The organism is Microbacterium sp. ZW T6_19, from assembly GCF_044987465.1.
Taxonomy (GTDB): domain Bacteria; phylum Actinomycetota; class Actinomycetes; order Actinomycetales; family Microbacteriaceae; genus Microbacterium; species Microbacterium natoriense_A.
On sequence record NZ_JBJDRH010000011.1, the window covers coordinates 1 to 57,448 of the forward strand.

General features: G+C 68.5%; 48 protein-coding genes and 2 riboswitches (1 of these 50 cut by a window edge). Of the genes, 22 read left to right on the forward strand and 26 right to left on the reverse strand.

Annotation, left to right across the window (positions count from 1 at the left end):
* Window positions 1–699, forward strand: a 699-nt coding sequence (locus ACI3KT_RS15405; RefSeq protein WP_404905393.1) for a hypothetical protein, incomplete at its 5' end; no start/stop codon positions are given.
* Between the two features lie 127 nt (window positions 700–826).
* On the opposite strand, the gene yicI is transcribed toward ACI3KT_RS15405, so the two are convergent.
* The 6 genes from yicI to ACI3KT_RS15435 all read right to left on the reverse strand — a co-directional run bounded on the left by yicI (window position 827) and on the right by ACI3KT_RS15435 (window position 8,074).
* Window positions 827–3,058: an alpha-xylosidase gene (gene yicI / locus ACI3KT_RS15410; RefSeq protein WP_307295287.1), complete on the reverse strand. Its 2,232-nt coding sequence runs from the start codon at window positions 3,056–3,058 to the stop codon at window positions 827–829.
* Window positions 3,058–3,939, reverse strand: a complete 882-nt coding sequence (locus ACI3KT_RS15415; protein WP_292910366.1) for a carbohydrate ABC transporter permease — start codon at window positions 3,937–3,939, stop codon at window positions 3,058–3,060. The genes yicI and ACI3KT_RS15415 overlap by 1 nt, the downstream gene beginning before the upstream one ends.
* Window positions 3,939–4,901 carry a carbohydrate ABC transporter permease gene (locus ACI3KT_RS15420; protein WP_292910368.1) on the reverse strand — a complete coding sequence of 321 codons (963 nt, stop codon included), beginning with the start codon at window positions 4,899–4,901 and terminating at the stop codon, window positions 3,939–3,941. The genes ACI3KT_RS15415 and ACI3KT_RS15420 overlap by 1 nt, the downstream gene beginning before the upstream one ends.
* A 60-nt stretch (window positions 4,902–4,961) precedes the next feature.
* Window positions 4,962–6,269: an ABC transporter substrate-binding protein gene (locus ACI3KT_RS15425; protein ID WP_307295293.1), complete on the reverse strand. Its 1,308-nt coding sequence runs from the start codon at window positions 6,267–6,269 to the stop codon at window positions 4,962–4,964.
* 123 nt (window positions 6,270–6,392) lie between these two features.
* Window positions 6,393–7,403, reverse strand: coding sequence for a LacI family DNA-binding transcriptional regulator (locus ACI3KT_RS15430; RefSeq protein WP_404905395.1), 1,011 nt, complete (start codon window positions 7,401–7,403; stop codon window positions 6,393–6,395).
* 212 nt (window positions 7,404–7,615) lie between these two features.
* Window positions 7,616–8,074, reverse strand: coding sequence for an N-acetyltransferase (locus ACI3KT_RS15435; protein ID WP_292910374.1), 459 nt, complete (start codon window positions 8,072–8,074; stop codon window positions 7,616–7,618).
* 162 nt (window positions 8,075–8,236) lie between these two features.
* On the opposite strand from ACI3KT_RS15435, the gene ACI3KT_RS15440 reads away from it, so the two are divergent.
* Entirely contained in the window at window positions 8,237–10,456 is a 2,220-nt protein-coding gene (locus ACI3KT_RS15440; protein WP_404905397.1) for an NADP-dependent isocitrate dehydrogenase, read from the forward strand.
* A 134-nt stretch (window positions 10,457–10,590) separates the two neighbouring features.
* On the opposite strand, the gene ACI3KT_RS15445 is transcribed toward ACI3KT_RS15440, so the two are convergent.
* Both ACI3KT_RS15445 and ACI3KT_RS15450 read right to left on the reverse strand, forming a co-directional pair.
* A complete protein-coding gene (locus ACI3KT_RS15445) occupies window positions 10,591–12,081 on the reverse strand; it encodes a L,D-transpeptidase family protein (RefSeq protein ID WP_404905399.1) in 1,491 nt (496 codons plus the stop codon).
* Window positions 12,082–12,185: 104 nt separating this feature from the next.
* Window positions 12,186–12,590 carry a RidA family protein gene (locus ACI3KT_RS15450; RefSeq protein WP_307295302.1) on the reverse strand — a complete coding sequence of 135 codons (405 nt, stop codon included), beginning with the start codon at window positions 12,588–12,590 and terminating at the stop codon, window positions 12,186–12,188.
* Between the two features lie 81 nt (window positions 12,591–12,671).
* On the opposite strand from ACI3KT_RS15450, the gene ACI3KT_RS15455 reads away from it, so the two are divergent.
* The 4 genes from ACI3KT_RS15455 to nagB all read left to right on the forward strand — a co-directional run bounded on the left by ACI3KT_RS15455 (window position 12,672) and on the right by nagB (window position 18,896).
* Entirely contained in the window at window positions 12,672–15,923 is a 3,252-nt protein-coding gene (locus ACI3KT_RS15455; protein WP_404905401.1) for a family 20 glycosylhydrolase, read from the forward strand.
* Between the two features lie 75 nt (window positions 15,924–15,998).
* Complete coding sequence (locus tag ACI3KT_RS15460) at window positions 15,999–17,186, forward strand: ROK family protein (protein ID WP_404905403.1); 1,188 nt, start codon at window positions 15,999–16,001, stop codon at window positions 17,184–17,186.
* Window positions 17,183–18,124: an ROK family protein gene (locus tag ACI3KT_RS15465; RefSeq protein WP_404905405.1), complete on the forward strand. Its 942-nt coding sequence runs from the start codon at window positions 17,183–17,185 to the stop codon at window positions 18,122–18,124. Before ACI3KT_RS15460 ends, ACI3KT_RS15465 begins: the two co-directional genes overlap by 4 nt.
* Complete coding sequence (nagB, locus tag ACI3KT_RS15470) at window positions 18,117–18,896, forward strand: glucosamine-6-phosphate deaminase (protein ID WP_307295310.1); 780 nt, start codon at window positions 18,117–18,119, stop codon at window positions 18,894–18,896. The genes ACI3KT_RS15465 and nagB overlap by 8 nt, the downstream gene beginning before the upstream one ends.
* A gap of 9 nt (window positions 18,897–18,905) precedes the next feature.
* On the opposite strand, the gene ACI3KT_RS15475 is transcribed toward nagB, so the two are convergent.
* From ACI3KT_RS15475 to ACI3KT_RS15500, 6 genes are all read right to left on the reverse strand, one after another.
* The gene (locus ACI3KT_RS15475) at window positions 18,906–19,304 is read right to left on the reverse strand and encodes an NUDIX domain-containing protein (RefSeq protein ID WP_404905407.1); all 399 of its coding nucleotides are present in this window, start codon (window positions 19,302–19,304) and stop codon (window positions 18,906–18,908) included.
* The gene (locus ACI3KT_RS15480; RefSeq protein ID WP_292910392.1) at window positions 19,297–20,661 is read right to left on the reverse strand and encodes an FAD-binding oxidoreductase; all 1,365 of its coding nucleotides are present in this window, start codon (window positions 20,659–20,661) and stop codon (window positions 19,297–19,299) included. The genes ACI3KT_RS15475 and ACI3KT_RS15480 overlap by 8 nt, the downstream gene beginning before the upstream one ends.
* Window positions 20,658–21,029: a YrdB family protein gene (locus ACI3KT_RS15485; protein WP_292910394.1), complete on the reverse strand. Its 372-nt coding sequence runs from the start codon at window positions 21,027–21,029 to the stop codon at window positions 20,658–20,660. The genes ACI3KT_RS15480 and ACI3KT_RS15485 overlap by 4 nt, the downstream gene beginning before the upstream one ends.
* 27 nt (window positions 21,030–21,056) lie before the next feature.
* Window positions 21,057–23,036, reverse strand: coding sequence for a sigma-70 family RNA polymerase sigma factor (locus tag ACI3KT_RS15490; RefSeq protein ID WP_404905409.1), 1,980 nt, complete (start codon window positions 23,034–23,036; stop codon window positions 21,057–21,059).
* A 494-nt stretch (window positions 23,037–23,530) separates the two neighbouring features.
* The gene (nagA, locus tag ACI3KT_RS15495) at window positions 23,531–24,703 is read right to left on the reverse strand and encodes an N-acetylglucosamine-6-phosphate deacetylase (RefSeq protein WP_404905411.1); all 1,173 of its coding nucleotides are present in this window, start codon (window positions 24,701–24,703) and stop codon (window positions 23,531–23,533) included.
* Window positions 24,700–26,211: a beta-N-acetylhexosaminidase gene (locus ACI3KT_RS15500; protein WP_404905413.1), complete on the reverse strand. Its 1,512-nt coding sequence runs from the start codon at window positions 26,209–26,211 to the stop codon at window positions 24,700–24,702. The genes nagA and ACI3KT_RS15500 overlap by 4 nt, the downstream gene beginning before the upstream one ends.
* Before the next feature lie 83 nt (window positions 26,212–26,294).
* Window positions 26,295–26,379: riboswitch (ZMP/ZTP riboswitch) on the forward strand.
* A gap of 40 nt (window positions 26,380–26,419) precedes the next feature.
* On the opposite strand from ACI3KT_RS15500, the gene glyA reads away from it, so the two are divergent.
* A complete protein-coding gene (glyA, locus tag ACI3KT_RS15505; protein WP_307295323.1) occupies window positions 26,420–27,694 on the forward strand; it encodes a serine hydroxymethyltransferase in 1,275 nt (424 codons plus the stop codon).
* Between the two features lie 144 nt (window positions 27,695–27,838).
* Complete coding sequence (locus ACI3KT_RS15510; RefSeq protein WP_404905415.1) at window positions 27,839–28,717, forward strand: bifunctional methylenetetrahydrofolate dehydrogenase/methenyltetrahydrofolate cyclohydrolase; 879 nt, start codon at window positions 27,839–27,841, stop codon at window positions 28,715–28,717.
* 24 nt (window positions 28,718–28,741) lie between these two features.
* Here the strand turns inward: ACI3KT_RS15510 and ACI3KT_RS15515 are convergent, their stop codons facing one another.
* The 4 genes from ACI3KT_RS15515 to ACI3KT_RS15530 form a co-directional block, all read right to left on the reverse strand.
* Window positions 28,742–29,293: a hypothetical protein gene (locus ACI3KT_RS15515; protein ID WP_404905417.1), complete on the reverse strand. Its 552-nt coding sequence runs from the start codon at window positions 29,291–29,293 to the stop codon at window positions 28,742–28,744.
* A 46-nt stretch (window positions 29,294–29,339) separates the two neighbouring features.
* On the reverse strand, window positions 29,340–30,062 hold the full coding sequence (locus tag ACI3KT_RS15520) for a DUF6882 domain-containing protein (protein ID WP_404905419.1): 723 nt from the start codon (window positions 30,060–30,062) through the stop codon (window positions 29,340–29,342).
* 42 nt (window positions 30,063–30,104) lie between these two features.
* Window positions 30,105–31,328 (reverse strand): MFS transporter, encoded by a 1,224-nt coding sequence (locus ACI3KT_RS15525; protein ID WP_404905421.1) that lies wholly within the window; start codon window positions 31,326–31,328, stop codon window positions 30,105–30,107.
* A 117-nt stretch (window positions 31,329–31,445) separates the two neighbouring features.
* A complete protein-coding gene (locus ACI3KT_RS15530; RefSeq protein ID WP_404905423.1) occupies window positions 31,446–32,444 on the reverse strand; it encodes a LacI family DNA-binding transcriptional regulator in 999 nt (332 codons plus the stop codon).
* Window positions 32,445–32,592: 148 nt separating this feature from the next.
* Between ACI3KT_RS15530 and ACI3KT_RS15535 the strand changes: the two genes are divergently transcribed.
* Genes ACI3KT_RS15535 through ACI3KT_RS15555 form a run of 5 tightly spaced genes read left to right on the forward strand, consistent with a single transcriptional unit; the run spans window position 32,593 to window position 39,669 of the window.
* Window positions 32,593–33,885, forward strand: coding sequence for an ABC transporter substrate-binding protein (locus ACI3KT_RS15535; RefSeq protein ID WP_404905425.1), 1,293 nt, complete (start codon window positions 32,593–32,595; stop codon window positions 33,883–33,885).
* A 29-nt stretch (window positions 33,886–33,914) separates the two neighbouring features.
* Window positions 33,915–34,910 carry a carbohydrate ABC transporter permease gene (locus ACI3KT_RS15540; RefSeq protein ID WP_404905532.1) on the forward strand — a complete coding sequence of 332 codons (996 nt, stop codon included), beginning with the start codon at window positions 33,915–33,917 and terminating at the stop codon, window positions 34,908–34,910.
* Window positions 34,907–35,794, forward strand: coding sequence for a carbohydrate ABC transporter permease (locus ACI3KT_RS15545; RefSeq protein ID WP_292910414.1), 888 nt, complete (start codon window positions 34,907–34,909; stop codon window positions 35,792–35,794). Before ACI3KT_RS15540 ends, ACI3KT_RS15545 begins: the two co-directional genes overlap by 4 nt.
* A gap of 3 nt (window positions 35,795–35,797) precedes the next feature.
* Window positions 35,798–38,125 (forward strand): beta-glucosidase, encoded by a 2,328-nt coding sequence (locus ACI3KT_RS15550; RefSeq protein ID WP_404905427.1) that lies wholly within the window; start codon window positions 35,798–35,800, stop codon window positions 38,123–38,125.
* Window positions 38,122–39,669, forward strand: coding sequence for a family 43 glycosylhydrolase (locus ACI3KT_RS15555; RefSeq protein ID WP_404905429.1), 1,548 nt, complete (start codon window positions 38,122–38,124; stop codon window positions 39,667–39,669). The genes ACI3KT_RS15550 and ACI3KT_RS15555 overlap by 4 nt, the downstream gene beginning before the upstream one ends.
* Before the next feature lie 7 nt (window positions 39,670–39,676).
* Here the strand turns inward: ACI3KT_RS15555 and thiE are convergent, their stop codons facing one another.
* Entirely contained in the window at window positions 39,677–40,360 is a 684-nt protein-coding gene (gene thiE, locus ACI3KT_RS15560; RefSeq protein WP_404905431.1) for a thiamine phosphate synthase, read from the reverse strand.
* 11 nt (window positions 40,361–40,371) lie between these two features.
* Window positions 40,372–40,471, forward strand: a riboswitch (TPP riboswitch).
* Here thiE and thiO point away from each other — a divergent pair.
* From thiO to ACI3KT_RS15580, 4 genes are all read left to right on the forward strand, one after another.
* Window positions 40,464–41,651, forward strand: coding sequence for a glycine oxidase ThiO (thiO, locus tag ACI3KT_RS15565; protein WP_404905433.1), 1,188 nt, complete (start codon window positions 40,464–40,466; stop codon window positions 41,649–41,651). (Overlaps the previous riboswitch by 8 nt.)
* The gene (gene thiS / locus ACI3KT_RS15570; protein ID WP_404905435.1) at window positions 41,648–41,899 is read left to right on the forward strand and encodes a sulfur carrier protein ThiS; all 252 of its coding nucleotides are present in this window, start codon (window positions 41,648–41,650) and stop codon (window positions 41,897–41,899) included. Before thiO ends, thiS begins: the two co-directional genes overlap by 4 nt.
* A gap of 28 nt (window positions 41,900–41,927) precedes the next feature.
* Window positions 41,928–42,743, forward strand: a complete 816-nt coding sequence (locus ACI3KT_RS15575; protein WP_292910426.1) for a thiazole synthase — start codon at window positions 41,928–41,930, stop codon at window positions 42,741–42,743.
* A complete protein-coding gene (locus tag ACI3KT_RS15580) occupies window positions 42,740–43,900 on the forward strand; it encodes a ThiF family adenylyltransferase (RefSeq protein ID WP_404905437.1) in 1,161 nt (386 codons plus the stop codon). The genes ACI3KT_RS15575 and ACI3KT_RS15580 overlap by 4 nt, the downstream gene beginning before the upstream one ends.
* On the opposite strand, the gene ACI3KT_RS15585 is transcribed toward ACI3KT_RS15580, so the two are convergent.
* From ACI3KT_RS15585 to ACI3KT_RS15610, 6 genes are all read right to left on the reverse strand, one after another.
* Window positions 43,894–44,697 (reverse strand): HpcH/HpaI aldolase/citrate lyase family protein, encoded by an 804-nt coding sequence (locus ACI3KT_RS15585; protein WP_404905439.1) that lies wholly within the window; start codon window positions 44,695–44,697, stop codon window positions 43,894–43,896. The genes ACI3KT_RS15580 and ACI3KT_RS15585 overlap by 7 nt on opposite strands.
* A complete protein-coding gene (locus tag ACI3KT_RS15590) occupies window positions 44,682–45,467 on the reverse strand; it encodes a fumarylacetoacetate hydrolase family protein (protein WP_404905441.1) in 786 nt (261 codons plus the stop codon). The genes ACI3KT_RS15585 and ACI3KT_RS15590 overlap by 16 nt, the downstream gene beginning before the upstream one ends.
* Before the next feature lie 142 nt (window positions 45,468–45,609).
* On the reverse strand, window positions 45,610–46,746 hold the full coding sequence (gene hpaD / locus ACI3KT_RS15595; protein ID WP_404905443.1) for a 3,4-dihydroxyphenylacetate 2,3-dioxygenase: 1,137 nt from the start codon (window positions 46,744–46,746) through the stop codon (window positions 45,610–45,612).
* Between the two features lie 133 nt (window positions 46,747–46,879).
* Complete coding sequence (gene hpaE / locus ACI3KT_RS15600) at window positions 46,880–48,376, reverse strand: 5-carboxymethyl-2-hydroxymuconate semialdehyde dehydrogenase (protein WP_404905445.1); 1,497 nt, start codon at window positions 48,374–48,376, stop codon at window positions 46,880–46,882.
* Complete coding sequence (locus ACI3KT_RS15605) at window positions 48,373–49,059, reverse strand: GntR family transcriptional regulator (protein ID WP_404905447.1); 687 nt, start codon at window positions 49,057–49,059, stop codon at window positions 48,373–48,375. Before ACI3KT_RS15605 ends, hpaE begins: the two co-directional genes overlap by 4 nt.
* Entirely contained in the window at window positions 49,056–50,537 is a 1,482-nt protein-coding gene (locus tag ACI3KT_RS15610) for a fumarylacetoacetate hydrolase family protein (RefSeq protein ID WP_404905449.1), read from the reverse strand. The genes ACI3KT_RS15605 and ACI3KT_RS15610 overlap by 4 nt, the downstream gene beginning before the upstream one ends.
* Window positions 50,538–50,679: 142 nt before the next feature.
* Here ACI3KT_RS15610 and ACI3KT_RS15615 point away from each other — a divergent pair, with 142 nt between their 5' ends.
* The gene (locus ACI3KT_RS15615) at window positions 50,680–52,059 is read left to right on the forward strand and encodes an MFS transporter (RefSeq protein ID WP_404905451.1); all 1,380 of its coding nucleotides are present in this window, start codon (window positions 50,680–50,682) and stop codon (window positions 52,057–52,059) included.
* 184 nt (window positions 52,060–52,243) lie between these two features.
* Here the strand turns inward: ACI3KT_RS15615 and ACI3KT_RS15620 are convergent, their stop codons facing one another.
* On the reverse strand, window positions 52,244–52,948 hold the full coding sequence (locus ACI3KT_RS15620; protein ID WP_404905453.1) for an IclR family transcriptional regulator: 705 nt from the start codon (window positions 52,946–52,948) through the stop codon (window positions 52,244–52,246).
* Window positions 52,949–53,079: 131 nt separating this feature from the next.
* Between ACI3KT_RS15620 and ACI3KT_RS15625 the strand changes: the two genes are divergently transcribed.
* The 4 genes from ACI3KT_RS15625 to ACI3KT_RS15640 form a co-directional block, all read left to right on the forward strand.
* Window positions 53,080–54,927 (forward strand): FAD-dependent monooxygenase, encoded by a 1,848-nt coding sequence (locus ACI3KT_RS15625; protein ID WP_404905455.1) that lies wholly within the window; start codon window positions 53,080–53,082, stop codon window positions 54,925–54,927.
* Between the two features lie 90 nt (window positions 54,928–55,017).
* A complete protein-coding gene (locus tag ACI3KT_RS15630; RefSeq protein ID WP_404905457.1) occupies window positions 55,018–55,941 on the forward strand; it encodes an ABC transporter ATP-binding protein in 924 nt (307 codons plus the stop codon).
* Window positions 55,942–55,944: 3 nt separating this feature from the next.
* Window positions 55,945–56,700 (forward strand): ABC transporter permease, encoded by a 756-nt coding sequence (locus ACI3KT_RS15635; protein ID WP_404905459.1) that lies wholly within the window; start codon window positions 55,945–55,947, stop codon window positions 56,698–56,700.
* 9 nt (window positions 56,701–56,709) lie between these two features.
* Window positions 56,710–57,448: the 5' portion of a sensor histidine kinase gene (locus ACI3KT_RS15640; protein WP_404905461.1), read on the forward strand. Its footprint extends 419 nt past the window's final position; 739 of the gene's 1,158 nt are visible here — the first part of the coding sequence; the start codon lies at window positions 56,710–56,712; the stop codon falls past the right edge of the window.

Below are 57,448 nucleotides of genomic sequence, written 5' to 3' on the forward strand. Positions count from 1 at the left end.
CGACGGCGGGGCGCCTCCCCGACCGCCGAGCGCCACGACCTCAAGGCGGCGCAGCAGACGGTGGCCGAACGCCGCCTGGAGCTCAAGGTGGCCCGAGCCGAGTTCGCGCGGATCGCGGCCGAGCGCGATGTGGGCAGGGTGAGCGCGGACCGCGTCGCCGGAGCTCGCCGCATGCTGCGAGAGCGGGAGCGCGACATGAAGGCGGTACACGCCGAGGTCCGGGTCAGAAGAGTGCGGCTCAGCGCCGCGAAGGCCGCCCTGCCTCAGGGATCCGCTCCGCGCCCGCTCGAGCGCCTGCGGGCCGAGCACGAGACGATCACCGCCCGGTGGATGCGGTACGAGACGGACCCGGCTCTGCAGATCTCCTACCCGGCGATGACGGACGTGCGTCAGCCGGCCACCGCCGCCTATCTGCGGGCCGCCGGTCGCGCCAACGACCTGCGTCGGGAGGCCGAGCACACTCCGACGCCAGCCGCGTACTCGGCGTACCGCGACGCGGTCGCAGACCTCGAGGGCGCGCTCGAAACGGCGGAGCACCGGGCCCGGGTGCTCGCGGGTGAAGCGCCGCCGACGGCATGGCAGGAAGCGGCACAGGATGTCCTGTCGAAGTCTGCCGAGGCCATCGACCAGGCCGCCGGGGCCGTGTCTGCGGCGTTCGCCGCCTGGTCCGCGCGCAAGCGCCCGCGCGACGACCGCTGAGGGCTGCCGGCATCCGAGTACCCGACGGGACGGACGCCGAGACCCCCGCTTGTCGGCGAGACCCCTGCTGATGCAGGGGGTCTCGTCAATGGGCTAGGGTCTCGGCGATCGCGACCTCAGAACCGCATCACTCCGTGGGCGTCTCCAGGTCGGCCGTGTAGGTGCGCGCCACGCCGTCGGGGGAGGTCACGACGACGGATGCGTCGCCGCTCCCACCGGGGAACACCCGCAGCACGAGACCCTCGTGGTAGTCGTAGTCAGGGCGATCTGTGCGTGCTCCCCAGGGCAGGAGCGTGCCCGCGCGCACATAGAGCGGCAGCGAATCGAACCCGTGCGTCTCGCGTCGCCAGCCCCCGCCCGTCACGGTCTCGCCGCTGAGAAGGGACGTCCACTCGCCGGCCGGCAGGTAGAACTCCACATCACCGCCGGCGCTGAAGACCGGGGCGACGAGCAGCGAGGAGCCCAGCATGTACTGCCGGTCGAGATAGCCGGTGGCCGGATCGTCGGGGAACTCGAGCACCATCGGACGCATCAGCGGAATGCCCGTCTCGACGGCATCGAGTCCCTGCTGGTAGAGATACGGCATCAGCCGCATCTTGAGGTGAGTGAAACGACGCGTCACCTCGACGGCTTCCTCGTCGAACGCCCACGGCACCCGATACGAGCTCGAACCGTGGAACCGCGAGTGCGAGCCGAGCAGGCCGAAGGCCGTCCAGCGCTTGAACACCCCGGCATCCGGCGTGCCCTCGAATCCGCCGATGTCGTGGCTCCAGAACGCGAAACCGCTCAGCGCGAGCGAGAGTCCTCCGCGCAACGTCTCGGCCATCGACACGTACGTGGAGGTCGAGTCACCGCCCCAGTGCACCGGCATGCTCTGGCCGCCGGCCGTCGCCGATCGTGCGAACAGCACCGCGTCGCCCTCGCCCCTCGCCTCGACGAGCACGTCGTGCACCGCCCGGTTGTACAGCTGCGTGTAGAGGTTGTGCATGCGCTCGGGGTCGCTGCCATCCGCCCACTCGACATCCGTGGGGATGCGCTCGCCGAAGTCGGTCTTGAAGCAGTCGACGCCCTGATCCACGAGCGCACGGAGCTTCGACTGGTACCAGGCCGTGGCATCGGGATTCGTGAAGTCGACAAGGCCCATGCCCGACTGCCACTGGTCCCACTGCCACACCGAGCCATCGGGGCGCGTGACCAGGTACCCGAGGTCGGCTCCCTCGCGGAACAGCGCCGAACGCTGGGCGATGTAGGGGTTGATCCACACGCACACGCGCAGATCCTTGTCGTGCAGACGCGCGAGCATGCCGTCGGGATCCGGGAACACGCGGGAATCCCACTCGAAGTCGCTCCAGTTGAACTCGCGCATCCAGAAGCAGTCGAAGTGGAACACCGAGACGGGGAGTTCCCGGGCGGCCATCTCGTCGATGAACGAGTTCACGGTCTGCTCGTCGTAGTCGGTCGTGAAGCTGGTCGACAGCCACAGGCCGTACGACCAGGCGGGCACGACGGGAGGGCGACCGGTCAGCGCGGTGTAGCGGCGCAGCACGTCCTTCGGGGTGGGGCCCGCGATGACGAAGTACTCGAGCGCCTCGCCCGTGACCGAGAACTGGACGCGCTCGACGGCCTCCGAGCCGATCTCGTACGACACGTGACCCGGGTCGTTCACGAGCACGCCGTAGCCGTGGCTCGACACGTGGAACGGCACGCTCTTGTAGGCCTGTTCGCTCGAGGTGCCGCCGTCGGCGTTCCAGATGTCGACGGTCTGCCCGTTCTTCACCAGCGGACCGAAGCGCTCCCCGAGTCCGTAGACGAGCTCGCCCACTGCCAGCTCCAGCTGCTCGTGCACGTAGGTCGACGCGGCGGGGATGCCGGCGTCGTACTGCGTGTTGCTCACGACGCCCGCGTCGACCGCGGCGTCCGCCGAGAGACGCACGTACCCCTGAGAGCGGTGGCCGCTGCCGGTGACGCGGCGCCCGTCGACCTCGAACGAGAGGTTCCACGGTGCGCCGGGTGCGATCCGGGCGACCAGCGAGCCGGCATCCAGCACGCCTCCGGCATCCGACACCGAAGCGGATGCCGTCGCCGAGCCCGCACCGGGCAGATCGAACCCGCCGTGCCCGACGGCCCCCTCGTGGTGCACGATGCGCACCCGGATGACGCCCTCGGCGGGGGAGGAGAGCGTCGTGGTCAGCACCGCCCTGTTGAGCGTGTCGCCGCGCCCTGAGATGACCTTGGTCGGAGCGGTGATGACGAGACCGTCTCCATCAGGCGTCGTCGTCCGGTCGATGTCGTAGGCCTCCTGCGCGTACAGCGCGTCGACGCCGGGTCGGAGCTGCCAGAAACCATCGGTGAACTTCATTACTTGACTGCTCCTGCGGTGATGCCGCGCGTGAGGGTGCGCTGGAAGATGAGGAAGAAGATGAGCGTCGGGATGATGCCCAGCAGAGCCGAGGCGCTCGTCGTCGTGACGTCCATCAGCCGATCGCCCTGCAGCACGCTGATGGCCACGGGGACGGTCTGATTGTCGTTCGACGCGAGGAACGTCAGCGGGATGAGGAACTCGTTCCACGTCCAGATGAAGAAGAAGATGAGCAGCACCGACAGGGTCGGGCGGCTGATCGGGAAGACGACCCGCCACAGGATCTGCCAGCGGCTCGCCCCGTCGAGGGACGCAGCCTCGAGGACCTCTTTGGGGAAAGTCCCGTACACGCTGGAGAGCAGGTACGTGCCGAACGCGGCCTGGATCACCGTGAAGATGATGATCACGGAGAGCACGTTGTCGTACAGTCCGACCGACTTGAACATGTAGTACAGCGGGTACAGCAGCGCCTCCTGCGGGAGCAGGTTCGCGAGCAGGAACAGCAGCACGATCCAGGTGCGTCCGCGCACGCGTCCGATGCCGATCGCGAAGGCGTTCAGCATCGAGATGACCACGGCGAGCACCGCGACCGCACCCGAGATCAGGATCGAGTTCCACACCTTCTGGGGGAAGTTCACCCGCTCCCAGAACTTGACGATGCCGGTGAAGTCGAGTTCGTGCGGCAGCGCCAGGGGGCCCGAGGTCGCGTAATCGGTCGGCGACTTGAACGAGTTCACGATCACCAGGTAGAAGGGCGCGACGACCAGCACGGCGCCGATGACGACGAGGGCGAGCATGAGCCAGTCGATGCCGCGCTTCTTGGTCATGCCGCCTCGGGCCCTCTTGGCCTTGCCGGTGACGATCAGAGTGGTGGCGCTCATCACAGGCCCGCCCTTTCCTTGCGTTCGATCGAGTTCTGCACGCGGATGAACACGATCGACACGATGACCACGACGATCGTGAGCACGGTGGCGATGGTGGCGCCGTAGCCGACGTTCCGCTTCGTGAAGAACTCCTGGTACGCGTAGAACGCGGGGACCAGGGTGGAGCCCGCGGGGCCGCCGCGGGTGATGATGTAGACGGGGCCGAACACCTTGAGGGCCGCGATCGTGCAGGTCAGGGTCACGACGAAGATCTCCGGGCGGATGATGCTCATCGTGATGGCGGAGAAGCGCTGGAACCAGTTGGCGCCGTCGAGCTCGGCCGCCTCGTACAGCTCGGGGTCGACCCGCTGGAGCGCCGCCATGAACACGACGACCGGATAGCCGAGCTGCACCCAGACCATGACGACCATCAGCACGATCAGGGCCGACGGCATCTGGCCGAGCCAGTCGTAGGCGGGCATGCCGAACCAGCTGAGGATCTGGTTCAGGGCGCCGTCCTTGCCAGGGCGCACGATCCAGCCGATCACGATGCCGGCGACCGCGATCGGCAGGATCTGCGGGAGGTAGTACGTGGCGCGCAGGAAGCTGCCGACCTTGCCGCCGAATTTGCGGCCGATCACGTCGAACAGGAGCGCGGCGACGATGAGTCCGACGATCGTCGGCACGACGACCATCGCGATGATCATCCACACCGAGTTCTGGAACGACGTCCAGAAGTCCTCGTCGGTGAACAGCTTCTGCCAGTTCTCCAGGCCGATGAACTCCGGGGTGCGCACGCCCTTCCACTTGGTGAAAGTGAGGTACACGTTCCAGAGGAGGGGGACGATCACGACGATCAGCAGCAGGGCGAAGCCGGGGAGCAGGTAGAGCCAGTAGGCCCCCGTCCCGCCTCTGCGCTGCGGGATCAGCGGCTCTTCGGGCGGCAGCGCGGTGCGGCCCGATCGTGTTGCAGATGACATGTTCATGCTCCAGGAGGGGAGGGGGCGGCATCCGTGCGGACACCGCCCCCGATCAGCGGATCAGCGGAAGTCCGCGGTTCCTTCGTCGTAGGCCTTGCCGAGGTTGTCGTCCGTGGTCTCCACGTCCTGGCTGCCGGTGATGAGACCCTGCAGCTCCTGCACGATCACGTCGTAGAAGCCCGGTGCGGGCCAGTCCGGATAGAAGGACAGACCGTCCTGGTCGAGGATGCCGTTGAACGTCTCGATCAGCTCGGAGCTCTTCGGGTCGGTGATGTCGGCGGGGTCGGCCGCGACCGGGAGGCCGCCGTTGTTGCCGATGATCGCCTGGATCTCGGGGCGCATCGTGATGTCGATGAACTTGTAGGCGAGTTCCTTGTTCGCGGCGTTCTCGGGGACGACCCAGAGGTTGCCGGAGGACCCGAGCGAGAGGTCCGCTCCGGGGAATGCCGTCATGGTCCAGTCGAAGCCGGTGGCCTCGTTGACGAAGCGGCCGTACCACCATGAACCCGAGACGAAGATCGGCGAGGTGCCGTTGATGAAGGAGACTCCGGCGTCCTCCGCCTTGATCGACGAGACGTCGGAGGCGATGTACCCCTTGTCGACATACTCCTTGAGCGTCTGGGTGGCCGAGGTGATCTCAGGGCCCTGCCAGTCGACCGGATCCTTGTACAGCTGGTAGTCGTCGACGAAGCCGCGGTCGCCCTCCATCAGGGCGAGCTGGTACCAGAGCTGGCCTAGCGGATACTCTGCGCCGGCTTCGGCCAGAGGAGTGATGCCCTTCGCGACGAACGCGTCGAGCACGTCGACGAACTCGTCGTAGGACGTGGGGATCTCGAGGCCGGCCGCGGCGAAGGCGTCCTTGTTGTAGTACACCCCGACGAACTCGCCGTAGTTCGGGATGCCGTACCAGGCGTCGCCGCCCATCACGCCGTCGTCGGAGTACTTGGCGGTCGTCTGCAGCGACGGAGCCAGCTTGTCGGCCCAGCCGTACTCGTCGACGGCGTCGGAGATGTCGGTGATGAGGCCGGTCGAGGCGAGGAAGCCCGCTGTCGCGTTGCCCTTGTTGAACTCCATGAGGTCGGGGGCGGCGTCTGTGTCGAGCACCTGGCTCGCGGTCTTCTGGATCTGTTCGAAGGACTTCTCTTCGAACTCGACCTTGGCGCCGGTCTCCTCCTCGAAGATCTTGATGGCCTCGGTCCAGGCCTTGCCCATCGCGCTGTCTTCGCTCTCGTAGTGCCAGAGCTTCAGGGTCTGGCCGTCGCCGCCCTCGTCGGATCCTCCCGGCGTGCAGCCGGCCAGGGCGAGTCCTGTCGCGGTGAGCGCGGCCAGCGCGGCGAGCGTCTTGGTCCTGCGTGTGTTGCGTGCCATCGTCGGCACTCCTTTCTCGGTGGCCCTGGGGCCGGACACTGCGTTGTGGTTCGGGTGTTCAGTTGGTCTTTGTCGAAGCGTTTCGATAGCGCAGACGCCGATTCGCCGTTGCGGAGTCGCCGTCTATCCCGGGGGAGCGACAGAGCCGGCGGTGCGGTACTCGGGCGGAAGAAGGTGGATGCCGGTCGAGGATGGTCCGTCCTCGAGGTGCCGCACGGCGAGTTCGACGGCGAGCTCGCACGACTGCTGCGGGATCAGCGGAATCGTGTCGATGGGGGCGGACAGCGTGGACGTGTCGAAGGACGCCGCCGCCGAGACGATCGACACGTCGTGGCCGACGCGCAGCTCCCGCTCGGCGAGGACCGACAGGAGCGCCTCGTGCACGTCGTCGACGGCGTGCACGATGAAGGCGCGGTGGCCGTGATCGAGAGCAGATGCCGCCGCCTCTCGGACGGCGGCGACGTCGGTTGCGGCCGTGCCCGTCGTGACCCAGTCGACAGCGACGCACCGCTCGAGGGCCCGATCCTCCACTCCGTGCAGGAGGCGGCGGGGGAAGTTGGACTTGCGGTACGCGACCTCGGTCTGGCCCAGCAGGGTGATGCGCTCGTGCCCGGCGTCGGCGAGGCGGTCGACCGCGATGCTCCCCGCCGCCTCGAAGTCCAGGTCGACGCAGGTGAGTCCCTGCGCGTCGTCGGGGATGCCGATGAAGATCGTCGGGGTGCGCATCGTGCGAGCGATCGCGGCCCGTTCATCGTCGGGGGCCACATCGAGCACGAGGATGGCATCGACGAGGTTGCTCGCCGTGACTCTGTTCATCCCCTCCGAGGTCTGCTCGTCCGTGAGAAGCAGGATGTCGTACCCGCGACGGCGCGCGGCGACCGCGGTGGCGAGGACGAACGCCATGTGCGTCGGCGCGTGCGTGTCGGCGCGCAGCGGCTCGGTGAGGGCGAAGATGTGCGTGCGGCGGCCCGCCAGCATCCGCGCGCCCGCGTCGGGCTGATACCCCAGCGACTGGGCAGCCTCTTCGATACGGCGACGCGTCTTCTCGGAGATCGGCCTTTTGCCGCTCAGCGCGTACGACACGGTGCTGATCGATACGCCGGCGGCCTGCGCCACCTCGTGGATCGTCGTCATCGGGACTCCGTCGTCGCTTCGCTCACTTGCTGTCGAAGCGCTTCGCCTGCGCCTCTTCAGTGATGATAGATCGACGGCGACGCCGAGCGCAAGGCTTTTGTGGTCCATTCCAACAAATCACCGTGCGGGCGGCGTGCGACTGCCGAGGGGGGACCAGCAGAGAGGGCGACGAGGTCTCGATGGGGGAGGGGATTCGAGACCCCGCCGCCGGTCTAGGAAGAGACTCGGATCTCGGCGATGACTTCGCCGTAGGCGGTCTCGCCGACAGGCGTGAATCCCACGCGGCGGAAGAAGTTCTCGGGGCCGCCATCGCCGGCCTCGTAGATGACGTTGACGTGCTCGACGCCACGTTCGTGCGCCTCGGCGATGAGAGCCTCGACCGCGAAACGGCCCACGCCACGACCCTGGTCGTCGGCATCGACGTTGATGCGCCACAGCACGGAGCGGAAGTGCTCCTCCGGCGCCTCGGGGTCGAAGTTCGCGCTCACGAAGCCGACGACCTCATTGCGATCGAGGATGACGCGCTGCCATGAGGTCTTCGGGTTCACCACGGTCGCGGCGATGCCGTACGACACGGGAGCGAGGAACTGTTCCTGCCCGGGCTTGAGCGACAGGTTGTTCACGGCGACGATCGTCGCGGCGGAGAGTTCGACCAAGCGCAGTTCGGACATGATCCCAGGCTAACCCCTTGCGAGCGCCTGCACACGCAGCAGCGACATAATTCGCGGGGGCGATGCCGGGGACCGCGACGGGGCTCGCCGGCCCAGCGGGGGTCGAGCCGCTCAGGTATCTTGGTATCGAGACAAATCACCCCGCGAACGGAGAACCTCCCGGTGACCGACGACGCCATCATCTACACCTACACCGACGAGGCTCCGGCTCTCGCCACCGCCTCCTTCCTCCCGATCATCCAGGCCTACACCGGCCAGGCGGGCATCGAGGTGGAGACGCGCGACATCTCGCTCGCGGGCCGCATCCTCGCCGCCTTCCCGCAGAAGCTCACGCCCGAGCAGCAGGTCGGCGACGCGCTCGCCGAACTCGGCGGTCTCGCCACCCTTCCCGAGGCGAACATCATCAAGCTGCCGAACATCTCGGCATCCATCCCTCAGCTGAAGGGCGCGATCGCCGAGCTGCAGGCGGCGGGCTACGACATCCCCGACTTCCCCGACGAGCCGAACTCGCTCGAGGAGAAGGATGTCCGTGCGCGCTACGACCGCATCAAGGGTTCCGCCGTGAACCCGGTGCTGCGCGAGGGCAACAGCGACCGTCGTGCTCCGCTCGCCGTGAAGAACTACGCCCGCAAGCACCCGCACCGCAACAAGGCCTTCGCCGAGGGCTCGAAGACCCGCGTCGCCACTCTCGGTCATGACGACTTCAAGAGCAACGAGCGCTCATGGGTCGCGGCCCACGACGACGTGCTGAGCTTCCGCCACACGGCGGCCGACGGCACCGTCACCGTGCTCAAGGAGGGACTGAAGGTCCTGCCGCGCGAGATCATCGATGCCACGTTCCTGTCGGCGTCCGCGCTCGACGCGTTCCTCACCGAGACCCTCGAGACCGCCAAGGCCGACGACGTGCTGTACTCGGTGCACCTCAAGGCGACGATGATGAAGGTCAGCGACCCGATCATCTTCGGTCACGTGGTGAAGGCGTTCTTCAAAGACGTCTTCGACCAGTACGGCGCCCAGCTCGCGGAGGCGGGTCTCAGCGCGAACGACGGCCTCGGCTCGATCCTCGCGGGGCTCGTCAACGTCACCGGCGGCGCCGAGATCGCGGCGGCCTTCGACAAGGCCATCGCTGCAGGGCCTCGCCTCTCCTACGTGAACTCCGACAAGGGAACCACGAACCTGCACGTGCCCAGCGACGTGATCGTCGACGCCTCGATGCCCGCATTGGTCCGCAACGGCGGCAAGCTGTGGGGCAAGGAGGGCGAAGAGGCTGACACGCTCGCCGTCATCCCCGATTCGTCCTATGCCGGCGTCTATCAGGCTGTGATCGACGACGTGATCGCGAACGGCCCGCTCGACCCGGCCACGATCGGCACCGTTCCGAACGTCGGGCTCATGGCGCAGGCCGCCGAAGAGTACGGCAGCCACGACAAGACCTTCGAGATCGCATCGGCCGGCACCGTGCAGGTGCTCGACAGCGAAGGCACCGTGCTCATCGAGCACGAGGTCGGAGCAGGCGACATCTGGCGCGCGACGCAGACCAAGCACATCCCCGTCATGGACTGGGTGAAGCTCGCGGTCGGCCGTGCCCGTGCGACCGGCGACCCCGCAGTGTTCTGGCTCGATGCGAATCGCTCGCACGACGCGCAGATCATCGCCAAGGTGCACCAGGGTCTCGCGACCCTCGACACCAAGGGCCTCACGATCACGATCCTCGCGCCGGAGGAGGCCACCCGCTACACGCTCGCGCGCATGCGACACGGCCTCGACACCATCTCGGTGACGGGCAACGTTCTGCGTGACTACCTCACCGACCTGTTCCCGATCCTCGAGGTCGGCACTTCGGCGAAGATGCTCTCGATCGTCCCGCTGCTCGCGGGCGGAGGCCTGTTCGAGACCGGCGCGGGCGGATCCGCGCCGAAGCACGTGCAGCAGCTCGTCGAGGAGAACTACCTGCGCTGGGACTCGCTCGGCGAGTTCTTCGCGCTCGCCGCCTCGCTCGAGCACTTCGCCGACCGCACCGGCAACGAGAAGGCCCGAGTCCTCGCGGAGACGCTCGACGCCGCGACCGGCATCTTCCTCGAAGAGGACCGTTCGCCCGGCCGCGCGCTCGGCACGATCGACAACCGCGGCAGCCACTTCTATCTGAGCCTGTACTGGGCGCAGGAGCTGGCGAAGCAGACGAAGGACGCCGATCTCGCCGCAGCTTTCGCACCGGTGGCCGCGACTCTCGCCGAGAACGAGGAGAAGATCGTCTCCGAGCTCAACTCGGTGCAGGGTCACAAGGTGGAGATCGGCGGATACTACCGCCCGGACGATGCTCTCGTCACCGCCGTGATGCGCCCCTCGGCGACGCTGAACGGCATCATCGACGCGCTCGCGTGATCTGATGTGACGAAGGGACCGGATGCCGACGGCATCCGGTCCCTTTTCCGTGCGTCCGGTTGTACGGGGTCTGGGTAGACGCCGAAGGCGCCCGCCGGCACGAGGTCGGCGGGCGCCTTCGGCGAATCCGTGGATCAGTAGTGGACGGAGACCTCGACGCCGTCCGGCGCCCAGTCGTAGACCCACTTCGCGGCCGAGATCGGCATGTTCACGCAACCGTGGCTCATGACATGACCGAAGTTGCTGTGCCAGTACGTGCCGTGGAAGGCCTGGTCGCCGTTGAAGTACGTCACCCACGGGACGTCCTTCGTGATGTAGTCGGCGCCCTTCATGTCCTGGATGCGCACGTGCGCGCGGATCGTGAAGTTGCCCGTCTGGGTCGCGTGGCCGGCGGCACCGGACGAGATCTTCCACGAGTTGACCAGCTGGCCGTTCTCGTAGAAGCTCGCGGTCTGAGTGCTGAGGTTCACATCGGCGGTGCGGACGAGGTTGACCGATGCGAACGGCGTCTCCGTCACGGTGATGTCGTAGATGCCGTCGCCGTTCTCGAGCTGGGCGGCGAAGTCCTCGGCGATGTTCGACGTGTCGCCGATCGTCCGCCCGTTGACGCCCTCGGTCTCGGCGCGGAGAACCTTGCCGGAGGAGTTGACGACGTTCGCCGCGTTCACCGGTGCGCGGTCCACCAGGGCGGGCAGGGTCTCGACCGTGGCCTGGATCGCGGCCTGGTCGGCGACGATGCCGAGCTCGCCGTCGGTGTCGACGACCGTGAGCCAACCCGCGGCCGTGGCGGCATCGACGGGCACGGTGCGCTCGTCGCCGATGTAGAAGCCGATGCTGCCGAGCATCGTGTTGAGCGAGGTCGCTACGGTCGTGGCGTCTTCGTCGGAGACCGAGGCGATGGCCGGACTCGGGTCCCCTGAGAACTCGAGGCTCTTGCCGCCGTCGGCGATGGTCTCGGTGATCGCGTCGGTCAGCTCGGCGACGTTGATCGCTGTGCCGGTCTCCGAGGGGACGACGACATAGGCGCCGGTCGCCGCGTCGAAGGTGACGGCGGCATCGACGGGGTCGTCGAAGCTTGTGGGAACGGCGTCACGCAATGCCTCATCGGCCTTCGCCGGGTCGAGCGTGATGGCACCGGGCAGGGCTGTTCCCCATGCGCTGACGTTCCACATCGGGTTCGAGGCGAAGGCCTCATCAGCCAGGGCGCGCGAGTCGATCGAGGCGCCGAGGTCGGCACCGGTCAGCACGACGTCGTCGCCGGCGCCCGTGAGCGTGACCGTGGTCCCTGCGAGGTGGTTGCTGATGGCGTCGGCTGCGGCACCGGGAGTCATCCAGCCGACCGGGACGCCTGCGACAGTGGTTCCCGGTGCGATGAGTACCATCGAGGCGGCACCCGCGCCGAGCGCGATGACGCCGAGACCCAGGCCGATCCACAGTCCCAGTCGCTTCTTCTTGGGTGCGGGCTCGATGGGGGCCCACGCCAGGGGCTGTTCGCCGTCGACCGGCGGCATCGCCGCGGTGTCGGCGTCGTTCGCGAGCACAGCAGTCGCGGACGCGTCAGCCGGAGACGACGCCTCAGCGGTCTTCTCGGTCGCAGCGTCCGGTGCAGAAATCAGATCAGTCACGAACTTCACCCCCCGGCGATCAACGTGTTTGGTATATCAATCGTACGCGATAGCAGGTAACGAGGAGGCAACGGAGTGAAGTTGCCCCGCGCGTCGGCCCCGGCTCAGTCGACGACGGCGATGCCGTCGATCTCGACGAGCATCTCCTCACGGGGCAGACCCGTGAACACGGTCGTGCGCGAAGGCAGGACTCCGCTGGGGGTATGGGCGGTCACGAAGGCGCCGTAGGCCTCGTTCATGGTCGCGAAGTCCTCGCGCGCCGTCAGATACACACGCAGCATGACGACGTCGTCGAAGGTGGCCCCCGATGCTTCGACGATCGCCTTGACGTTCTCGAGCGTTCTGATGGTCTGGGCGGCGACATCTCCGATGTGCAGATACTCGCCGGTCACCGGGTCGACTGGGCCCTGGCCGGAGACCTGCACGAACGGCCCCTTGCGCACGCCCTGCGAGAAGGTGTGGGCCGGAGCGGGGGCGGCGTCGGTCGATACGCGGGTCTTCACAGTCATGCGGCAAGCCTAGTAGCGTTGTTAGGTGCCTGTACTAATTGCGGATGCCGCAGATTCCCTCGACACGCGGGCGGTGCGCTCGTGCGACTGAGCTCGGAGAAGCCCGTCCGGGTGTACCGCGGAGCGACGGTCGTCGACGGCACGGGAGCCGAGAGGTTCGTCGCCGACGTGGCCGTCGAAGGCGCGCGGATCGTCGCCGTCCTGCGTGCGGCGGATCGCACCGAGCTCGAACTTCCCGCCGCAGCGGCGGAGATCGATGCGGCAGGGCTCGTGCTGGCCCCCGGATTCATCGACATGCACGCGCACAGCGAGCTCGCCGTCCTCACCGGTGCTGCACATGACGCGAAGATCATGCAGGGCGTCACGACCGAGGTCCTCGGCCAGGACGGCCTCGGCTACGCACCGCTCGATGACGCTTCGGCATCCGTGATCCCCGCTCAGATCGCGGGCTGGAACGGCACGCCCGCCGATGTTCCGTGGCGCACGATGGACGACCTCCTGGCGGCCGTCGATGCGGCGACGGTCGCGAACGCGGCTCTGCTCGTGCCTCAGGGGAACCTGCGGATGATGGCGGTCGGTCACGAGAACCGTGCGGCGACTCCCGCCGAGATGGCCGAGATGTGCGAGTCGCTCGGGGCCGCCCTCGACGCCGGCGCGTTCGGGATGTCGAGCGGTCTCACCTACACACCCGGAATGTACGCCGACACGGCTGAACTGGAAGCGCTCTGCCGGATCGTCGCGGAGCGCGGCGGGTACTGGGCTCCGCACACGCGCGGTTACGGAGGGGCAGCCCTCGACGCGTATCGCGAGGCGATCGAGATCGGACGGCGCACCGGGTGCGCCGTGCACCTCACGCACGCGACCATGAACTTCGCCCCGAACCGTGGCCGCGCCGCTGAACTGCTCGCGCTCGTAGATGAGGCGCTCGCCGCCGGTGTCGACGTCTCGCTCGACAGCTATCCCTACCTGCCGGGCGCCACCACGCTCGCCGCGCTCCTGCCCTCGCGGCTCGCGGAGACGGGAGATCTGATCGCGGCGATCTCGGCGCTCGATGCCGAAGGACGCGAGGGGGTGCGCATCGAGCTCGAGGAGCGCGGCTGCGACGGCTTCCACGGCGAGAAGGCCGACTGGAGTGCGATCCAGATCTCCGGGGTGTCGAATCCGCAGCTCGAGGGTCTGGTCGGTCGAACGATCGCCGACATCGCCGTCGATACAGGTCGCCGCGCGGTCGACCTGGTGCTCGACACGATCGTCGCGGATGCGGCGGCCACCGGCGTCCTCATGCACATCGGCCACGAAGAGAACGTTCAGGCGATCATGAGGCATCCGGGGCACAGCGGCGGGAGCGACGGCATCCTGGTCGGCACGCGCCCGCACCCGCGCGGCCGGGGGACCTTCGCGCGCTACCTCGGCCACTACTCCCGTGATCTCGGCATCCTGTCCCTGGAAGAGGCCGTGCGTCATCTGTCGGCCAACCCGGCGGCGCGCCTGGGACTGGATCTCGGCGATGCTCCCCGCGGGGTGATCAGGGAGGGGGCGACCGCCGATCTCGTGCTGTTCGACTCGGAGACGGTCGCGGCGGGCGCCACGTTCGAGTCGCCCTTCGAGCGGCCGATCGGCATCGTGGAGGTTCTCGTCTCGGGTGTGCCCGTCGTGGCAGGCGGGACGGTCACGGGCTCCACGCCGGGCGCCGCATTGCGCAAGCCGCCGCCTGCGCACCGCGCGGTCGTTCCGCATGTTCGAGGCGAGATCGACCCGGGCGCCGAGCCGTTCCTCTGGCGGGCGTCGACCCCGGTCGTCGGCGAGGGCGAGGGCGAGGCCTTCGGCCGGCTGGCCGACGGCCGCGCGGATCCCGCGCTGCCGCCCATCCGTCTCACGGTCGACGAGTCGCTGGCCGCAGAAGCGCGTGCCGCGGGGCGCGTCGGCGACGAGGCGTTCCGGGTGACCGTCGCAGCGTCTGGCATCGAGGTGCGAGGGGCGAGCGCCGCGGGCGTGTTCCGAGGCGCCACCGTTCTTCGTCAGCTCAGGGTGCCGGGGGCGGTGGAGTCCCGAGTCCCCGCCGGCACGTGGGCGGGGGCGCCGGCGTACGCCTGGCGAGGGGTGATGCTCGACGTCGCACGGCACTTCCACCCGGCCGATGACCTGCGCCGGCTCGTCGATCTTCTCGCCGACCACCAGCTGAACGTTCTGCATCTGCATCTCACCGACGATCAGGGCTGGAGATTCGAGGTCCCCGGCTATCCGCGGCTCACCGAGGTCGGCTCCCGACGGTCGGCGACGCAGCTCGGTCACGGCCCTCTCTCGACCGTCGAGCCGGGGGTGCACGAGGGCTTCTACACCGCTGCAGAGCTGCGCGAGCTGGTCGCCTACGCGAGAGCCCGCTTCGTGACGATCGTGCCGGAGGTCGAGCTGCCGGGGCACGTGCAGGCGGCACTGGCCGCGTACCCCGAGCTCGGAAACGTCGATGTCGGCGAGGCGCCGGAGGGGCCGTGGGAGCGCTTCGGGGTGAACCCGCGCACCTTGGCGCCCACCGAGGCGTCGCTCGCCTTCGGCTGCGCCGCGATCGACGCCCTGGTCGAGATCTTCGACTCTCCGTGGATCGGAATCGGCGGGGATGAGGTGCCCGTGACCGAATGGGCCTTGAGCGCCGCCGCGGGCGAACGCATGCGTGCTCTCGGTCTCGCGACGGCGCGAGACGTGCAGCCGTGGTTCACGAGGAAGTTCGTCGAGCGGGTGCGCAGCCATGGGCGCACGGCGCTCGCCTGGGACGAGGTGCTCGAGGGAGACGTGCCCGACGGCGTCGAGATCCTCGCGTGGAGGGGGCCGGTCGCGATGCGCGAGGCGCTGCGGCGGGGCATCCCGGTGATCGCCTGCCCCGATCTCGAGGCGTACCTGGACTACCCCCAGTCGGATTCCGAGGAGGAGCCGATCAGGGTGGGGCCACCGCTGACGATCGAACGCGCCTATTCGCTGCGCGTCGAGCCCGGTGCGCTGGGAGGCCAGGCGAACGTCTGGACGGAGCATCTGCCCACACGCGACCGGGTGGATTTCGCGATGTTCCCTCGGCTCGCGGCGATCGCCGAGCGGCTCTGGGACGGGGGAGACCCCGGCGATGTCGCGGATCTGCTGCGCCGCCTTCCGACGCATCTTCGTCGGCTGGCCGAGGCCGGCGTGCGATATCGTCCTCTCGACGGTCCTGCCCCCGCGCAGCGGAGGCCGGGGATCCCCGGCAAGCCGCTCACGATCGAGCAGCGCGAGGAGATCGTGGCCGGCCTCGTCGAACATCTTCTCCGGCGGTCGGATGCCGGGGTCGTGGCGTCGCAGGTAAGATAACGTTTCGGTAACCCTGACCCTCCGTCTCCGCGCGGAGGGTTGCATTAATTTTGTTCGTAAGGTCTACTAACAAACATGTCCGCATCGGATGGAACGCGTACCGCATCGTCGCCAGATTACGCCGGGGCGAACACGCACGCCTTCGGGCCCGGACGTCATCTGCGTTCGCGCGCCAAGGTGCTCCCAGAGCACGCACGCGGGCACAACCGCGCGCTGGTTCTGCAGACCCTGTACCACGCCGGTGCGATGAGCCGAGCCGACCTCTCACGCGAGACCGGTCTCACGCGAGTGACCATCTCGGATCTCGTCGCCGAGTTCATCGCCGACGGCATCGTCGTCGAGATGGGAGTACGCGAGACGGTCGGCCCCGGCAAGCCGCCGATCCTCATCGACATCGACCGCGTCGGCCACCAGATCGTGGGCATCGACCTGTCCGGACCCCGTGACTTCGTCGGCGCGGTTCTGAGCCTCGACGGGGAGGTGCTCGAACGGCGCGAGGTGCCGAGACCCGACACAGCCGACGGCGACGCCGTCTACGCCGCGACGCTCGAGCTCGCGCGAACGCTCGTCGGCTCGGCGACTCAGCCGGTGCTCGGCGTTGGCCTCGGCACACCCGGGGTCGTGCGGCCGGACGGCTACGTGATCAGCTCGCCGAACCTCGGCTGGAGCAACCTGCCTCTCGAGGCGAAGCTCGCCGTCGATCTCGACCTCCCGGTGCTGGTGCGCAACGACGCCAACGCGGCCGTGCTCGCCGAGTACACGTTCGGCGAGGCGAAGGCCGACTTCATGCTCATCAAGATCGGACGAGGCGTCGGCGCCGGCCTCATCACCGGCAGCCAGCCGCTCGTCGGCAGCCGATTCGCTGCAGGTGAGATCGGTCACGTCGTCGTCGGCACCGACGGAGGGCCTCGTTGCGCCTGCGGCAAGGAAGGCTGCCTCGAGGCCTGGCTTAGCGTCAGCCGTCTGAGCGCCTCGATCGACGCCGCACCCGATTCGCGAGACGAGATCCTCCGCGACGCCGGAACTCGCATGGCCATCGGGATCGCGCCGATCGTGGCGGCGCTCGACCTGTCCGAGGTCGTGTTGTCAGGGCCGGCGGAGCTGCTCGACGGCATCCTCATCGAGTCGGCCATCGCCACGCTGCACGCGCGCACCCTGGAAGGGGTCTTCGAAGACGTGCAGATCCGTCTCACGCGACAGAGCGACATCGTGCTGCGCGGCGCTGCGGTCATGGTGCTCTCGAGCCAGCTCGGCGTCTCGTGAGCGGCCGACGCATCCGCGTCGGCCTCGACGTCGGCGGCACCAAGATCGACGCCGTCGCGGTCGACGATGCCGACGAGATCGTCGGGCGACTGCGTCGGGAGAGCGGTTGGGGAGAGCGAGAGGTCGTCGCGAACATCGTCGCCGCCGTGCGAGCGCTGGCGCGCGAAGCCGAGTTCGAGATCGACGAGGTGGACTCTGTCGGAGTCGGCATCCCCGGACTCGTGGACGCCGACGCCGGACGGGTGATCCACGCCGTGAATCTCGGGGTGGAGTCGCTCGATCTCGCCGATCTCGGTCGCGCGCAGCTCGGCATCGCGTTCCGTGTCGAGAACGACGTCAAGGCGGCAGCGCTCGGCGCTGCGGTCCTGCGCGGCATCACGGGGTCGATGGCCTATCTGAATCTCGGTACCGGCGTCGCCGCGGGCATCGTCGTCGACGGACGCATCTGGCGCGGGTCCCACGGAACGGCCGGCGAGATCGGGCATCTCTCCGTCGATCCGAACGGTCGTGTCTGCGGCTGCGGTCAAGTCGGGTGCATCGAGACCCTCTGCGGCGGGGGAGCCCTCGCCAGAGCCTGGGGTCGCCCCGGTTCGCTGCCGGTGCGCGACATCCTCGACGCTGCGGAAATCGGCGACGCGGATGCCGTGGCGCTGCGCGCCGACCTCTTCCGCGGTGCTGCTGCCGCGACGCGCGCGCTCGTGTTGTCAGCCGACGTCGAACGCGTCGTCATCGGGGGCGGTCTCACCGCACTCGGCGACCGCCTCGACTCGGGGATCCGCGAGGCCCTCAGGCAGGATGCCGCGACGTCGGCGTTCATGCGCTCGCTGCGTCTCGATGAGAGAATCGAGGCGCTTCCCGCCGGATCCCCGGCGGCCGCTTTCGGGGCCGCGCTCGTCGGCGCCTCCGAATCATCGAAGGAGATCGTGTCACATGGCTGAAGTCGTCATCGTCGAGAACAAGGATGCCGCCGGTGCGCTGGTCGCCGAGGAGATCATCGCACTGATCGAGAGCCGGCCGGACGCTGTTCTGGGGCTCGCCACAGGCTCGACCCCGCTGCCGGTCTACCAGGCGCTGCGCACGCGGATCTCCGGAGTAGACGTCTCCCGCGTGCGCGGATTCGCGCTCGACGAGTACGTGGGAATCGATCCTGCGCATCCCGAGAGCTACCGCTCGGTGATCACGCGCGAGGTCGTCGAACCGCTGGGACTCGACCCGCAGCGCATCCACGTGCCCAACGGGGCAGAGGCGACGATCCAGCATGCCGGTGAGGACTATGAGGCGGCGATCGCAGAGGCTGGGGGAGTCGACCTGCAGATCCTCGGCATCGGCACCGACGGCCACATCGGCTTCAACGAGCCGGGCTCGTCGTTCGCCTCGATCACCCGTGTCAAGACGCTCACCGAGCAGACCCGCGAGGACAACGCGCGCTTCTTCGACTCGATCGACGACGTGCCCATGCACTGCATCACGCAGGGCCTCGGCACGATCCTGCGGGCGCGGCATCTGGTGCTCCTCGCCTTCGGCGAAGGCAAGGCGCAGGCCGTAGCGGATGCTGTGGAAGGGCCGCTGTCGGCGATCCTGCCGGGCTCGGCGATCCAGCTGCACCCGCATGCGACCGTCGTCGTCGATGAGGCTGCGGCATCGAAGCTGAAGCTCGCGGACTACTACCGCTATACGTTCGCCAACAAGCCGTCGTGGCAGGGCATCTGAGCCCTCAGATCAGCGGGACCAGGCGATCGGCAGCAGATGCTCCGTGCTCAACGGAGCGAGCAGAAGGTCGACGGCATCCTCGCGAGTGATCCAGCGCAGTTCGGCGAGCTCTGCCTGCACGGTCACCGCGGTGGGCGCGATCGAGGTCGCGAACGCCTGAGCGACGACGCGATGACCGGGTTCGTTCGCCGCCTCCGAGATGAAGGTGCCGAGCGGCTCGAGGTCCGCTTCGTCGAGCACGACGCCGAGCTCTTCGTGCAGCTCCCGGATCAGCGTCTGCGCGGCCGTCTCCCCGACCTCCGGCTTTCCTCCCGGCTGCATGAACCTGACGGTGTCCTTCTTCCTGACGACGAGGACTCGTCCTTCGTCGTCGACGATCACGGCCGCGCTCACGTGGATGTCAGGCATGTGCAGCGAACACCTTTCCCTGGTTCAGGATGCCGAGCGGGTCGAACACACGAGCGACCTGCCGCTGGATCTCCCATTGATCCGCCCCCAGCTCCTCGGCCAGCCAGCGGCTCTTGAGGGTGCCGATGCCGTGCTCGCCGGTGAGGGTTCCACCGAGCGCGATGGCCGCTCGGAACAGCGCATCGGCCGCCGCCCACACGTGCGGCGGGGTCTCGGGACCTTCGAAGATGAAGTTGGGATGCAGATTGCCGTCTCCCGCGTGTGCGACCGTGGGAATCGTCAGCGCGTATTCGCGCTCGATTCGCGCGATCTCATCGAACATGGCGGGCATCGCGCTGCGGGGCACCGACACGTCTTCGATCAGAGTCGTGCCGAGCGCGGCCATCGCGGGGTGCATCGAGCGTCGGATCGTCAGCAGCCGCTCGCCCTCCTCGCGATCGTGCGAGACCTGAACGACTCCGTCGTGGGCCGTGAGCACGGCGACCACGGCATCCGCTTCGGCAGCGGCCGCAGGGCCGTCGGTCTGGATCGTGAGCTGCGCGGTGCCGGACGGAGGAGAGGGAAGACCGAGCAGCGACGCGACGGCGGCGAGGCTCGCCGCGTCCATCAGCTCCATGATGGCGGGCTGGATGCCTGCGGCGGTGACCGCGGCGGATGCTGCGGCCGCTGTCCGCACACCGGGAAAGGTCGCCGCGATCGTGCACGTCGTGCCCTCGACGAGACGGCGCAGCTTCAGAGTCGCACCGACGATCACGCCCAGGACGCCCTCCGACCCGATCACCAACGAGGTGAGGTCGAGGCCGGTCACGCCTTTGACGCTGCGATGGCCGAGATGCAGGAGCCGTCCGTCGGCGAGGACGAGGTCGACGCCGAGCACCGCGTCTCGCACGACGCCGTACTTTGCGCAGAGCAAGCCGCCGGCGCCGGTGGCGATGTTGCCGCCGACCGTCGAGATGCTGCGGCTCGCGGGATCCGGCGCCCACCAGAGGCCGTGCGGAGCGAGCATGTCGTTGAGGTCGGCGTTGAGGATGCCCGGCTCGACGACCGCGAGCAGATCGTCGGTGCGGATCTCATGCACCGCCGTCATCCGGGCTGTGGACAGCACGATCTCGCCGGATCCGGCGTTCGCGCCCCCGGCGAGACCTGTCCCCGCTCCGCGGACCACGATCGGCGTGCGGGTCTCCGTGGCGATACGGCATACCTGCTGCACGTGTTCGACGGTCAGTGCATGCACGATCGCGAGCGGGGCTCCCGATGCCATGTGACCGGATCGGTCGCCGCGGCAGGCCTCGAGCGCTGCGGAGTCGGTGTCGACGATGTCGCCGAGAGCGGCACGCAGCTGCTCGATCACGGTCATGACAGGCTGCGACGCCCGCTGACGACTCCTGCGCCGACGGCGACGATCGCGAATGCGAGGCCGATGAAGGGCTGGTCCATGAGCCACCAGGCGATCGTCACGCCGACGTAGATCAGCAACTCGACCGCCGCACGCAGGAACGGGTGCAGTCGCAGCACCGCTTTCGGCGAGAGGAAGAGCGCCCAGACGAGGAGCACGACGACCGGCGCCCCGATGCCGAGGACGATGTTCCACGGCATCGGCCACGTGGCGAAGCCCCAGAGAGCCAGCGTCCCGATCGCGACCACCAGGACGATGGCGCGGATGACGTCGAGAACGGTGACGTTCGGACGGTCGACGCCGGGTACGGGTGCGGATTGCTGGGACATGCTCCCAGTCTATTCGCCGCCCGGAGGCTACTCGGTCGGTGTCGCAGCGGGGTCGAGGACGCCGGTGGTCGCGTCGACGACCGTCTCGACGGGGCCCTGCTGCTCGGGGGCGGCGGGCTCGGTCGGGGCGGGGACCGTCTCGACTGCGGGTGCAGGCTCGACGAGTACCGGTTCGGTGGGTGCAGTCTCGATCGGTGCGGTGTCGTCGGCGACGCTATCGACGGGGGCCGCCGGGTCGGTGACTGCTGGAACGACCGGCTCGGCGGGTGCGGTTGCCGGGACGTCAGCCAACAGGCAGAACAGGTCCCCTGGATAGAAGCTGTTCAGGTCCTGCAGAGTGGTGGAGACCGCGGTGCCGTTCAATCCGTCGGCGGTGTAGAAGAAGTCGACGGTCGCGTTGCTGCAGATCTGCGAGAGAGTGGGTCGCAGATCGATGGTGCCGTAGCCGATGGTGGGATCGGCTTCCGTCTCGACGAGCTCGGTCTCGCCGTTGCCCCCCGTGCCGCCGTCGATCAACGTCGTCACGGTCATTCCCGGCGTGCCCGAGACGGGAACGGTGTAGTGCGTGACGAGGCCTTCGAACCGCACATCTGCGTCGGCCACAGTCGGCGTCCCTGCGGGGGGTGCCGGGTCCACCGGATCCACCGGATCCACCGGGTCCACCGGCTTCTCCGGGTCGACGGGCTTCTCCGGATCGGTCGGCTTCTCCGGCGCCACCGGGGGAGTGGTCGGCGCGGTCGTGACCGGCGCCTCCTCGACGAGCGGCTGCTCCTCTGCCGGATCGGTCGCAGGCGGAGTCGGCTCCTCCGCAGGCGGCGTCTCGATGACGAGAGGCGATTCCGTCGTCATCGAGTCGTCGGGAGCGATGTCGGTCGAGATCGACGACGACGAGTCGGCTGCCGCGGCATCCGGCAGCGACGTTGCCGGGCTGGCGCCGGAGAGCGCAGGCAGGATCGTCGACGCGGCGACGACGCCCGCCACGATGAGAACCGCCGACCCGGCGCCCACCAGGGCGCCGATCCCGGTGAGCGCTCCACCGGCCGTGCTGCCGGCTGCTCCCGCGGAGCCGCCGGCTCCCGCGGAACCGGCGCCGCTGCCTCCGGTCGATCCGCTGCCGGCCGAGACACCGCCGACGGCCGCGCCGCCGGCGACGACGCCGCCCTGGATGACGCTCGATGGCATCGCGGCGAGTGCGACGATCGGCGTGCCGCCGCCCTGCAGCGTTGCGAGATAGCCGGCCGAGCCGGCGATCCCGAGGACGAGGGGGAGCAGTACGAGGGCGAGACGAGTGGAGACGTCCTTCGCCTCGGCCGCGACGATCATGCAGCGGGCGCACTCGTCGAGGTGCTGTTCCAGGCGCTTGTGATCGCGCGTGCCGAGGTTGCCGCGAGAGTAGGCGCCGAGGTGCTCGATGGTCCACTGGCATTCTGAGCCGGGCTCCGCGCTGCGCAGATGAGCCTGGATCCATGCCTCGCGCAGACCTTCACGTGCGCGGAAGGCGAGCTGAGACACGGCACCGGCCTTCATGCCCAGCAGCGGCGCCACCTCGTTCGGCTTCATCTGCTCGATCTCGGTGTACCAGAGCACCTCCTGCCAGCGGGAGGGAAGACTGCGGAAGGCCTGAGCAGTCAGGCTGCGATCGAGCGCCTCGTTCGACGCCTGCTCGGTGCTGTCGGGATCGGCGACCGAGTCGAGCTCGTCGATGGCGGATTCCCGTCGCGAGCGACCCCAGGCGGCAGCGGTGTTGCGGATGCTGGTGAACAGATAGGCGCGGAAGGACCCGTTCGGACCGCCGCCCTTGATGATCGCCTGGTAGATGCGGGTGTACGACTCCTGCACGAGATCGTCGGCGTCGATCGACGAGGTGATCGATCGCGCGACCGACATGCCAGAGGGGTAGTGACGTCGCCAGAGTTCGCCGAACGCCTCCGCATCACCCGAGCGGGTGCGCAGAACCAGTTCGGCATCGGCGATCGTGTCGTCGTGCAGGGTGTTCTCGTCGTCCACAGCCATCCATCTGTCGTGAAAGGCGGATGCGCCTTCACAAGAAGAGACGCGCAAGCGTCGTCTTCATCACGCGTCTTTCCATTCTCACCCGAAATTCTCAGCCTGGCCACCCCTCAACCCAATTGACCCGAAATCCGCAGGATCGGGAGAATCCCTGTTCGCGAGGGAAACTGGGCCGGCGGCGAGCTGGAGTTCGGAAGATTCTCGAAAAACTTCTGAGAACTCGCGTAATGAATCGAGTGGCGCGTCGTCTCATCATGCAGAGACAGCTGATGGAACGCCACCGGGGGGCGGGGTTCCTAGGCGCTGGTGCGAGGGGTAACAGCACCGGCAGGGCGGGTCGGGAGCCTCGGGGGAGGAGTTCCCGGCCGCCCTCTCTGAAAAACGGGGATGTGGGGATGAGGCCGCCGATCTGGGGACCGGTGGCCTCCCACTCCCGCAGAACAGAATGATCGGAGTGCGCAGAGCTGCGCGTCGCTGCGCGAGGCGTGGTTTCAGAGAGTCGGCCGCTCTCCCACCCATACGTGCACGACGCGCAGCTCCGCATCCATGAGCACGGCATCGCCGCAGCATCCGATCTGCAGCGATCCGAACGCATCACCGACGCCGATCGCCCGTGCCGGCGTCTCCGTCAGGGCGCGTACGACCTCGGGCAGTGCCACACCTGCGCCGACGGCGCGTTGCAGCGCCACGTCCTGGGTGAGGGTCGAACCGGCGATCGACCCGGTGTCGTCAGCGCGGGCGATGCCGTTCTCGACGGTGACGCTCACCGCTCCCAGGTCGTAGTGCCCGTCGGAGCTGCCCGCGGCGGCCATCGCATCCGTGATCAGGGCCACCCGACCCGGTGCCGAGTCGAACAGAAGCTTGATCACGAACGGATCGAGGTGGACGTCGTCGGCGATGCCTTCGAGGACAACCCGGTGGTCTGCGGCCGCGGCCAGGACAGGGCCGGGTGCGCGGTGATGGATGCCGGGCATCGCGTTGAAGGCGTGCGTGAGAATCGACGCACCCGCTTCGAAGGCCGCGTTCGCCGTTGCGGCATCGGCGTTCGTGTGCCCGACAGCCGCGGCGGCTCCGGCGGCGACGATCTGCCTGACGGCGTCGAGGCCGCCGGGCAGCTCGGGGGCGACGGTGACCTGGCGCACGGTGTCGCGCCCGGCCTCGAGCAGGCGAGCGACGTCGGCCGCCGCCGGTTCGCGCAGCAGCGAGGGCTCATGCGCGCCGTGGTGCCCCGGATCGAGGAAAGGCCCCTCGAGATGCGAACCGAGGATGTCGGAGTCGGTCTTCATCAGGTCGGCGATGGCGGATACGCTGCGGGCGAGATCGTCGAGCGACGCGGTGACCAGCGAGACGACCGCGCGCGTCGTGCCATGGGCGCGATGAAGTTCGCGGCCGGTGCGGATCGCGTCGACGCCGTCGTCGAAAGCGGCGCCGGCGCCGCCGTGTCCGTGGATGTCGACGAAACCGGGCGTGAGCACGGCATCCGCTCCGGCGAGCTCCCGCGCATCGACGACCACGTCCGCAGGCGACCAGGTCGCGCCCGTGCCGCGAGCGGCAACGACGCCCTTCTCGATGCGCACCCAGCCGTCTTCGACGATCTCTCCGCGGTCGACGATGCGGGCGGAGTGGATGACGAGCGAGCCCGTCGTGGTGCGGTGAACCGTCATCGTTCGCTCCAGGAGACCTCGGCGCTGCGGTGGAAGGCGATGCCCTCAGCATTCCACAGGGGAGCGAGAGCGCCCAGACGCGAGCGGAACGACTCCCAGGTGCGCGCAGGGCTCTCCCGCGGCGACCACCCGATCTCGGCGTGCGCAGCGGCGCGCGGGAAGACCAGTTGCTCGACATCGGAGTAGTTCGGGGTCGTCTCGCTCCACAGCGGGGTCTCGATTCCGAGGATCGCCGCGGCGGGCACGTCGAGGACGGCGGTCGGGTCCCATTCGTATGCGGTCCGCACATCGATGATCCCGGCCCAGTCGAGGCCGAGGGGGAAGTCGGGCGCGTACTTCATGTCGAGATAGGCGGCGTCGGACGGCGACATGATCAGTGCGCCGCCACGATCGACGAAGCGGGCGGCCTCATCGGCATGCGTGCCCTGCGGCGAGATCGAGCCCCAGTACTGTCCGACGGTTCCCTGGGCGATGTTCTCGGCGGAGCCCATCTCGTGCCAGGCGACGGGTGTCTTGCCCGCTTCGACGACGATCGCGGTCGCTCGCGACGCGAACAGATCGAAGTCCGCCTGGGGTGTGCCGAGCGATTCGTCTCCGCCGACATGGATGTACGGTCCGGGAGTCATCTCCGCGAGCTCTCGTACGACGTCGCGCACGAAGTCGTAGGTGCGCTCCTCGTGGATGCGGACGCTGGAGTGGCCGACGCCCCACCCCGTGTACGTCTCGCCGGCGACGGGCAGCGGCTGCCCAAGGCGTGCGGAGTCGGCGATCAGGTCGTCGTTGAGCACCGGCGCCTCCACGAGCTCGGGATAGGCGACGCCGATCGCGTGCGTGTGACCGGGCAGGTCGATCTCGGGGATCACGATCATGTGGCGCGATGCCGCGTAGGCGACGATCTCGCGGTAGTCGTCCTTCGAATAGAAGCCGCCGGGGTCGCCGTCGGCGGATGTCGACGACGACAGTTCGGTGAGCCGGGGCCAGGAATCGATATGGATGCGCCATCCCTGGTCGTCGCTGAGGTGCAGATGCAGGTGGTTGAACTTGAGGGCGCTCGTGCTGTCGATGAACCGCTTCACATCGTCGACCCCGAAGAAATGGCGGGCCACGTCGAGCATCACGCCGCGGCGGGGGAACCGTGGAGCGTCCGTGATCTGCACGCGGAGGAATCCCCAGGTGCCGTCCTCGTCTTCGCGCAGCAGCTGCAGGAGCGTCTGCACGCCATAGAAAAGCCCTGCCTCGTCGGCGCCGACGATCTCGGCGGAGTCGGCGATCGCGAGGGAGTATCCCTCGGGCGAGCCGTTCGCCGGATCGATGCGAAGGGTGATCTCCGCCGGGCCGTCGGTGGACGGCAGGCGGATGCCGCTGCGCCGCTCGACTGCTTCGATCAGCTGCGTGGTTGCGTCTGCCGGCCCGGTGACACGGAGGGCCCGGGTGACCGGCATCCGTCCTTCCCCTGTGGTCGCGGACACGGGTGCCGGCACGAGCGGCAGGGGATGGGGAAAGACCATGAACAAAACCTATCGTGCGGGTGTACGGCCTGAACAGGGCGGATGTCATCCAGGGCGCTTCGCGCTGCGGCATCCGCTATGCTCGTAACCGTCGCGACTGGCGTCTGGGTGGACTACCACCGGGGAGCGACTGACCACGGAATTCGACCGCGCGCCTGGGCCGATGGAAGCACCCCCTTTCGAATCCGTTGTCAGAGGAGCACGTCACATGACCGACCGTTACTTCAACGCCCCGCTCGCCGAAGTCGATCCGGAGATCGCTCAGGTCCTCGACCGCGAACTCAAGCGACAGCAGACGTTCCTCGAGATGATCGCATCCGAGAACTTCGTGCCTGTCTCCGTGCTGCAGTCGCAGGGCTCTGTGCTCACGAACAAGTACGCCGAGGGCTACCCCGGCCGCCGCTACTACGGCGGCTGCGAAGAGGTCGACGTCGCTGAGGAGCTCGCGATCCAGCGCGCGAAGGATCTCTTCGGCGCCGAGTTCGCCAACGTCCAGCCGCATTCGGGCGCCTCCGCGAACGCCGCAGTGCTGCATGCGATCGCCCGCCCCGGCGACACGCTGCTCGGCCTCTCGCTCGACCAGGGCGGTCACCTCACGCACGGCATGAAGATCAACTTCTCGGGCCGTCTCTACGACATCGTCGCCTATGGCGTGAACCCCGAGACCTCGACCATCGACATGGATGAGGTCCGCCGTCTCGCGATCGAGCACAAGCCGAAGGTCATCATCGCCGGCTGGTCGGCCTACCCTCGCACGCTCGACTTCGCCGCCTTCCGTGCGATCGCCGACGAGGTCGGTGCGCTCCTGTGGGTCGACATGGCGCACTTCGCCGGTCTGGTCGCCGCGGGGCTGCACCCGAACCCGGTGCCGCACGCGCACGTGGTCTCCTCGACCGTGCACAAGACGATCGGCGGCCCGCGCTCGGGCTTCATCCTCACCAACGACGCCGACATCGCGAAGAAGATCAACTCCGCGGTCTTCCCCGGCCAGCAGGGCGGTCCGCTCATGCACGTGATCGCGGCGAAGGCGACCGCGTTCAAGCTCGCGGGCACTCCCGAGTTCAAGGAGCGCCAGGAGCGCGTGCTGCGCGGCGCCGCGATCCTCGCCGAGCGCCTCTCGAAGCAGGACGTGAAGGATGCCGGCATCGGCGTGCGTTCGGGAGGCACCGACGTGCACCTCGTGCTCGTCGACCTGCGCGACGCCGCGATCGACGGCAAGCAGGCGGAAGACCTGCTGCACGACATCCACATCACGGTGAACCGCAACGCCGTGCCGAACGACCCTCGTCCGCCGATGGTCACCTCCGGCCTGCGCATCGGCACCCCGGCTCTCGCCACCCGCGGCTTCGGCGACGCCGAGTTCACCGAGGTCGCCGACGTGATCGCACTCGCGCTTCTGCCGGGTGCTGACGTCGAAGGCCTGCGCGCCCGCGTCGACGCGCTCGCCGCAGCCTTCCCGCTGTACCCCGACCTGCAGCAGTAAGCATCGTCCGCCGTCGCGCCGCGTCGAGTGCACGGGCTCTCGGCGAGTGCACGGCTTCTCGACGTGAAGAAGCCGTGCACTCGGTGCGGATCCGTGCATTCGACGAGTGACGATGCACGTAGGACAAGTAGGAAGAGAAACGACATGACCGCGAAGATCCTCGACGGCAAGGCCGCCGCAGCATCCATCAAAGCTGAGCTCACCGAGCGCGTCGCCGCGCTCAAGGACAAGGGGATCGTCCCGGGCATCGCCACCGTGCTCGTGGGCGCCGATCCGGCGTCGCAGCTGTACGTCGGCATGAAGCACCGCCAGTCCGAGGCGATCGGGATGAACTCGATTCAGCGCGAGCTCCCGGCGGATGCCACGCAGGAGCAGGTCGAGGCGCTGATCGACGAGCTCAACGCCGACCCCGACTGCCACGGCTACATCGTGCAGCTGCCGCTGCCCAAGCACCTCGACACCGACGCCATCCTCGAGCGGATCGACCCGGCGAAGGATGCCGACGGCCTGCACCCGACCAACCTCGGACGCCTCGTTCTGAACGTGAACAACCCGATCACGACGCCGCTGCCGTGCACGCCGCGCGGGGTCATCGAACTGCTTCTGCGCAACGACTACGACCTCAAGGGCAAGCACGTCGTGGTCGTCGGGCGGGGCGTCACGATCGGACGCCCCATGGGGCTGCTGCTGACGCGTCGCGACATCAACGCCACGGTCACGCAGGTGCACACTGGCACACCCGACATGTCGCCGTACCTGCGTCAGGCCGACGTGATCGTCGCCGGGGCCGGGGTCAAGCACCTCATCACGGCGGCTGACGTCAAGCCCGGCGCCGCGGTGCTCGACGTCGGCGTCACGCGCGAGTCCGACCCCGAGACGGGCAAGAGCCGTGTGTTCGGAGACGTGCACCCCGACGTCGCCGAGGTCGCAGGCTTCCTCTCTCCGAATCCGGGCGGAGTCGGCCCGATGACCGTCGCACTGCTGATGACGAACGTGGTCGAGGCGGCAGAACGGCTCGTCTGAGCGAGCCCCGTCGGGTCGGGGAGATCAGCCGAGTTCGTCGAGCATGCGACGCTGCTCTGCGGTGAGACCGTCGTTCAGCTCGCGGCGCGCCTCGGCGGTCGCGGGAGAGCCGGATGCGGGGGACGATGCCGCCGCATCCGACTTCCTGGAGATCCTCGCCGATACCGAGTCGTAGACCTCTGACGCCTTGGCGTGCAGCCGATCATCGATCCGGTCGTAGATCACCCAGCCGATGAGAAGGATCAGGGGCGGCAGGGCGAAGGCCCAGAATCCCGACGCGCGCACGGCGCTCAACCACACCGTGAGCACCCAGATGATGAGTTCCACGACATAGATGAGCGCGTACTGCACGGTCTTCTCGCCGACCCTGGTGCGGTCGGCCGCAGACTTCGCCGCGGAGCGGGCGAACGCGGCCCGGAGCGCCGGTTTCACGAACAGCGCAGCGAGTGTGAGGATCACGGCCGCCCAGAGCGCGTGGAGTCCGACGCTGACCCTGCTGAATACGATGCCGATGAGCAGCAGCACGACGACGTTGAATACGTAGAGCGCTGCGAACCGGACGATTCCGTTCTTCATAAGTCCAGAATTCCACATCCGCACGGCCCGCGGCATCCGTTCGTGTTCACCCCTGTGCGCCGAGCGATCCCTCGAAACCGATGATGCGCGCCTGCTCGTCGAAGCGGAAGGTGGCCGACCCCGACGTGTCGACGACGGACGCCCCGGTGTAGTTCTCGTCCGCCCAGTTCAGACTCCACCCGGCCAGGCGGGCGAGATCCCACACGGCGGTCCGTGCGTCGGCCAGGGCCAGGCCCGAGAGGATGCGGGGGAGCGCGATGACGGCCGCGGCCACGGTGAGATCGGGGATCGGCGCGTCGAGCAGAAAGACCGCGCGGGTGCCGCCGCCGATCGGTGCGGAGTAATACGGTGAACGCCCGGTGATCTCGATCGCGGCTCCGCCGACCGTGTGGGCGGCCGCTGCGATCCAGGATTCGTCTCCGGGCGCATCGGCGGGGAACGGAAGCTCAGGGTCGAACAGCTCGGCGATGCCCTGCTCGAGCCCGTGCGCGCGCAGTTGCGCCGCGAGCCCCTGGGCGTCGCCCTGAGGGTGCGCCCATGCCCACAGCAGCGAGCGCGGGCCCGGTGCGATCGTCGCGATCAGCTGGGCGCGCGTGACGACCTGTCGCGAGGGGTCCGCATTCGCCGTGAAGGTGATCGTGCCGGCGTTCATGTCGGCGTCCCAGCGGTGGTCGCCGAGGTCGTCGGTCGCGCTGACCAGGGCATCCTGACGGAGAGCGGTGAACAGGGCGGCGCGGTCGGCGAGCGACTGGAGGGCGGCGAAGGTCATGCGCTCAGTCTTATCGGGGATGCTATGAATCCGCCACTTCCGTCAGCTCGTGAGCGCCCCCTCGATGCGGCCCATCCGCCACACGCTCGGCACCAGCATCGTGCCCAGCGCGATCGCCGCGTAGACGATCGCAGAGCCGATGAGCAGCGACGACACGTCGACGTGCCCGATCAGCCAGCCGAAGGCGAGAGTGCCCAAGGGCATCGCGACGAAGCTCGCCAGCATGTCGTAGCTCGCGACACGCGACAGCTTGTCACCGGGGATCTGCTCCATCTCGGTCACGTTCCAGCCGGTGTTGAACACCTCGACGCCCGCGCCCGCGACGAAAGCGGCGATTGCCACGATGAGAGCCTGCGGATAGAGCCCCATCACCGCCAGCGGGATCGCGAGGGCGCTGACGGCCAGCATGCCCCACCGCAGGGGTCTGCGCAGCGGAAGCCACATCATCACCAGGGTCATCAGGAGGATGCCGGCACCTTCCGCGCTGAGCACCCATCCCCAGCCGGTGATCCCCAGACGCGGGTCGTTCTTCGCGATGAACGGACCGGCGACGCCCCACGCGCCGATGTGGATCGCGTTCATCACCATGAACGCCAGGCAGATGCTCCACATCCAGGTGCGCGACCAGAACTCGTGCCACCCGGTGCGCAGATCGCGGAAGAAGCTCGACCTCGACGGGTCGGGCGCGGGCAGCTTCACCAGCGCCAGGAGCACGATCGCGACGATCCAGGCTCCGGCCTGGATCACCATGACCCAGGCCGGCCCTGCTGACGCGACGAGGGCGCCGGCGATGATCGGGCCGCCGATCGTCGTCGCCGAGCGCACGAACGAGAGCATCGCGTTCGCCTGCTGCAGATGCTCCGGCGTCGTGAGCTGCGGGATGATGCCCTGCATGGCAGGCATCACGAAGGCGGATGCCGCGCCGTTCACCGCCGACAGCGCAGCGAGCAGCGGGATGGTCGCGGTGCCGCTGAACAGGAGAGCCGCCGTGGTGCCGATCGAGAGGATGTCGATCAGGTAGCAGCTCTGGATCACGAGTGCGCGCGGCAGTCGGTCGGCGACCACGCCGCCGAAGATCAGGAACACGACGTTCGACAACGTGAAGACCGTCAGCACGATCGCGAGGGACTCCGGGGCGTTGTCGATCCCCAGCACGGCGAAGGCCAGGGCGATCGACGACATCGAACCGGCGATCATCGTGATCGCCCGCGAGAGGAAGAACCAGCGGAAGCCGGTGTCGCGCATCGCCGCCAGGCCGCGAGTCATCGGCTGGCTCCGCGTCTGTGCATCCGTTCATCCTGCCACGCCCGCGCGCTCGGTCGAATCGTGCAGACCCGCCGTCGGGACGCGGATCGGCCCGTCACCCGATTCGAAAGCAGGGAATCAGGACGCCGGGGCCGCGGTCGAGGAGCGGACGACGAGCTCGGCGGGCATCCGCACGTGCTCGGCGGCGCCGCCGTCGAGCATCGAGAGAAGCACGCGGACGGCGGAGGCGCCCATCTCGATGAGCGGCTGACGCACAGTGGTGAGCTGAGGGATGCTCGAGGCGGCTTGCGGCACATCGTCGAACCCCACGACCGACAGATCGCCGGGCGTCGTGAGACCGCGTTCGGCGGCGACGCGGATCATCTCGATCGCGCTGAGATCGTTCGCGGCGAACACTGCGGTGGGGGGATCGGACAACTCGAGCAGAGCGTTCGCGCCGGCTGTCGCGGAGGCCGCGCGGTAGCCGCCGTCGGCGATGAGCGCAGGGTCGACGGGGAGCCCTGCATCCTCGAGGGCCCTTCGGTAGCCCGCCTCGCGCTGATGCGCTGACTCGAGGTCGGTGCGTCCTCGCAGATGGCCGATGCGGCGGTGGCCCAGCGAGATCAGGTGCTCTGTGGCCGCCCGGGCGCCGTCGACGTTCTGCACGGCCACGGTCGCCGGCCCGTCGGGTCCCGTGTGCGGGTCGACGGCGACGATGGGCACCGAGGAATGCGCAGGCGTCGTGGTCGGTGTCACGAGGATCGCGCCGTCGATCAGAGTGCCGCCCAGTCGTGACAGGGAGCGGCGTTCCCAGCCGACGTGCTCTCCGGCCGAGACGGTGCCGGCATAGGCGAGCACGTCGTAGGGCGTGTCCTGCAGCGCGGTCGAGACGCCCTGCAGCAGCTGCAGCGCGAAAGGCTCGAACTCGGCGACGAGCACGCCGATCACGTGTGTGCGGCCCCGTCGCATGGAAGTGGCGACCAGCGAGCTCTCGTAGCCGAGCTCCGCGACGACCTTGAGCACATGGGCATGGGTCGATGCCGAGACGCCGTCGCGGTCGTTGATCGCCTTCGACACGGTGGCGACGGAGACCCCGGCTGCACGGGCGACGTCGGTGATCGTCGGTCTGCGGTTCATGGGATCCAGTCTACGTTCGGAAAACGTTATCGATATCGTTTGACACGCTCGGGTGAGGGGTGTCAGAGTGGGCGGAGCACATTTGGTGTGGGCGGCAACAAATCAAGGCGGATGCCGCGCGAGAACTCGACGAAGAGGAGAACACAGCATGAAGATGCGCAGAGCATGGGCGACCGGCGTGAGCGTCGTCGCACTGGGGTCGCTCGGCCTGACCGGGTGCACCGCCGGCGGATCCGACGCCGCAGATGACGGCACCGTGACGTTGACGGTCTGGCAGAACTCCACGACGGGTGACGGCAAGCAGTTCTGGGAGGATGCGGCCGCGGCATTCCACGAGGAGAACCCGGACGTGACCGTGAAGGTCACCTCGATCCAGAACGAGGACATGGACGGCAAGCTGCAGACCGCCGTCAACTCCGGCGACATGCCGGACGTCTTCATGGCGCGCGGCGGAGGCAAGCTCGCCGACATCGTGAGCGCAGGCAAGGTCAAGGACCTCACCGACCTCATCGACGACGACGTGAAGACCGCGTTCGGCGACGCGCCGTTCAGCGCGTTCACGATCGACGGCAAGATCTACGGCATGCCGAGCGCCGTCCTTCCGGGCGGGATCTTCTACAGCAAGGACCTGTTCGCCCAGGCCGGCATCACGGAGGAGCCGAAGACGCTCGACGACCTCGAAGCCGCGGTCGACAAGCTCAAGGCCGCCGGCGTCGCTCCCATCGCGCTCGGCGCGAAGGACGCCTGGCCTGCAGCGCACTGGTTCTACTTCTTCGCGGTGCGCGCCTGCAGCCAGGACATCGTGCAGAGCCTCTCGACCGACCCGGACTTCTCGGACCCGTGCTGGCTGGACGCGGCCGAGAACCTCGCCGACTTCGCGGCGGTCGAGCCGTTCAACGACGGCTTCCTCACCACGACGGCGCAGCAGGGCGCGAACTCCTCCGCGGGCCTCCTCGCCAACCACCAGGCGGCCATGGAGCTCATGGGCGCGTGGGACGTGGGCGTGATCGCCAGCCTGACCCCCGACGAGAAGCCGCTGCCCGATCTCGGCTGGTTCCCGTTCCCAGAGGTCGACGGCGGTGACGGCGACGCAGGGGCGATGATGGGCGGCGTCGACGGCTACTCGTGCGCGGTCGATTCGCCGAAGGAGTGCGAGGAGTTCCTCAACTTCATCTCGTCGAAGACGTGGCAGGAGAACTACGCCACCGCATTCCAGACGATCCCGGCCAGCCAGGACGCGAAGGGCGCCGTGACCGACCCGTCGCTGACCCCGCTGATGGACGCGTACAGCTCCGCCCCGTACGTGTCGCTGTGGCTCGACACCGCCCTCGGGCAGAACGTCGGCAACGCGCTCAACGCGGGTGTCGTCGAGATGCTCGCAGGGCAGGGCGACCCGCAGAAGCTCGTCGACGGCATCGCCAACGCGGCAGCGCGAGGCTGATCCGCGACATGATCGACACACAGACGCAGATGGAATCCTCCGCGTCTGAGAAGAGCACCCGTACCGGAGCCGACCGCACGTCGGCTCCGGTACGGAGACCGCCGCGGGCCGACTGGCGCAAGCGCGGCGAGATCGCGCTCCTCTCAGGCCCCGCACTTCTCGTGTTCCTCGGCTTCGTCATCTTCCCGGTGATGATGGCCGCGTTCTACGGCTTCTTCAAGTGGAACGGCTTCGGCTGGCCCACCGAGTTCGTCGGACTCGACAACTACGTACTGATGCTGCAGGATCAGACCTTCCGCGACGCGGTGGCGCACAACTTCGCGATCGTCGTGCTGTCCCTGGTCATGCAGGGGCCGATCGCCATCCTGTTCGCGCTCCTGCTGAATCAGAAGATCCGCGGACGCTCGCTGATCCGCGTGCTGATCTTCACCCCGTACGTGATCGCCGAGGTGGTCGTCGGCACCGGGTGGAGCCTGATGCTCCAGGATGCCGGCGCGCTGAACTCCCTGCTCGAGAAGTGGGGCCTCGGCGCCCTGCAGCACTCGTGGATCGCCGATCCGTCGATCGCGATCTGGTCGCTTATGATCATCATCACCTGGAAGTACATCGGCTTCGCCGTGATCCTCATGCTCGCGGGCATGCAGTCGATTCCGGAGGAGCTCTACGAGGCGGCCGCGATCGACGGCGCCGGGTTCTGGAAGACCCAGTGGAGCATCACGCTGCCGCTGCTCGGACCCACGATCCGAATCTGGGCGTTCCTGTCGGTCATCGGCTCGCTGCAACTGTTCGACCTCGTCAACATCATCTGGGGTCAGTACATCGCGGCCACCGCCGGAACGTCGACCATGGCCACCTACATGTATCAGAACGGGCACCTGGCGGGGAACTACGGCTACGGAAACGCCGTCGCCGTCATGCTCTTCCTCATCTCGCTCGTCGTGGCGCTGGTGTACCAGCGGTTCGTGCTGCGTCGAGACACCGAAGGCGCCCTCACGGGCGACAGCGGAAAGGCGCGCAGGCGATGACCGACACCCTCAAGACCTCGGTCGCGATCCCGGTCGCGACGATCCGCGGGCGGCGCAACGCCGCCGGCATCCGCTGGGGGAGTCCCGGCGTCTACCTGCTCGCCCTCGTCCTCATCACGATCTGCATCACGCCCGTGCTGTACATCGTGGTCGGAGGCTTCCGCACCAACTCGCAGATCACCGCCGACCCCTCGGCATGGCCGTCGCCGTGGGTGATCGCGAACTACACCGACGTGCTCGGCAGCGAGGCGTTCTGGAACGCGATGCGCAACTCGGTGATCTCCGGCGTCGGCACGACGCTCGGCGCGGTCGTGCTCGGGGTGATGGCGAGCTATGTCATCGCCCGCTACGAGTTCAGCGGCAAGGCGGTGATGTACTCGCTGTTCGCGGCCGGACTGATGTTCCCTGTGACCGTCGCCATCACGCCGCTGTACCTGCTGATCCGCAATCTCGGACTCGTGAACAATCTGGCCGGCATCATCCTGCCCCAGATCGCGTTCGCGCTGCCGACCACGATCATCATCCTCGTGCCGTTCCTGAAGGCGATCCCGAAGGAGCTCGAAGAGGCGGCCTCGATCGACGGCGCATCGCGCCTCGGGTTCTTCTGGCGCATGGTGATCCCGCTGAGCCTGCCAGGTGTGATCACGGTCGGAATCCTCGCGTTCATCGGCGCGTGGAACGGCTACATGCTGCCGTTGTTCATCCTGAACGACCAGAGCCTGCTCACGCTGCCGCTGGGCGTGCAGAACTTCGCATCGCAGTACTCGGTCGACACGGCGCGCGTGCTCGCATACACCTCGCTGTCGATGCTGCCCGCGCTGGTCTTCTTCAGCCTGTTCGAGCGACGCATCGTCGGCGGACTGACCGGAGCCGTCAAGGGCTGACCCATGCAGACATACACGGAGAAGACAGTGATCCCCGCTTTCCCCCAGGCATCGGCTCGGGTACAGGCGCTCCTGGCGCAGATGACGATCGAGGAGAAGGCCGCGCAGCTCGTCGGCTACTGGCTCGACCAAGGCGGCGAGGTCGTCGCTCCCATGCAGAGCGAGATGAGCGGATCCGCCCCCTCGGGCGCGCTGGCCGACATCACCAGGCATGGCATCGGCCACTTCACGCGGGTGTACGGCACAAGGCCGGTGGACCCTGCCGAGCGCGCGGCATGGCTTTGGTCAGAACAACGACGCCTGCAGACCGAGACGCGTCTGGGCATCCCCGCCCTCGTGCACGAGGAGTGCCTCACGGGTCTCGCGGCGTGGAAGGCCGCGACCTTCCCGACACCGCTCGCGTGGGGCGCCTCCTTCGACTCGGGCCTGGTGGAGGAGATGGCGCTCTCGATCGGCGACTCGATGCGCGAGCTCGGCATCCACCAAGGGCTCGCCCCGGTTCTCGACGTGATCCGCGATCCCCGTTGGGGCCGCGTCGACGAGTGCATCGCAGAAGATCCCTACGTGGTCGGCGTGCTCGGCACGGCCTATGTGAAGGGCCTCCAAGCGGCCGGCGTGCACGCGACCCTCAAGCACTTCGTCGGTTACGCCGGTTCGCGTGCGGGGCGCAACCACGCCCCGGTCTCGGCCGGACCCCGCGAAGTCGCCGATGTCTTCCTGCCGCCCTTCGAGATGGCGGTCATCGACGGGGGAGTGCGCTCCGTCATGAACTCTTACGCGGAGATCGACGGCGTGCCGCTCGGCTCGAGCGCCGAGTACCTCACCGAGCTGCTGCGGGAGCGCTGGGGCTTCGACGGCGTCGTGGTCGCCGACTACTTCGCCGTCGCCTTCCTCGAGATCATGCACCGCATCGCCTCCGACCGGGGTGAGGCGGCTCAGGCGGCGCTCACGGCGGGCATCGACGTCGAACTTCCCACCGGCGACGCCTATCTCGAGCCGCTGATCGAGCGGGTCGGAGCAGGACTCTTCGACGAGGCCTTCATCGATCGCGCGGTTCTGCGCGTGCTCACGCAGAAAGAGGACCTCGGACTCCTCGAGGCGGGTGCCTTCGCGCAGGGCCCTCCCGCCGAGATCGACCTCGACTCGCCTCGTCATCGCGATATCGCGCGACGGCTCGCAGAGGAATCGGTCGTGCTGCTGTCGAACGACGGCGTGCTGCCGCTCACGGGAACCTTATCGACCGTCGCCGTGATCGGACCGAATGCCGATCGCGCCGAGGCGCTGATGGGCTGCTACTCGTTCGCGAACCATGTTCTCGCACATCATCCGGAGTACCCGATCGGCTTCGAGATCCCGACCTTCACCGACGCCCTCACCGCGGAGATGCCGGACGCGCGAGTGATCGGCGCCCGCGGCTGCGACGTCGAGGGTGACGACCGGTCGGGTTTCGCGGAGGCCGTGGATGCTGCCCGCGCCGCCGATGTCGCGATCGTCGTCGTGGGCGATCAGGCCGGACTGTTCGGTCGTGGCACGGTGGGTGAGGGCAACGATTCCGAGTCGCTCGAGCTGCCGGGCGCGCAGCGCGAACTGGTCGAGACGCTCATCGCCACCGGCACCCCGGTCGTCGTGGTCGCCCTCACCGGCCGCCCTTATGCGATCGGATGGGCGCTCGACGGCGAGCATCGTGCCGCTGCCGTGCTGCAGGCGTTCTTCCCCGGCGAGGAAGGGGGGTCCGCGCTCGCCGGAGTCATCACGGGCCGGGTGAATCCTTCGGGCCGGCTCCCGGTCTCGCTGCCGCGCTCCGCCGGCGCCCAGCCGTACTCCTACCTGCATCCGCGCCTTGGTGGGCCCTCGGACGTCACCGCGACCGATCCCACACCCGTGCGCCCGTTCGGTTTCGGCCTGTCTTACACGACGTTCGTCCACGACCTGCTCGCGGTCGATGAAGAGGTCTCTGCGGGCGATGCCTTCCGCGCGGTCGTGCGCGTGACCAACACCGGCTCCGTGCCGGCTGATCACGTGCTCCAGCTGTACGGGCACGACGTCGTGGCATCCGTCACCCGCCCTGACGCGCAGCTGCTCGCGTTCCACCGTCTCACGCTCGACGCGGGCGAATCCGCCGACGTCGCGTTCAGCGTGCCGACACAGCGTTTCGCGTTCAGCGACCGATCGATGGTGCGCATCGTCGAGCCCGGCGATGTGCAGGTGTGGGTCGGTGCGGATGCCGCGACGGATGTCACTCGCCGCGCGGCCGTGCGGATCACGGGGGCCGCCCATGCGCTGACGCCCGTGGACCCGCGGTCGGTGAGCTCCGAGGTCATCCCGGGATGACCCTGGTCCGCAACCCGATCCTGCCGGGCTGCCATCCCGATCCCTCGATCTGCCGGGTGGACGGCGAGTACTTCGTGGTCACCTCGTCGTTCGAGTACCTGCCGGGGCTCCCGATCCATCGGAGCACCGACCTCGCCCGCTGGGAGCTGATCGGGCACGCCGTCGACAGGCCTGGGATGCTCGACATGGCGGGCATGGCGTCGTCGAGCGGGCTCTACGCGCCCACGCTGCGCCACCATGACGGCCTCTTCTGGGTGATCTGCACGCTCGTCGACCAGAACGATCCGGCACGCGGTGGGAACTTCGTGATCACGGCGACCGACCCCGCGGGTCCCTGGAGCGAGCCGGTGTGGCTGGGCGCCGACGGCATCGACCCCTCGCTCTTCTTCGACGACGACGGGAGGGCGTGGGTGCAGGGGACGAGGCTCGCCCGAAGTCCGCAGTGGCACGATCAGACCGAGATCTGGCTGCGCGAGTTCGATCCCGAGGCCAGGGCGCTCACCGGTCCCGAGCATGTGATCTGGCGGGGCGCGCTGATCGGGGCCGTCTGGGCCGAGGGGCCGCACCTGTACAAGGTCGACGGGCGTTATCACCTCGTCGCGGCGGAGGGCGGCACGGAGATGCATCATGCGGTCTCGGTGGCGCGGGCGGATGCCGTGACCGGACCTTACGTCGGGAACCCGGCGAATCCGGTGCTCAGCCACCGCCAGCTCGGTCGCACGGCGGACGTCGTCGCGGTCGGCCACGCTGATCTCGTGCAGGCTGCTGACGACAGCTGGTGGGCCGTGCTTCTCGGCATGCGGCCGTATGGCGGGCTCCATGCGAATCTCGGGCGCGAGACGTTCCTGGTTCCGGTCGAGTGGGAAGACGGCTGGCCGGTCTTCGCGCCGGGAGAGGGGCGCGTACCGGACCAGGTCGAGGTGCCTTTCGCGGGCGAGGGGCGTCAGGAGCGCTCTGCGACGATCGCCCCGGACGACGGACGCTGGACCTCGGTGCGCGCGCTGCCGGGTGAGGTCGCCGATGCGGTGGACGGCGAGTGGCTGCTGCCGATCCGTCCGGAGGGGCCGACGGACCCGCAGCCGTTCGCGTTCCTCGGCGTCAGGCAGCAGCATCCGGATCTCGACTTCACGCTGAGGCTGTCCGGACGGCTGGCCCCCGGCGAGGAGACCGGCTTGCTGATCCGGCAATCCGAGCGCGATCACATGCGCCTGGCTGTACTCGGCGGGGGAGAAGCGGATGCTGCACGGATCACGGCGACCCTAGTGCGTGCAGGCGAGTCGGCCGAGCAGGGGACGATCACGCTGACGGGTCCTCTGGCCGAGGGCGTCGAGCTGACGTGCCGGGCACGAGGACAGGACTACGAACTGCTCGCAGGCGTCGAAGGATCACAGCCGTTGCGCGTCGCGACGGTCGACGGCACGAGCCTCGACTCCTTCTCGTCCGGAGGATTCCTCGGCCTGTGGCTCGGCGCGTACGCCACGAGCGTCGCAGCGGAGACCGACAGCGTCGTCCGTGTCGCGCGCGTCGAGTACCACCCGCGCTGAGCGGGCGTCAGCGCAGCCGCGCGCGCAGCGATGCGGCCGCCCCGGCGGGATCGAGTGCCTCGGTCACCGCCCGCACGACGACGATGCGTGGCGAACCGGCCTCGACGACCTCGTCGAGGCGAGGACCTTCGTCGATGCCGCCGATAGCGAACCAGGGCCTGCTCGTCCCGGATGCGGCGACCGCGCGCAGGGGACCCGTGCCGATCGCCGCGCGTCCGGGCTTCGTCGGCGTCTCCCACACCGGGCCGACGCAGAAGTAGTCGAGGGCGGTGTCGGCGTCCGCCTCCGCGGCCTGTGCGATCGAATGCGTCGACCGCCCGATGATCACGTCGTCGCCGAGCAGCCGCCGTGCCTGCGCGGTGGTCAGATCGCCCTGACCGATGTGGAACACGTCGGCGCCGACGAGAGCGGCGACGTCGGCGCGGTCGTTCACCGAGAACAGCTTTCCGTGTCTGCGCGCGACGGCGGCGAGGATCTCGAGCGCCTCGATCTCGGCGCGGGCTTCGAGGTCCTTGTCACGCAGCTGGATGATGTCGACCCCGCCCGCGTAGGCCGCATCGAGGAACTCCTCGAGGTCGCCGGTCGCCGTGCGAGCGGTCGTGCAGACGTACAGCCGTGCTGCGTTGAGCAGGGCGAGGCGCTCCTCGCGGGTCGGGCGGGGTGCGTCGACGAGGGGGAGAAGCGCGGTCATAGCCCTAGAGTAGAGGGGTCCGCGGGAGCCCACAGGGGCTGAGAGGGCCACGTGCCGACCGCTGAACCTGAAACGGATAATGCCGTCGTAGGAAAGGGCACGCATGCGCATCGCTGTGATCGGCGCCGGGATCATCGGTCTGGCGACCGCCGAGGAACTGGTCGTGCGGGGCCACGAGGTGACGGTCTTCGACCCTGAACCTGCCCGCGGCGCGAGCCTCGCCGCCGCCGGGATGCTCGCTCATGCCGCCGAGATGGCATGGGGGCAGGACGAGCTGACTCCGCTCATGCAGGCATCGGCCGAGAAGTACCCGTCGTTCGTCGAGCGTCTGTCGGTGACGAGCGGGCGATCGCTCGGGCACCGCACGGACGGGACGCTCTCGGTCGGCGTGGATGGCGCGGACCGTGAAGCGCTCGGCGCCGCGGCCGAGCTTCAGCGCACGCGGGGGCACCGGGCTGAACGGCTGACGGGCACGGCCGCTCGCGACCTCGAGCCGGCGCTCGGCCCCGCCGTCACCTCTGCCGTGTTCACTCCGGACGACCATCAGATCGATCCGCGGCGGCTCGCAGCGGCGCTCCTCGACCTGCTCGGCGACCGCGTCCGCAGAGAGGCCGTAACCGCGGTGACCTGGACGCTCGAGGGAGTCAGCGGTCTGCTGTCGGCATCCGGCGAGCATCACCGCGCGGACGTCGTCATCGTGGCCGCCGGCCTCGGGGCGGCCCTGATCGGCGGCATCCCCGCGCTCCCGCTCCGGCCCGTGTGGGGCGACGTCCTCCGCCTGCGCGTCCCGCCGGCGCTGCGTCCGCTGATCACGCGCACCGTCCGTGCGCAGGTGCGGGGGCGTGCTGTGTACCTCGTCCCGCGGGACGACGGCACGATCGTGCTCGGAGCCTCCGTGCGGGAGGGCGGCGTCGAGGGAGTGCACGCCGGGTCCGTGCTCGCCCTGCTTCGCGAGGCCGACACGGTCGTCCCCGGCGTGAGCGAGTGCGAGATCGTCGAGATGCTCGCACGTCCTCGCCCGGGGAGCCCCGATGCCGTGCCGCTTCTCGGCGTCGTCGAGGAAGGCGTGCTCGTCGCCACGGGGTTCGACCGGCACGGAGTGCTGCTCGCTCCTCTGGCGGCGGCGGTCGCGTCGGATCTGGCCGAGGGGCGCCCGATCGACGAGAACGTCCGGTCCGCCATGGACCCGTGGCGCTTCACGGCCGCCACGGCGGGCGGACCGCGAGAGGCCGCCGCCTGGACACCTCCCGCTGTCGTCGACCTCGTCGGCGCCCGACCGAAAGGCTCATGATGACGAGTCTGCAGACCGTTCGCCTGAACGGCGCCGACCGCGAGGTGGCCGCGGGCTCCACACTGCGCGATCTCGTCTCGGACCTCACCGGACACGTGCTGCGAGACGACGGCTCTCGCGTCGACGGCGGCCGACTGGGTATCGCCGCAGCTCTCGGCGGTGCCGTGGTCCCGCGCAGCCGGTGGGCCGTCTGCACGGTCGCCGACGGCGACGAGGTCGAGATCGTCACGGCCGTCCAGGGCGGCTGAGCCGCCCGCACACGAATCGGAGCACATTATGAGCCTCACCGCACAGGCCGCCGTCGTCGACCCGTTCATCATCGCGGGGGAGCAGTTCTCCTCGCGACTGATCATGGGAACCGGCGGTGCCACGAGCCTCTCGCTGCTGGAGAACGCGCTGATCGAGTCGGCGACGGAGATCACCACGGTCGCCATCCGCCGCTTCGCCCCGGAGGCGCGGGACTCGGTGTTCGCGATGCTCGATCGGCTCGGCATCCGTGCCCTGCCGAACACCGCCGGCTGCTACACGGCCCGAGACGCGGTTCTCACCGCGCAGCTGGCGCGGGAGGCCCTCGAGACCGACTGGGTCAAGCTCGAGGTGATCGCGGACGAGGAGACGCTGCTGCCCGATCCGGTCGAGCTCTTCCGGGCCTCCGAAGAGCTGGTGGCCTCCGGCTTCCGCGTGTTCGCCTACACGAACGACGATCCCGCCCTCGCCCGGCGCCTGGAGGACGTGGGCGTGACCGCCGTCATGCCGGCCGGTTCGCCGATCGGCAGCGGTCTCGGCATCCTCAATCCGCACAACATCGAGACGATCGTCTCCCGCGCTGCGGTGCCGGTGATCCTCGACGCAGGCGTGGGCACCGCCTCGGACGCCGCCTTGGCGATGGAGCTCGGAGTGGACGCCGTGCTGCTCGCGAGCGCCGTCACCCGGGCGCAGGACCCGGCGAGAATGGCCCGAGCGATGCGTGCCGCGGTCGACGCCGGCCGTCTCGCTCGTGCGGCGGGACGCATCCCGCGGCGTCCGCTGGCACTCGCCTCGTCGGCGGCCGACGGACTGATCTCCGCGCGGCCGTCCGAGGCCGACCTGTGAGCCTGCCCGCGCTCGTCGACCCCGGCCCGCCTCTGGCACCGCACCGGGCGGCACGGTTCGCGCGCCACCTCACACTCCCCGGTGTGGGGGATCACGGTCAGCGGCGCCTCGCAGCGGCTCGGGTGCTCGTGATCGGCGCCGGCGGCCTGGGCGCTCCCGCCATCCAATACCTCGCGGCGGCGGGCGTGGGCCGGCTCACCGTGATCGACGACGACCGTGTCGAGCTCTCGAACCTGCAGCGACAGGTGCTGCACACCGAAGGCGATCTCGGTCGCCCGAAGGCGCAATCGGCACGCTCGGCAGTCGCGCTGCGCGACCCAGAAGTCGTCGTCACGGCCATGGCCGCGCGGCTGGATCCGAGCAACGCCCTCGCGCTCTTCCGAGAGCACGATCTCGTGCTCGACGGCAGCGACAACTTCGCCACTCGCTATCTCAGCAACGACGCCGCCGAGCTCACCGGCACGCCGGTCGTGTGGGGCAGCATCCATCAGTTCGCCGGTCAGGTCAGCGTGTTCTGGCCTGGTCACGGACCGATGCTTCGAGACCTCTTCCCCGACATCCCTGACGCCGATTCGATCGAGTCGTGCGCGACCGGCGGCGTGTTCGGCGTGCTGTGCGGTGCGGTCGGCTCCGCCATGGCGGCGGAGGCGCTCAAGCTGCTCTGCGGAATCGGAGAGCCGCTCATCGGGCGGCTCGCCCGCTACGACGCGCTCTCAGCTCGGTGGGACGAACTGCGCTTCCACGCCGACCCGGACCGCCCACCGGTGCTCGATCTGGAGGAGGTCGCGGTCGCGTGCCGGGCGCAGTGGCCGCACGGCAGAGCCGACGACATCTCCGCCGGAGAGGTCGCAGCGCGGCTCGAGCGCGGGTCTGCCGGGCTCGTGGTGGTGGATGTGCGCAGCACGGAAGAACGGGAGACCTCCGTGATCGCAGGATCCGTGTCCGTGCCGCTCGCGCGCATCCTCGACGAGGGATGGGCGTGTGTCGCCGAGGCGCTGGGAGACAGGGCCATTGACGGGCGCGACATCATCGTCACGTGCCAGGTCGGCATCCGCTCTGCGCGTGCCATCGACGCTCTCATCGAATCCGCGCCGCCGGGAACCCCGCTGCGCAATCTGGCTGGTGGGGTGGACGCCTTCTCAGCGGCGGCTCAGTAGCTGGCTCGGTGCGAGTCGTCGGACGCCGGGACGAAGCGTGCGGCGAGAGCCTCGGTCGCCCGTGCGAGCAGCGCGACGTCCGCCCCGACCGCGACGAAGTCCGCCCCCGCAGCGATGTACGCGTCGGCGGCGACCGGATCGAAGGCGTTCACGCCGACCGGTTTGCCGGCGCCCTTGACCGCGCGGAACACGCTCTCGACGGCTGCGACGACCTCGGGGTGGGTCTGCTGGCCCAGCAGCCCCATCGACGCCGACAGGTCTGACGGGCCGACGAACACGGCGTCGACGCCGTCGACCGAGGCGATCTCGGCGGCGGCATCGACGCCCGCCGCGGTCTCGATCTGCACGGTCAGCGAGATGTGTCGCGCCGACTCCTGCAGGTAGCGCTCGACCCGATTCCAGCGAGCGCTGCGGGCGAGGGCGCTGCCGACACCGCGCACGCCTTCCGGCGGATAGCGGGTGGCGGCGACCGCCGCACGGGCATCGTCGGCCGAGGACACCATCGGCACGATGAGATTCTGCGCACCGAGATCGAGCACCTGCTTGATCGCGACGGCGTCGTTGGACGGCACCCGCACGAGCGGCACGATCGGGTATGCGGCGGCGACCTGCAGCTGCAGCAGAACGCTTTCGAGAGTGTTCGTCGAGTGCTCCATGTCGATGAGCAGCCAGTCGACACCGGAGCCGGCGGCGACCTCGGTCACCAACGGGCTGCCCGAGCAGGCCCACACCCCGATCAGCGATCGGTCGGATGCCGCGATCTGCTCGCGGAAGGAGGAATCTAGACGAAGCGGCATGCGATCGTTCCCATCGGTCCGTAGTCGCACAGCACCCCGTCGCCGCGCGTCACCCACATCGGGCGCGTGAACGATCCTGCCAGGATGATCTCCCCTGCCTCGAGACGCGCGCCGTGCTGATGGAACTTGTTCGCGAGCCACGCGACGCCGGTGGCCGGATGATTGAGGACCCCGGCGGCGACTCCGGTCTCTTCGATCTCGCCGTTCTTGAAGAGCAGACCGGGCACCCAGCGCAGATCGATCTCGTCAGGACGCTTGTGCACGGTGCCCAGCACCATCGCGCCGTAGGCCGCGTTGTCGCTGATCGTGTCGACGATCGTGCGGCCCTCGAGCTCGATGTGCGAGTTCAGCACCTCGAGAGCGGGCACGGCGTAGTCGATCGCCGCGAGCGCGTCGTCGAGAGTGCAGTCGGGGCCCTCGAGCGGACGCTTGAGCACGAACGCCAGCTCGACTTCGATGCGCACGTTCGAGAAGTGGTCGACGGGGATCTCGGCGCCTGATTCGTACACGGTGTCGTCGAACATCACACCGTAGTCGGGCTCGGTGATCCCAGTGGCCTGCTGCATCGCCTTCGACGTCAGCCCGATCTTGCGTCCGACGAGCCGGCGGCCCGCGTCGATCTGAGAATCCCGCCACACGCCCTGGATCGCGTACGAGTCCTCGACCGTGGCCTCGGGGTACCGGGCGGTGATGCGCGGGATCACACCGTGCGTGCGGTCGGCCTCGGCGAGCTCCGCCGCGATCTGCGCGATCGTGTCTGCTGAAAGCATCCGTTCCTCCTTCGTCCTTTTTCGGTCGTTGAGCGAGGGAGCGGAGCGACCGAGACGAAACGCTTCATGGTTCGCGTGACCCGAGGTCGTGCGGGTCCTCACCGCGTTTCGTCTCGCTCCGCTCGCTCAACGACCAGTGGTCTTACAGCTGGTTGCCGAGCTTTCCCTCACGCTCGTCCGCGCGCGTGTAGCTGAACCCGTCGGCGCCGATCGTGACGGCCATCTCGGAGGAGTCGGTGCGCGCGATGACGGGCTGCGGGTTGCCGTCGAGGTCGAGCACGAGGCTCGCGTCGGTGTACCAGCTCGGGACGACCGGGTTGCCCCACCAGTCGCGGCGCTGGTTGTCGTGCACGTCCCACGTGATGACCGGGTTGTCCGGGTCGCCCGTGTAGTAGTCCTGCGTGTAGACCTCGACGCGGTGACCGTCGGGGTCTCGCAGGTACAGGTAGAAGGCGTTGCTCACGCCGTGGCGACCGGGGCCCCGCTCGATGGCGTCGGAACGGCGGAGGGCCCCGAGCTTGTCGCAGATCGCGAGGATGTTGTGCTTCTCGTGGGTCGCGAAGCACACGTGGTGCATGCGCGGCCCGTCGCCGCCCGTCATGGCGGTGTCGTGCACGGTGGGCTTGCGACGCATCCACGCGGCGTAGACGGTGCCCTCCTCGTCCTGGATGTCCTCCGTGACGCGGAATCCGAGGTCCTGCATGAACTTCACCGCGCGGGGGACGTCGGGGGTGACCTGGTTGAAATGGTCGAGGCGCACGAGCTCGCCGGGGATGTGCAGGTCGTAGCGCCACGACATCCGCTCGACGTGATCGGTCGCGTGGAAGAACTCGTAGGGGAAGCCGAGCGGGTCGACCACGCGCACGGAGTCGCCGATGCCCTTGACGAACCCGTCGGGGTTGCGGCGGACGTCGCAGCCGAGCTCCGTGTAGAACTCGACGGCGCGGTCGAGGTCCTCGGCCGAGCGGACCCGGTACGAGAACGCGGCGACAGCGGCGATCGGACCCTTGCGCAGCACGAGGTTGTGGTGGATGAACTCCTCGGTCGAACGCAGGTAGATCGCCTCGTCGTCCTCCTCCGTCACGTAGAGACCGAGCACGTCGACGTAGAACACGCGAGACGCGGCGAGGTCGGTGACCACGAGCTCCATGTACGCGCAGCGCAGCACGTCCGGAGGCGTGCTCGTCGGGGTCGGCGTCGGGTTGTCGGGATGGATGGGCGCCTCCTGGCTCACGTAGAAGCCTGAGGAGGTCAGCGTCATGTCATCGCGGTTGGTCATGTCAGCGTCCTTGCTTGGATGTCGGATGCCGGTCGTTGAGCGAGGGAGCTTGCGACCGAGACGAAACGCAGTTTCCTGCAGGATCGACGCGTTTCGTCTCGCTTCGCTCGCTCAACGACCGGGGGAAGATGGATCAGTTCTTGCCGAACGTCGGGTTGTGGGCTCCGCCGAGCGTGATGTGCACGCTCTGCTGGTCGGTGTAGAAATCGATCGAGCGGTAGCCGCCCTCGTGGCCGAGACCCGATGCCTTCACACCGCCGAACGGGGTACGCAGGTCGCGCACGTTGTTCGAGTTCAGCCACACCATGCCGGCCTCGACCGACTGCGCGAAGTTGTGCGCACGGGTGAGATCGTTCGTCCAGATGTAGGCGGCGAGTCCGTACTTGGTGTTGTTCGCGAGCGCCAGAGCCTCTTCGTCGGAGTCGAACGGAGTGATCGCGACGACCGGTCCGAAGATCTCCTCCTGGAAGATGCGCGCGTCGGGGGAGACGTCGGCGAAGACCGTCGGGGCGACGAAGTTGCCCTCGTCGAAACCTTCAGGGCGCCCGCCGCCGGCGACGAGGCGACCCTCGCTCTTGCCGATCTCGACGTAGCTCATCACCTTGTCGTAGTGCTCGGGGTGCACGAGCGCTCCAACCTCGGTCGCCGGATCGTGGGGGTAGCCGACCTTGACGCGCTTCGCCTGTGCGGCGTATCGCTCGACGAACTCGTCGTAGATCGAGCGCTCGACGATGATGCGCGAACCGGCGGTGCAGCGTTCGCCGTTGAGCGAGAAGACGCCGAAGATCGTGGCGTCCACCGCGGCCTCGATGTCGGCGTCGGCGAAGACGACGGCGGGCGACTTGCCGCCGAGCTCCATCGAGAGGCCCTTGAGGAAGGGCGCGGCGTTGCCGAAGATGATCTGCCCGGTGCGGCTCTCACCGGTGAACGAGATCAGCGGAACGTCGGGATGCTTCACGAGCGCGTCGCCGGCGTCCTCGCCGAGTCCGTTCACGAGGTTGAAGACGCCCTTCGGGAGACCGGCCTCTTCGAAGATGCCAGCCCACAGGGATGCCGACAGCGGGGTGAACTCGGCGGGCTTCAGCACGACCGTGTTGCCGGTCGCGAGTGCGGGGCCGAGCTTCCACGATTCGAGCATGAACGGGGTGTTCCACGGCGTGATGAGGCCGGCGACCCCGATCGGCTTGCGGTTGACGTAGTTCATCTGCTTGCCGGGCACCTTGAAGGCGTCATCGGCCTGGGCCACGATCAGGTCCGCGAAGAAGCGGAAGTTCTCGGCGGCGCGGCGGGCCTGGCCGAGCGCCTGGGTGATCGGAAGGCCGGAGTCGTAGGATTCGAGCTCGGCGAGGCGGGCGTCGCGCGACTCGACGATGTCGGCGATCCGGTGCAGCACGCGGCTGCGTTCGCGCGGCAGCATCCGCGGCCAGGGTCCCTCGTCGAACGCTCGCTTCGCCGCGGCGACGGCCGCCTCGATGTCGGCCTTCTTGCCGGCGGCCGCGGTCGTGTAGGTCTGATTCGTCACCGGGTCGAGCACGTCGAAGGTGTCGCCGTCGATCGAGTCGACGAAGGCGCCGTCGATGTAGTGCTGGATGTGGTCGGGCAGGTCTGCGGGGATGCGGGAATCGGTCATGAGCCTTCTCCAGGAGTGTGGGCGGTGCGGGTGTGCAGAGCGTCGAGGAAAGCGTCCCTCGTGCGCCAGCGATGGTTGCGGGCGGCGAGCTCGATCTCGAGGGGGTCTGCGCCCTCGCGGATGAGCTCGAGGATGTGGGTGTGCTCGTCGACCGAATGCCGGGCGCGCCCCGGCACATAGGCGAAGGTCGAGTCGCGGATGCCGGAGAGCCGCGCCCAACCGCGGTGGACGAGGTCGAGCAGGTGCGGGTTCGGGCATGGCTCGAACAGCACGGTGTGGAACTGGCGGTTCAGCTCGGTGAAGGCATGGGCGTCGAGATGATCGAGCATCCGCGTCATCCGTTCGTTCACCTCCGCTGCCTGGGCGAGCGCCGTCGCGTCGAGGAAAGGAGCGGACAGCGCGGTCGCCGCGCCCTCGACGAGTCCGAGCGTCTGCATCGTGTGGGCGTATTCGCTCTCATCGACCAGGGTCACGCGCGCGCCGACGTTGCGTTCGAAGGTGACCAGGCCCTCGGCCTCGAGACGCCGGATCGCCTCGCGGACCGGTACGACGCTCATGTTCAGCTCGTCGGCGATCGAGCCGAGGACGAGGCGGTAGCCGGGCCCGAAGGCGTGCGCCGAGATGCGTGAGCGGATCCAGACGTAGGCCTGCTCCGACTTGCTGGCGTTCGCGACGGCCGTCACTTCTGGGTCCCTGAGCTGGTCGAAGGGCCCGTCGCCGCGTCGTACTTCGCTCGCCACTCGGCGTTCATCGGGAACAGGCCGTCGACCGGATGGCCCGCGGCCACCTGCTCGGCGATCCAGGCATCCTCGATCTCCTGTGCGAGGGCGTCTTCGACCACCGCCTCGGCGAGGGCGGGAGGGATGACGATCACACCGTCGCCGTCGCCCACGATGATGTCGCCGGGCTGCACGGTGGCGCCGCCGCACGAGATCGTGACGTCGACGTCCCAGGGCACGTGTCTGCGCCCGAGCACCGAGGGATGGGCGCCCTGCGAGAACACCGGCAGGCCGATCTCCGCGACGGCGTCGAAGTCGCGCACGCCGCCGTCGGTGACGACTCCGGCAGCGCCCCGAGCCTTCGCGCGCAGGGCGAGGATGTCGCCGAGGGTGCCGGTGCTGTCGTCGCCGCGAGCCTCGATCACGATGATCTCGCCCTCGTTCACCGCATCGAAGGCGCGCTTCTGCGCGTTGTAACCGCCGCCGTGACGTGCGAACAGGTCTTCGCGGAAAGGCACGAAGCGCAGCGTCTTGGCTGTGCCGACGATCTTCGTGCCCGGGATGTTCGCCGAGACGCCGTCGATGAAGCAGGAGTGGTGACCGCGCTTGCGCAGCTGGGCGGAGAGCCCGGCGGTGGGCGCCTCGAGCAGCTTGGCGCGCAGCTCGGGGGAGAGCGCGGGCTCATCATCGACCGGCGGGAGCCCCGCGGCCTCGCGTGAGCCCCACGCCTCGGTGCGCTGCAGGTCGTCGACGGCCGGGAGCGAACCGATCCGGTCGTCGAAGGGCACCTCGCCCTGTGTCACCGTCGTGACGAGCGCTCCCGAGGACGGGGCGCCCGGCGCCGTGGGAGCGTCTACCTCGATCTCGACCACGTCGCCGGGCACGATCACCGATGAGCCGGCGGGGGTGCCGGTGAGGATCACGTCGCCGGGTTCGAGCGTGAAGTGCTGAGAGAGGTCTGCGACGAGCTGCGCGAGCGGGAAGATGAGGCCCGCGGTCATGTCGTCCTGGCGGAGCTCTCCGTTGACCCAGGCTCGTACTCGCAGAGCCGCCGGATCGACCGTGCTCGCGTCGATGTACTCGGGACCGAGCGGCGTGTAGCCGTCTCCGCCCTTGGAGCGGACGTTCGACCCCTTGTCGTTCGCGCGAAGGTCGTAGAGGCCGAGGTCGTTCGACGCGGTGACCCACCCGACATGCGACCAGGCGTCGTCCAGGGCGACACGACGGGCGGTGGTGCCGATCACGAGGGCGATCTCGCCCTCGAAGGCCAGCAGTTCGGTGCCCGCAGGGCGTTCGACGACGCCGCCGGAGGTGCCGAGCGAACTCGTCGGCTTGAAGAAGTACGAGGGGAATGCGGGGCGCCGGCCGCGCTGGTCGGCGCGGGAGGCGTAGCTCAGATGGATCGCAATGATCTTGCCGGGGCGGGGAATGGATGCCGTCACGGATGCGCCTCCTCGCGCTCGTCGTCGATGCCTTGTGCGTCGTATTCGAAATCATATATCATCGCTTCATCCCTCGGCAAGCACCTCGTTTCCCCTTCGGAAGTGCGCCGTGACAACGCAGTCACCAGCAAAGGAGACACCCATGACAGGGCAGTCATACGGCGGGTTCACCCCCACCGGCACCATCGCGACAGCGGCCGATCGCCGCCGCGTCGTCTTCGCTACCGTCGTCGGCACCACGGTCGAGTGGTACGACTTCTTCATCTACGCCACGGCCGTCGGCCTGGTCTTCGGACAGCTGTTCTTCGAACCGCTCGGCGCGAACAGCGGGTTGATCGCCTTCGCGACGGTCGGCGTGAGCTTCCTGTTCCGTCCGCTCGGCGCGTTCCTCGCCGGTCATTTCGGCGACAAGCTCGGGCGCAAGACCGTGCTCATGTGGACCCTGATCCTGATGGGAGCGGCGACCGCCTTGATCGGTGTCCTTCCGACGTATCAGACGATCGGCATCACGGCCCCTGTTCTGCTCGTGCTGCTGCGCATACTGCAGGGCATCTCCGCAGGAGGGGAGTGGGGCGGAGCCGTGCTGATGGCGGTCGAGCACGCGCCCAAGACCCGGCGAGGAGTGTTCGGCGCATCGCCGCAGATCGGTGTGCCGCTCGGCCTGCTGCTGGCGTCGGGCGTGATGGCGCTGATGACGATCGTCGCCCCGGGCGACCAGTTCATGGCCTGGGGGTGGCGCGTACCGTTCCTGCTCAGCGTCGTGCTGATCCTGGTCGGCTACTACGTGCGCCGCAAGGTCGAGGAGAGCCCGGTGTTCCAGGAGCTGGCGGAGCGCAAGGAGAAGGCGAGGATGCCGATCGTGCAGCTCTTCGCCAAGCACTCGCTTCTCGTGATCATCGCCGCTCTCGTGTTCGCGGGCAACAACGCCGTGGGCTATATGACCACCGGCGGCTACATCCAGGGGTATGCGACGAACCCGGAGGGCCCGATCGGCCTCCAGCCGGGACCCGTGCTGTGGGCCGTCGCCGGATCGGCCGTGACCTGGCTGATCTCGACGCTCTTCGCGGGGTGGATCTCCGATCGGATCGGACGCCGCACGACGTACATCATCGGCTGGATCCTTCAGCTGATCGGCGTGTTCGCGCTCTTCCCGCTCGTGAACACCGGCCAGATCGGTGCGCTGTTCGCGGGACTCGCCATCCTGACGGTCGGCCTCGGCTTCACGTACGGCCCGCAGGCGGCGCTGTACTCGGAACTGTTCCCGGCGAGCATCCGCTTCTCGGGTGTCTCGATCTCCTACGCGATCGGCGCGATCGCCGGAGGTGCGTTCGCACCCACGATCGCGACGGCGATCGTGCAGGCGACCGGCTCGACGCAGGCGGTCACGTGGTACCTGGCCGGTATGACGCTCGTCGGACTCGTCGCGACGCTGCTCCTGCGCGATCGCTCGGGAATTCCGCTGGGGCCCGACCACGAGGCCGAGCAGTCGGTGAGCCCGATCTACGGGGTCGCGAAGGCCTGATTCGATCGCGGTCGGCCCGGACGCGCACGGCGTGCGTGTCCGGGCCGGCGCTTTCGCGGAACGTGCGTTTTGTCGGAAGGTCTCACGCCTGTCGGATCGATCTGGCGCGACGTGCCGGGATCTCGCTCGCTGCGACCGACAAAGTCGAACGGATGACAGCATCCCCGACTACCGCCTGGTCTGATCAGCCTTCGAGCGCTTCGCGGATCGTGATCGCCGAGCGCTGCAGGCGCGCGGCGATCTCGGCGTCGTCGATCGCCGTCGCGACGTGCACGACGGCGATCGCGGCCGGCCGCTGGCCGCGAAGGGCGAGCGGCACCGCGACCGACTGCACGGTCGGTATGACCTCGTCGTGGCTCGTGGCGTAGCCCCGGGCTCGGGCGGCTTCGACCTCGGCGTGCAGGCCGGTTGCGGCATCCGACGGCCATTCCGCGACCCTCAACTGCATCAGGATCGCCTTCCCCGGGGCGCCCACCGTGATCGGATGCCGGGCTCCGGGCCGCTGGGCGACGCTCGCGACCGCGTGGCGCGGCTCGATGCTCGCGAGGGTGATGCAGTCGTCGCCGTCGAGAACGGCGAGGAAGCAGGTCATCCCGAGTTCGTTCGCGATGGCCGTGATCTCGGGGAGGGCCTCTGCCTGGAGATCGTGCGCGACTCCGGCGGCGAGGGCGGCCATGCGGGCGCCGAGCAGAACGGCGCCGGCGGTGTCCCGGCTGACGAGTCGATGATCCTCCAGCGTGCGCAGCAGCCGGTACGCGATCGAACGGTGCACACCCAGACGACCCGCGATCTCGTCGATCGTGAGCGGGGTGCGCGCATCCGCGAGCTCTTCGAGGATGCGGATGCCGCGGCTGAGCGTCTGCGAGGCGGGGTTCTTGGCTTCAGGCATGCGGGCTTCCTTGCGCTCGGCGGCGACGCTCTCTAAGCTGTGTTCAATAGTAGAACAGTCTGTTCGAATATAGAACAGAACGTTCGGCGGTGCAAGACCTCGACAGTGACGTCCGGAAGGAATCGACGACGATGCAGTTCCACCACCACGGTTATGTCTCGGGTGATCCCCGTGTGCTTCCTGCCGGCGTCTCCGATCGCCCCGTCGATCTTTCCGATGAGGTCGACGTCCTCATCGTCGGATCCGGCCCGGCGGGCATGCTGCTCGCGGCCCAGATGTCGCGGTTCCCTGGCGTGACCACGCGCATCATCGAGAAGCGCGAGGGCCGACTCGTGCTGGGCCAGGCCGACGGCATCCAGCCTCGCAGCGTGGAGACCTTCCAGGCCTTCGGCTTCGCGGAGCGGATCATGGCCGAGGCCTACAACATCGGCTGGATGAACTTCTGGGGACCGAACCCCGAGAGGCCCGACGAGATCATCCGCACTGCGCGCACAGCCGACTACGCGTATGACATCTGCGAGTTTCCCCACCTCATCGTGAACCAGGCGCGCGTGCTCGACTACTTCGCCGAGGCGGCCGCCGACGGTCCAGGCCGCATCGTGCCCGACTACGGGGTGGAATTCCTCGGTCTCACGGTTCACGAAGAAGGGGAGTACCCGGTCGAGGTGGCCGTTCGTCAGAACGGGGCCGAGCGCATCGTCCACGCCAGGTACGTCGTGGGCTGCGACGGCGCACGCAGCGGCGTACGTCAGGCCATCGGCCGCACCCACGTCGGCGGCAGCGCCGCGCACGCGTGGGGTGTCATGGACGTGCTCGTGAACACCGACTTCCCGGACTGGCGCACGAAGTGCGCCATCAACTCGGAAGCGGGTAACATCCTGCACATCCCGCGCGAGGGCGGATACCTCAGCCGGATGTACATCGACCTCGGCGAGGTCGCGCAGGATGACGATCATCGGGTCAGGCAGACTCCCGTCGAGGAGATCATCCGCAAGGCGAACGCGATCCTGCATCCGTACTCGATCGACGTGAAGCAGGTCGCCTGGCACAGCGTGTACGAGGTCGGGCACCGCGTCACCGACGGCTTCGACGACGCGACGGGCACGGATCGGAACCCGCGCGTGTTCCTCACCGGCGACGCCTGCCACACGCACAGCGCCAAAGCAGGACAGGGCATGAACGTCTCGATGCAGGACGGCTTCAACCTCGGCTGGAAGCTGGGTTCGGTGCTGACGGGCCGGGCCGCCGAGTCGCTGCTGGCGACCTACGGAGCCGAGCGCCGCCCTGTCGCGCAGCAGCTCATCGACTTCGACCGCGAGTGGTCGAGCCTGATGGCGCGCAAGCCCGAGGAGATCTCGGACCCCAACGAACTCGCCACCTTCTATCTCGGGACCGCGGAGTTCCCGTCCGGGTTCATGACGCAGTACACCTCGTCGATGATCACCGGCACCGATGCGCACCAGGATCTCGCCGCGGGCTTCCCGCTGGGCAAGCGGTTCAAGTCGGCCGAGGTCGTGCGGGTCGGTGACGGCAACGTCATCCACCTCGGCCATCACGCCAGGGCCGACGGCCGCTGGCGCGTGTACGCATTCGGCGACCGTGACGGTTCGGCGCTGGAAGCCTGGGCGGATGCCGCGGCTGCGGTGTTCGACCGGTTCACGCCGGCCGATGGCGACGTCGACGCGGTGTTCGACGTCAAGGCCGTGTATCAGCGGCCGTTCGAGGAGCTCGAGGTCACGTCGGCCCCTGCGCTGTTCCAGCCGAAGACCGGGCCGCTGCGGCTCACCGACTGGGAGAAGGTGTACGCGGCCGGCCCGTCGAAATGGACCGAGACCGACATCTTCGAGGCTCGAGACCTGTCTCGCGACGGTGTGGTCGTCGTCGTGCGGCCAGACCAGTACGTCGCGGCGATCCTGCCGCTGGAGGACGTCGACGGACTGGCCGAGTTCCTCGGTGGTGCTTTCCTTCCCGCATCCTGACGGGCCCAGGCGACGGTCATGACAGATGTCATGGCGAAGACGTGACAGCATCCCGAGGCGGACCGAAGCCCACCTCGGGATGCTGGAGTCATGAAGACATCAGGTGCAGCATCCGCCGTGATCGAACTGATCGACGTGCGGCGCCATTTCGGTTCCGGAGACCGGCGGGTCCAGGCGGTCGACGGAGTGACGCTCCGCGTCGAGCGCGGCGAGGTCGTCGCCCTGCTCGGACCGAACGGCGCGGGGAAGACGACCACCCTCGACATGCTGCTCGGCCTCACCGCACCGAGCTCCGGCTCGGTCGCAGTGCTCGGAGGCCACCCCGATGCGGCCGCGAAGTCGGGATCCATCGCGGCGGTGCTCCAGACCGGCGGCCTGCTGGGTGACCTCACCGTGCGCGAGACCGTCGAACTCATCGCCTCCCTGCACGGACGGGCGGCCCTCAGCAGGGTGTCCGACGTCATGAGCCGCGCCGATCTCACGCACCTCGCCGCACGAAAGGTGTCGAAGTGCTCGGGCGGGGAGCAGCAGCGCGTCAAGTTCGCGCTCGCGATGGTGCCAGATCCCGACATCCTGGTCCTCGACGAGCCCACCGCCGGCATGGACGTCACCGCGCGTCGCCACTTCTGGGACGTGATGCGGGCCGACGCGGATGCCGGTCGCACGATCGTGTTCGCCACCCACTACCTCGAAGAGGCCGAGCAGTTCGCGCGGCGCACCGTGGTGATGCACCGCGGCACGATCGTCGCCGACGCAGCCACCGCGCGGCTTCGAGCGAATCTGGGCGAGCGCACGGTCGCGGCGACGCTGCCGTCTGGAGACCGCGACTCGATCGTCGCGCGCGTGGCGGCGATCACGGGGGTCATCGGCATCCGTCTCGACGCTGATCGGCTCAGTCTGCGGGCCGCCGACTCCGACACCGCGGCGCGCGCCCTTCTCGAGGCCGGCGCGCACGACCTCGAGATCGCCGCGCCCACTCTCGAAACCGCTTTCACCGCTCTCACGGAGGACTGACCGATGCTTCTCTCACCCACCATGCTGCGCATCGAGGCCGTGCGCCAGCTGCGCAACCCCTACACGCTCGCCTTCACGCTCGCGATGCCGATCGCGATGTACCTGCTGTTCGGCGCCACGTCGAGCTACGGCACGCTGTCGGCAGGGAACGGCAACGTCGCGTTCTACGTGATGACCTCGATGGCCGCGTACGGATGCGCAGTGGCCATGAGCTCACTGACATCCCTCGCGGCGACCGAGGCAAAGCAGGGCTGGGGGCGCCAGCTCGCGATGTCTCCGCTCACGACGACGGGCTACGCGCTCACCAAGCTGCTCACCGCCGTCGCCTACGCGGCGTTCTCCGTGCTCGGTGTGTTCATCGCCGGCATGCTGACCGGAGCCGAGGTCGACGACGCCTGGCGCTGGCTCGCGACGGCGGGGATCATCCTCGGGCTCGGACTGATCTACGGCCTGTGGGGCCTCGGCGTCGGCTTGTACTTCAACGGCGACTCCGCCACAGCCCTCGCATCGATCTCGATGACGTTCTTCGCGTTCTTCGGCAACGTGTTCATGCCGCTCGACGGACTCATGCTCGACATCGCGCGCTTCACTCCGCTGTATGGATTCGTGGCGCTGAGCAGATGGCCGCTCACGGAGGGGCATCTGACGACGGGTCAGACCGATCAGCCGTGGATGCTGGTGCTCAACGTCGTGGTGTGGGTCTCGCTGTTCTCCGTGCTCGTCATGGCGGGGGCGAAGCGGTCGCGTGCGCGTCAGTAGGTTGGACGCATGAGCTCTCATCGAGACGACGTCGCCAGGTTCGCCGCGGGCGGTGCGCCTCCGGCCGCCTGGGCGATGCCGGGCACACGAGCCGCATTCGTGAAGGATCCGTGGGCGCGGTTCGGGTGGCTGATGGCCGTGATCTGGCTGGTGTTCCTGGCGTACCCCGTCCTCGCTCTGATCGGCTCTGATGCGTCGACGGGGTGGGTCGTGGTCGGCTGGGTCGCCCTCGGAACCTTCGTCGTTCTGTACGTGGCCGGCTTCATGTACGGCATGCGGCACGGCCGGCTCGGGGGGCCGGTGGCACCCCGCCAGTGGGTCACCTTCGCGCTCCTGATCGTGTGCACGCTCGCATCCGTGCCGGCGGAGGGCGGATCGGCGCTGAGCTTCCTCCCCTTCATCATGTCCTTCGCGTCGTACGGGCTCACCCGCCTCTGGCACTGGATCACGGTGATCGCGTGCGTCACGGTGACCGCGCTGTGCGTGTTCCTGCTTCCCGGCGGCATGAACTATCTGTCGGTCCTCGCGATCGTCGCACTGCTGGGCACGGTGAACACGGTCTCGACCTGGCTGATCCTGCGTTCGTCCGAGGCCGACCGGCTCGGACTCGAACTGGCCACGAGCGAGGGGCGGGAGGCGGTCGCCCGCGACGTGCACGACCTGATCGGCCACTCGCTCACGGTCGTCGGGCTGAAAGCGCAGCTCGCGCGGCGTCTGATGGACACCGATCCTGAGCGTGCGAAGGCCG

Excerpts from the sequence above, each read along its gene's own strand:
- ACI3KT_RS15515 (WP_404905417.1), bottom strand. The coding sequence starts at position 29,293 with ATGAAGAACGGAATCGTCCGGTTCGCAGCGCTCTACGTATTCAACGTC.
- hpaE (WP_404905445.1), bottom strand. The coding sequence starts at position 48,376 with ATGACCGATTCCCGCATCCCCGCAGACCTGCCCGACCACATCCAGCAC.
- ACI3KT_RS15590 (WP_404905441.1), bottom strand. The coding sequence starts at position 45,467 with ATGCTTTCAGCAGACACGATCGCGCAGATCGCGGCGGAGCTCGCCGAG.
- ACI3KT_RS15575 (WP_292910426.1), top strand. The coding sequence starts at position 41,928 with ATGAGCCTCACCGCACAGGCCGCCGTCGTCGACCCGTTCATCATCGCG.
- ACI3KT_RS15500 (WP_404905413.1), bottom strand. The coding sequence starts at position 26,211 with ATGGTCTTTCCCCATCCCCTGCCGCTCGTGCCGGCACCCGTGTCCGCG.
- ACI3KT_RS15480 (WP_292910392.1), bottom strand. The coding sequence starts at position 20,661 with ATGACCGTGATCGAGCAGCTGCGTGCCGCTCTCGGCGACATCGTCGAC.
- ACI3KT_RS15415 (WP_292910366.1), bottom strand. The coding sequence starts at position 3,939 with ATGAGCGCCACCACTCTGATCGTCACCGGCAAGGCCAAGAGGGCCCGA.
- thiO (WP_404905433.1), top strand. The coding sequence starts at position 40,464 with ATGCGCATCGCTGTGATCGGCGCCGGGATCATCGGTCTGGCGACCGCC.
- ACI3KT_RS15525 (WP_404905421.1), bottom strand. The coding sequence starts at position 31,328 with ATGACTCGCGGCCTGGCGGCGATGCGCGACACCGGCTTCCGCTGGTTC.
- ACI3KT_RS15535 (WP_404905425.1), top strand. The coding sequence starts at position 32,593 with ATGAAGATGCGCAGAGCATGGGCGACCGGCGTGAGCGTCGTCGCACTG.
- ACI3KT_RS15425 (WP_307295293.1), bottom strand. The coding sequence starts at position 6,269 with ATGGCACGCAACACACGCAGGACCAAGACGCTCGCCGCGCTGGCCGCG.
- ACI3KT_RS15420 (WP_292910368.1), bottom strand. The coding sequence starts at position 4,901 with ATGTCATCTGCAACACGATCGGGCCGCACCGCGCTGCCGCCCGAAGAG.
- ACI3KT_RS15460 (WP_404905403.1), top strand. The coding sequence starts at position 15,999 with ATGTCCGCATCGGATGGAACGCGTACCGCATCGTCGCCAGATTACGCC.
- glyA (WP_307295323.1), top strand. The coding sequence starts at position 26,420 with ATGACCGACCGTTACTTCAACGCCCCGCTCGCCGAAGTCGATCCGGAG.
- ACI3KT_RS15615 (WP_404905451.1), top strand. The coding sequence starts at position 50,680 with ATGACAGGGCAGTCATACGGCGGGTTCACCCCCACCGGCACCATCGCG.
- ACI3KT_RS15520 (WP_404905419.1), bottom strand. The coding sequence starts at position 30,062 with ATGACCTTCGCCGCCCTCCAGTCGCTCGCCGACCGCGCCGCCCTGTTC.
- ACI3KT_RS15510 (WP_404905415.1), top strand. The coding sequence starts at position 27,839 with ATGACCGCGAAGATCCTCGACGGCAAGGCCGCCGCAGCATCCATCAAA.
- yicI (WP_307295287.1), bottom strand. The coding sequence starts at position 3,058 with ATGAAGTTCACCGATGGTTTCTGGCAGCTCCGACCCGGCGTCGACGCG.
- ACI3KT_RS15475 (WP_404905407.1), bottom strand. The coding sequence starts at position 19,304 with ATGCCTGACATCCACGTGAGCGCGGCCGTGATCGTCGACGACGAAGGA.
- ACI3KT_RS15550 (WP_404905427.1), top strand. The coding sequence starts at position 35,798 with ATGCAGACATACACGGAGAAGACAGTGATCCCCGCTTTCCCCCAGGCA.
- ACI3KT_RS15625 (WP_404905455.1), top strand. The coding sequence starts at position 53,080 with ATGCAGTTCCACCACCACGGTTATGTCTCGGGTGATCCCCGTGTGCTT.
- ACI3KT_RS15540 (WP_404905532.1), top strand. The coding sequence starts at position 33,915 with ATGGAATCCTCCGCGTCTGAGAAGAGCACCCGTACCGGAGCCGACCGC.
- ACI3KT_RS15545 (WP_292910414.1), top strand. The coding sequence starts at position 34,907 with ATGACCGACACCCTCAAGACCTCGGTCGCGATCCCGGTCGCGACGATC.
- ACI3KT_RS15450 (WP_307295302.1), bottom strand. The coding sequence starts at position 12,590 with ATGACTGTGAAGACCCGCGTATCGACCGACGCCGCCCCCGCTCCGGCC.
- thiS (WP_404905435.1), top strand. The coding sequence starts at position 41,648 with ATGATGACGAGTCTGCAGACCGTTCGCCTGAACGGCGCCGACCGCGAG.
- ACI3KT_RS15620 (WP_404905453.1), bottom strand. The coding sequence starts at position 52,948 with ATGCCTGAAGCCAAGAACCCCGCCTCGCAGACGCTCAGCCGCGGCATC.
- ACI3KT_RS15430 (WP_404905395.1), bottom strand. The coding sequence starts at position 7,403 with ATGACGACGATCCACGAGGTGGCGCAGGCCGCCGGCGTATCGATCAGC.
- nagA (WP_404905411.1), bottom strand. The coding sequence starts at position 24,703 with ATGACGGTTCACCGCACCACGACGGGCTCGCTCGTCATCCACTCCGCC.
- ACI3KT_RS15485 (WP_292910394.1), bottom strand. The coding sequence starts at position 21,029 with ATGTCCCAGCAATCCGCACCCGTACCCGGCGTCGACCGTCCGAACGTC.
- hpaD (WP_404905443.1), bottom strand. The coding sequence starts at position 46,746 with ATGACCAACCGCGATGACATGACGCTGACCTCCTCAGGCTTCTACGTG.
- ACI3KT_RS15635 (WP_404905459.1), top strand. The coding sequence starts at position 55,945 with ATGCTTCTCTCACCCACCATGCTGCGCATCGAGGCCGTGCGCCAGCTG.
- ACI3KT_RS15630 (WP_404905457.1), top strand. The coding sequence starts at position 55,018 with ATGAAGACATCAGGTGCAGCATCCGCCGTGATCGAACTGATCGACGTG.
- nagB (WP_307295310.1), top strand. The coding sequence starts at position 18,117 with ATGGCTGAAGTCGTCATCGTCGAGAACAAGGATGCCGCCGGTGCGCTG.
- thiE (WP_404905431.1), bottom strand. The coding sequence starts at position 40,360 with ATGACCGCGCTTCTCCCCCTCGTCGACGCACCCCGCCCGACCCGCGAG.
- ACI3KT_RS15530 (WP_404905423.1), bottom strand. The coding sequence starts at position 32,444 with ATGAACCGCAGACCGACGATCACCGACGTCGCCCGTGCAGCCGGGGTC.
- ACI3KT_RS15555 (WP_404905429.1), top strand. The coding sequence starts at position 38,122 with ATGACCCTGGTCCGCAACCCGATCCTGCCGGGCTGCCATCCCGATCCC.
- ACI3KT_RS15435 (WP_292910374.1), bottom strand. The coding sequence starts at position 8,074 with ATGTCCGAACTGCGCTTGGTCGAACTCTCCGCCGCGACGATCGTCGCC.
- ACI3KT_RS15585 (WP_404905439.1), bottom strand. The coding sequence starts at position 44,697 with ATGCCGCTTCGTCTAGATTCCTCCTTCCGCGAGCAGATCGCGGCATCC.